Raw genomic sequence first — 57,671 nt, 5'->3', positions numbered from 1 at the left:
CACCCATATATTAAAAACAATCTATTAAGACGAGTTACTACTAATTTTTTATTGAAGAGCAAGAATAATACAGAATTAAACAAAGTACTTTCTCACTACCTATCTGTTAGTTCTAATAAAGAATCTCAAAAAGAATTAAGGAAGCTCTCAAGGGCCATCTCCAGGTTACGACCTAATAATGTAATCCCAGATCAGCCTCTTATAACATCAAAAGGTGAGACCATTAAACTTTCTTCCCTTTTCAAGAAGTCGATAACGGCTTTTTATTTCTGGTCAATGGATAGAAAAGACCATCAAATTAGAGCTCACAAAAAAGCATCATATTTAAGCACTTTATATCCCGAAATTGATTTTATTGCGATCAACACAGATGATGAGCAAACTAAAAATTGGTTAAAAACCATTAAGAGACATCACTATAACCTGAATCACGAATATGAATTTAAGTATCCCAAATGCTCTTCTGAAGAACTAGTTATTCATAATCGTAATAAAGTTATTCTTGTAAACCAAGACGGTAGGATCATTAATGCAAATACAGATCTTTTCTCTTCTGTTTTTGAAAAACAATTAATGAGATATACTAGATTAGCCAGTGTCGAAAAATAAAAAAAGCTACCCTCAATGAAGACAGTAGCTTTATTATGCTTTAAAAAATATTTATTTTAGTTTCCTTTTTTATAATCTGCAAGGAATTTTTCTAAACCAATATCAGTTAATGGATGTCTAAGCAATCCTTCTATAGAAGAAAGCGGTCCGGTCATCACATCTGCTCCTATCTTAGCACAATCAATTACATGCATTGTATGCCTTACTGAAGCTGCTAATATCTGAGTATCGAAACCATAATTATCATAGATCAACCTAATCTCTGCAATAAGATTAAGTCCATCTGTAGAAATATCATCCAATCGTCCGATGAACGGAGAAACATAAGTAGCTCCCGCTTTAGCTGCCAGTAATGCTTGGCCTGCAGAGAAAACTAAAGTACAATTCGTTTTGATACCTTTATCACTAAAGTATTTAATTGCTTTAACCCCATCTTTAATCATAGGTACTTTAACAATAATTTGATCGTGGAGTTTCGCTAACTCTTCACCTTCTTTAATGATGCCTTCATAATCTGTAGCAATAACTTCTGCACTCACATCACCGGTTACAATTTCACATATCTTTTTATAGTGATTTATAATATTTTCTTTACCCGTGATCCCCTCTTTTGCCATTAAAGATGGATTTGTAGTTACCCCATCAAGTACGCCCAGATCCTGAGCTTCTTTAATTTGATCAAGGTTTGCAGTATCAATAAAAAATTTCATGTTGTTGTGTTTAAATTTTATGTCTTTTAATCAGAGCACGAATATAAAAATAATCATCGTGGAATAATAAGATCTTTCGTTAATTGAATATAAAATTATTTCTTCAAGTAAAAGAGATTATAATTTGTAATGATTCATCAACAATTTCTCATATACCTTGCTTGGTAAAATTCGTTTTAAAACGATAGAGAATTTCTGCATAAATGCGCCTACTTTATAACGAACTTTTGGTCTTTTAGTTTTTATAATATTAAATACAACTTTTGCCATCTCCATAGGATCACTACCTGCATCAACATGATCATTCATTAGTTGTAAAGTCCTCTCATAGATTTTCTCATAAGGAGAACCATTTACTACAGGAGCATGATAGCGCCCTGCTGCAATATTGGTAGCAAAATCACCAGGAGCAACATTTGTCATTTCTATATTAAAAGCTTTCAACTCCATTCGCCATGCTTCGGTTGTGATTTCTAATGCCGCTTTAGAAGCACTATAAATCCCCCTGTACGGAAGTCCCATATAACCCGCAATAGAAGTTATATTAATAATCAAGCCCTCTCCTTGTTTTCGCATTAAAGGTAATACCGCTTTAGTAACATTTATGGGTCCAAAATAGTTGGTTGTAAAGTTTTTTACAATCTCTTCTTCGGGCACTTCTTCTATGGGTCCCATAATTCCCGCACCGGCGTTATTAATGAGCACATCTAGTCTCCCGTGTTTATCTTCAATTATTTTGATGGCAGATGAGATACTATTGGTATCAGCAACATCTAACTGAAGAAGTTCGAAAGGCTTAAAGTTTGTGAATTTTTCAGGATTACGACTAGTACCATAAACGATATAGCCCTTATCGGTTAGAAATGTACCTATAGATTTTCCTATTCCCGAGGATCCTCCTGTAATTAAAATGATTGTTGGATTTTGATCTGAACTCATATCCGCAAATATACAATTATGATTTACGAATCTGGACTAAAGAATTTAGATTTATCAGACAATATTTGAGTATATATTTCCCAAAATATAGGGCACAAAAAAAGGCAAGCTACCTACATCACACTGCTACAACCGTCTACCTTTGCTGCGTTCCCGCCCTGGAGGATTCAACAGGAGCTAGTTGTGTAGGACTTGCCGCTGCAAAGATACGATCTTTAGTAGATAAAACAATGATTTTTTAAACCCAATTAAAATAAATATCTTGCTCTAAATTAAATTATCAAAATGAAGATCTATAACTCCTTAATCATCATTATATTAGGCTTAACCCTTTTTTCCTGCGGAAGCAACCAAGAGAAGAAAAAAAAATATTTTTCTATACAAACAGAAAATAATCAAACCATATTTAAGCTCGGAGAAACATTAAAAGCTACTATAAAAAACAAACAAGATATTGTCATTGATTCTGTTACCTATATTTTAAACAACAAAACAACTTCTTCTAAAGTCGATCATAATTATGAAGAAAAAATTGATGATGAAAGACTGGGACATAACATTTTAAAAGCTCGGGTATTTTATAATGGAAATGTAGACACCATTACTAAGAAAATTACATTCTTAAACAACAAATCACCTAAGCTATATTCTTATAAAATTATTGCAGAGTTTCCTCATGATAAGCAAGCTTTTACCCAAGGATTAGAGTTCTATAAAGACACTCTATATGAAAGTACAGGAAAAAAAGGAAAATCTTCATTAAGAAAAGTAAATTACAAGACAGGAGAAGTTCTTAAAAAGACGGAAGTAGCTAAAGAATATTTTGCAGAAGGAATCACCATTTTAAATGATCAAGTTTTTCAACTCACCTGGCTTGCAAAAGAAGGATTTATCTACGACTTAGACTCTATGAAAAAAACAGGCAATTTTGCTTATAATAAAAGTAAAGAAGGCTGGGGTTTATGTAATGATGGGAAACATATTTATAAAAGTGATGGTACCGAGAAAATATGGATTCTTGATGCAAAAACACTGGCAGAAAAAGAATATATAGAGGTCACCACGAATAAAGGTGTAAAATCTAAATTTAATGAATTAGAATGGATCGATGGTAAAATCTATGCCAATACCTGGCAAAAAGACGGAATTGCTATTATCAACCCAAAAAATGGGGCTTTAGAAGCCGTTATTAACCTCTCGGGATTACGAAAAAAAGTAAGCCAGCATCAGGATTTAGATGTTCTTAATGGTATAGCGTATAAAAAGGACACAAAACAGTTGTTTGTGACTGGTAAAAACTGGGATAAACTATTTGAAATTGAAGTCATTAAGTAGGTTTGAGGTTTGAGGTTTGAGGTTTGAGGTTTGAGGTTTGAGGTTTGAGGGAATTTAAAAATATCATATGCAAACACCAACCTTAATCAATATTGCCCTTAACTTTCTACCTTTAATTATTCAATCCTCAAAAAAAATGTAAAAAAAATATCAATACAGTTCAATATACAATATCCTGTATTCATTATTCGCTATTCGTTATTCGTTATTTTGCAACACTATAATAACTACCTCGTTATTGTAATAGACGGATAATAAACCGTACCTTTGCGGCTTATTTTTATTTATATGAACAAATTTGAAGAATTAGGCCTAGGAGAAGCCATCATAAAGGCGGTGAATGACATGGGGTTTGAAACCCCGAGTGAGGTACAAGAAAAGGCCATTCCTATTTTACTTAGCAAGGATACAGATATTGTAGCTCTTGCACAAACCGGAACTGGAAAAACTGCAGCTTTTGGTTTCCCTTTAATCGAAAAAATAGATAGTAAAAGTAGAATAACCCAAGGATTAATACTCTCTCCTACTCGTGAGTTATGCCTACAAATTACCAATGAACTTAAGAACTACTCTAAATTTATCCCGGGACTTAATACGGTTGCGATTTATGGTGGAGCAAGTATAACAGAACAAGCAAAGCAGATAAAAAGAGGAGCGCAAGTTATTGTTGCCACTCCTGGTCGAATGCAAGATATGATTAATCGTAAAATGGTAGACATTACCAATATCGATTATTGTGTGCTGGATGAAGCCGATGAGATGCTTAATATGGGATTCTATGAGGATATTAATGCTATTTTATCGCATACCCCACAAGAAAAAAGTACATGGCTTTTCTCTGCAACCATGCCAAGAGAAGTCTCTGCTATTGCAAAACGTTTTATGCATGACCCGGTCGAAATTACTGTTGGTCATAAAAATACAGGATCAGAAAACGTATCTCACGAATATTATGTAGTAAATTCTAGAGATCGATATGCTGCTCTAAAACGATTGTCAGATGCTAATCCAGATATCTTTTCTGTAGTTTTTTGTCGTACTAAAAGAGATACACAAAAAGTAGCAGAAAATCTTATTGGTGACGGATACAATGCAGCAGCTTTGCATGGAGATTTAAGTCAGAACCAAAGAGATTTGGTAATGAAAAGCTTTAGAAATCGACAAATACAAATGTTAGTTGCTACCGATGTAGCAGCTCGTGGAATTGATGTAAATGACATTACGCATGTTATTAACTACCAATTACCAGATGAGATAGAAACCTATACACACCGAAGCGGAAGAACGGGACGTGCAGGAAAAAGTGGTGTTTCTATGGTAATTGTTTCTAAAAGTGAGATAAGAAAAATTAAATCTGTTGAGCGAATCATTAAGAAAAGCTTTGAGAAAAAAGAAATTCCTAGTGGTGAAGAAATCTGTCAGGTTCAATTATTTCACTTGGCAAGCGATATTGGAAAAGCAGAAATAAATCATGAAATCGATAGCTATTTACCTTCAATTAACGAAGTTTTAGAAGAATTTTCTAAAGAAGAATTGATCAAAAAATTCTTTTCGGTTGAATTTTCTCGCTTTCATAATTATTATAAAAAATCCAGAGATCTTAATGCTTCTGGTGGAGATAGAGAAGGCGGTTCTTATGATAGTAATGGTAGTACTCGCTATTTTATTAATGTAGGAGAAAAAGATGGATTTGATTGGATGACCTTAAAAGATTTCCTAAAAGAAGTCTTAGAACTAGGAAGTGATTCGCTTAGCCGCGTAGATGTTAAAGAAAGTTTTTCTTTCTTTAATACCAGTTCAGAATATCAAGAAAAAGTGCTATCTATTTTTGAAGATTTCAAAATGGATGGAAGAAAGGTTAATGTAGAAATTTCTAAAGATTCTGGTCGTAGCCGAGGAGGTCGTCGTCGTCGAGATAATGGCGGTGGTGGTTTTAAAGGAAAACGTAGAAGCGACGGATTTAAACCAAAAGGTAAAAAACGCTTTGATTCTAACGAAGATAGAGGAAAAAGAAGCGGCGGTGATAGAGGAAGAGATCGTAGAAAACGTAGTGATCGCAGATAAATCAAAGTATGATTTTAATGTACTATGATTTTTGGCGCGATTTTTATGTTATTATACTATAAACTGAACGTCATATACATTATATGAAAAGAATACTATTATACATATTATTATTTGTAGGTATAACAACTTACTCACAGGTTGATGACACTGATATTGTAAGCGGTAAAGTACTGAACGCATCTACCGATCAGAAACTCGAGAATGTACATATCGTAAATCTTAGCCAGGTGATTGGTACTATTACCGATGAAGAAGGAGATTTTTCTATTCAGGCAAAAGTAAACGATACCTTATACTTTTCATATATTGGATATAAACCTCTAAGAGTTCGAGTAACTAATGACTGGATCAAGTTTGGTGATGTTAAAATTAAAATAACCGAACTGGGTATAGCCTTAGAGGAAGTAGTCGTAGCCGATGTGCAACTCACCGGATACCTAGAAATTGATGCAAAACGAATCCCGGTGTATAATAATTACCGCTATAGTATTTCTGGATTAAACTCTGGTTATGAAGGTGGTAGCAAACAACCGGGAGCTGTGAATAAAGTACTTGGCGCTATATTTAATCCTGCAGATTTTTTATACAATACATTTAGTAAACGATCCAAAGAGTTACGTAAGCTTCGTAAGATGAAGAAGGATGATAAAATCAGAAACCTTCTTGAGACCAAATTTGATCGTGCTACTTTGATGGCTCTTCTTCAAGTAGATCGTTTAGATATTGATGAGATTCTTAGAAATTGTAATTACTCTGCCGATTTTATAAAATTTGCTAATGATCTTCAAATACTAGATGCCATTAGTGAATGTTATGAAGAGTATAAGATTTTAGATAGGAAATAATTCAGCATAAGTTTCGATGTAAATACTCTAAAATTCAAAAAACCTTCAATACGAGTTATTTGATAATGTATCTTTTCCGTTTTTAAATTGCTAATTTTACTTGAACAAATCTAAAGGAGTGGTTTTTGGAACGAAGTAAAAAAATAGTATCGAGAATTGATTTTTTGATCTAAAAATCACTGTTCTCGATACACTTATCCTAAAGTCTAAGCACTCGAACTGACGTGATTTTCTTATATCAAATTTACATTAATTTATTTCGAAGAATGAAGCGCAATTCGATTGCCCTCAGAATCAACAAAGTAGGCCATATACCCATTACTTTCAGAGATTTGTTTTTTATCAGAAACGACTTTACCTCCTGCAGCTTCTACTCTGCCTATTTCAGCAGCTACATCATCACAAGAGAAATATATTAGTACCCCATCGTTACTGGGTTTATAATGCTCTCCTGCATAAATCAAGGTGCCAGTGGCGATACCTGTTTGATTTTTATTAGGAAACCATCCCATCTGGATTTCATCCATCTTTTGTAAACTAATTTCGATATCAAAAACCTTTTCATAAAATGTTTTTGCTCTAGCCATATCTGTAACCGGAATTTCGAACCAAGTAATCATAATGTTAGGTGTTAAGTGTTAAGTGTTAAGTGTTAAGTGTTAAGTGTTAAGTGTTAAGTGTTAAGTGTTAGAAAGTTACTTATTTTCATGATATCTGGCAATAATCTGCTCATGACTTTTGATCACCTTCTTAGCCCATTCCATGCGTTTCTGTAATTTTTCCTCGTCTGATAATTGCCATACCAAATCCGTTTTCCTTAATTCTGAAGTAACATGTTGTAATATAATAGCAGCAGAAACAGAAATATTAAGGCTTTCTGTAAAGCCTACCATCGGTATATGTAACTTGCAGTCTGCAGCATCAAGAATTTCATCACTTAATCCCTGCTGTTCTCTCCCAAAGAAAAAAGCAGAAGGCTTTGTTACATCAAAATCTTGCAATACTTTAGAATCATCATGAGGAGTTGTAGCGACAATTTGATACCCTTTATTCTTTAGTTTTTTTAAACATTCGTTAGTGGTTGGATATCTATTAACATCTACCCATTTCTGGGCACCCATAGCGATTTCTCTATCGATACGTTTTATATTCACCTCTTCAATCACATGTACATTCTGAATCCCAAAAACATCACAACTTCGTATTACAGCACTGGTATTGTGCAACTGATATACATCTTCGATAGCCACAGTAAAATGATTGGTTCTTTGGCTTAACACCTTTTCATACAAACCTAACCGTCTTGGAGTGAGGAATGATTCTAAATATTCTATAAGTTTTACATCTAACATAAAAGCTAAAATATAAAAACATCTCCTATTTTTTGATATAAAAAAAGCTGCCTCAATCACAAAAGGCAGCTTAGCTTCAATCCTAATAACCAAACTAAACGATATAATAAGAATTGAACTTAATCATCATTTAGTTAGATTGACAAACACTTAAAAATTTATGATTTAATTATTCTTTCTAAAAGAAAACCCCCCGCAATTACCCCTAATAACGGGGGGTTTAAAGTAAACACATCGTCAAATGCATCTTTATAGCTGCTTATTCAAATAACAAGCAACTTATATTTTATAACTACAATCTAAATTTAAAACCCCCCGAAATTACCCCTAACAACAGGGGGTTTAAGTAAACACATCGTCAAAATGCATCGTACAACTAATTATACATAGTACAATCAGTTTATATTATTAATCCATAGCCCATTATTTTAGTTTTAGTTTCATTATGATTTCATGAGTTCCATTATTATATGTACCCACATCGGTAGTGGTATACTCGTATGCGTATCCAAAATGAAGCACACTATCTATAAAGCCAGCGGTAATAAAGAAAGTAACACTTTCATCTAATCGATAGTTTGCTCCCAGTTCGAAACGATCATTAAACACTCCCGATGCGGTGAGATCGATAGATATAGGAGATCCATTTACTGCTCTTATTAACGTAGATGGACGTAACTTAAATGTATTATCAAGCGATCTGCTAATTACAAAATCACCTCCTCCTCCTAAGAAAAAGGATACATCATCACTAGCCGATACCGGAACAACCCCTTCTCTCTCAAACCTATCATTTTTGAGTAAAGACGGAGCTGATACAGTAACATAGTATTGAGGTGCTTTCAAATAGAAACCTACCCCTATATTAGGATTAAAATTGCTTACATTTTCTGCAAATAGAGGATCATCATCAATATCTAAAGCATTAAGATCAACATTTAAAAATGTTCCTCCTGCTTTAACACCTGCATATAAATTTAAATCGTTACCTACCTGTATTTTATAAGAAAAGTCGGCATATAAATGTGTTTCTTCTAAAACAAAAACCTGATCATTAACAATGCTCAACCCTACTCCAACATTCTTACCTATGGGCGAGTTTATATTAAAATTAAGGATTTCAGGGCCATCTGGTATACCCACCCATTGACTACGAACACCAAACATAGCTTCTAGGCTTCCATTAGTACCTGCATAGGCTGGTGATATAATATTCATATTATATTTATAGAGACTAAAATGTGGATCTTGTTGAGCTGTTGCTTGTACTACAAATGATAGTGCTAGTACAAAAAATATAGTTTTTAAATTTTTCATTTGCTTATATTTTGTTGTTTTTATAGAGAGGATGACAAGATGTTCATCCTCTCGTTAATTACATATCATTTAATAGTTTATATATATCCAACCTGTAAAAGGTGCTACTTCAGTGGTTCCTGTCTCGATCACATAATAATAAGCCCCTGTGGGCAACCTATCTCTCGAACCTCCAAGGACTCGTTTTCCTGTAGAGACTCCGTTCCAGTCATTCTGATAGTTAATTGCAGAGAATACTTCAATACCCCATCGATTAAAAAGTTTAACCTCGTGGTTAGGAAAAGATTCGATCCCTCCGATTATCCAGGTATCATTAACACCATCACCATTAGGAGAGAATCCTTGATTGATTTCTAAAGATCCGAAAGTGTCACAATTCACATCACAAACACCATCACCATCGGTATCACAATTTAAATCACAATCACCATCACCATCGGTATCGCAATTGAGGTCGCAATCCCCATCGCCATCGGTATCACAATTCAGATCACAATCACCATCACCATCGGTATCACAATTCAGATCACAATCACCATCGCCATCGGTATCACAATTCACATCGCAATCACCATCACCATCGGTATCACAATTCACATCGCAATCACCATCGCCATCAGTATCACAATTCAGATCACAATCACCATCGCCATCGGTATCACAATTCACATCGCAATCCCCATCACCATCGGTATCACAATTCAGATCACAATCCCCATCACCATCGGTATCACAATTCAGATCACAATCACCATCTCCATCGGTATCACAATTGATATCACAATCGCCATCACCATCGGTATCACAATTTAGATCACAATCACCATCGCCATCGGTATCACAATTCAGATCACAATCCCCATCGCCATCGGTATCACAATTTAGATCACAATCACCATCACTATCGGTATCACAGTTTACTGTACAATTAGGATCTGTATCTAAAATGAAACTAATTGTAGCGTTATTACTTATAGCGGCTCCATTTAAAGTACCGGTAATCGTTACCGACTCCACTAATAAATTACTATAGGTAGCCGTATATGTTCCATCTCCATTATCTGTAACTCCACTTACGAGCACAGCATTTCCAGAAACATTTAATGCAACAGTCTCACCTCCAGTAGTAAGTAAATTACCGTTAGAATCAGCTAACTGCACCGTTACTGTCGATACATCTGTTCCATTTGCAGGAACAGGTCCTGTTGCTATAATTGTTGTATTCGCATTTGTTGGATCCGGAGCATCAGATGTAAATAAAACTTGTGCCGGACTTCCATTTAGAATAGCCACTTCTGCAGTAGTTCCTCCATCATTATCATCATCAATAGTTGCGGTCACATCTACGGTTTCTGCAACAGCGCTGGTAATTGTTATAGTGGCTGTACCATTTGCATCTGTAACTGCCGTTGTCGATGACAGTACGGCACTTCCTGTAACCGCAAAGGTTACATTAATTCCTGCCCCTGTAAGATCATTGCCTACAGCATCTTTTAACTGTACTGTAATGGTTTCAGTTTCTATACCATTGGCTACTGCTGCACCATCGGCAGCACTAATCATTGTACCTGTTGCGGTAACACTAATGTCATCATCATCAATAATATTTGCTGTAGAACTATTCGTAGCACTTACCGCTCCGACATTGGGTGCAGAAATGGTGGCAATCACCGTTTCTGTTACCTCAACTTCGGTATCATCGGTAACTGTTACTATAATTGTTGTTGAACTGGCTCCATCTGCAATCGAAAAAGTGGTTACATCGGTATAATCTGATCCGTTGGTCGCTGTTCCTGTTAAGGCAACTGTTCCTGTGATCGCTGCTCCAGTAGTGTTGGTAACTCCTCCATCGAGAGAAACTGTATACGAAATAGCTGCGCCACCTTCGGTGCCATCAACCGGGCTTCCGATAGAAATTGTTAAAGCTGCTGAGTCGTCATCATTGATATTCGCTGTCGCTGCAGCCGTATTGATCGTTCCTACACTTGGTGCTGAAATCGTGGCAATTACAGTTTCCGTTACTTCTACATCAGTATCATCAGTCACTGGTACAGTGATCGTTCCAGAACTGGCCCCATCGGCAATAGAGAAGGTAGTTACATTAGTATAATCCGATCCATTAGTCGCAGTTCCTGTTAAGGCAACTGTACCGGTGATGGCCGCTCCGGTTCCATTACTCAATCCTCCATCCAGAGAAACGGTATATGAAACATTGGCTCCTCCTTCGGTACCATCGACTGGTGATCCTATAGAAATGGTTAAAGCTGCTGCATCATTATCGAGAATATTGGCCGTTGCATTATCCGTGGCACTTACGGCTCCTACATTGGGTGCAGAAATCGTAGCGATCACGGTTTCGTTTACTTCTACATCACTATCATCTGTTACGGTTACGGTGATGGTTCCAGAACTTGCTCCATCGGCTATCGAGAAGGTAGTCACATTGGTGTAATCTGTACTATTGGTTGCGGTTCCTGTTAAGGTAACCGTTCCTGTAATGGCAGATCCAGTGGTATTGGTCGCTCCTCCATCCAGAGAAACCGTATACGAAACATTGGCTCCTCCTTCGGTACCATCGACTGGTGATCCTATAGAAATCGTTAAGGATGCACTATCATCATCTATAATATTGGCCGTTGCATTATCCGTGGCACTTACGGCTCCTACACTTGGTGCAGAAATCGTAGCGATCACGGTTTCGTTTACTTCTACATCGGTATCATCGGTTACTGTAACCGTAATGGTTCCAGAACTTGCTCCATCAGCTATTGAGAAGGTGGTTACATTGGTATAATCCGATCCATTGGTTGCAGTTCCTGTTAAGGCAACCGTTCCTGTGATCGCTGAACCTGTTCCATTACTCAATCCTCCATCCAGGCTTACAGTGTAACTTATATTGGATGCGCCTTCGGTACCATCTATCGGGCTACCTATAGAAATCGTTAAAGCTGCTGCATCATTATCGAGAATATTCGCTGTTGCATTATCCGTGGCACTTACCGCTCCGACATTGGGTGCGGAAATGGTGGCAATTACCGTTTCCGTTACTTCTACATCACTATCATCAGTTACTGTAACCGTAATGGTTCCAGAACTTGCTCCATCGGCTATTGAGAAGGTGGTTACATTGGTATAATCGGTACCATTGGTTGCGGTTCCTGTTAAGGTAACTGTTCCGGTAATGGCAGATCCAGTTGTATTGGTCACTCCTCCATCCAGAGACACGGTATACGAAACATTGGCTCCTCCTTCGGTACCATCGACTGGTGATCCTATAGAAATGGTTAAGGATGCACTATCATCATCTATAATATTGGCAGTGGCATTATCCGTGGCACTTACGGCTCCTACATTGGGTGCAGAAATCGTGGCAATCACTGTTTCGTTTACTTCTACATCGGTATCATCGGTTACTGTAACCGTAATAGTTCCAGAACTGGCTCCATCGGCAATCGAGAAGGTGGTTACATTGGTATAATCCAATCCATTAGTCGCGGTTCCTGTTAAGGCAACTGTTCCGGTGATCGCTGCACCTGTTTCATTGGTCACTCCGCCGTCCAGGCTTACAGTATAACTTACATTTGAGGTGCCTTCGGTACCATCAACTGGACTTCCGATAGAGATCGTAAGAGCGGCTGCATCATCATCTGTGATATTGGCTGTCGCTGAAGCCGTATTGATCGTTCCTACACTTGGTGCAGAGATCGTAGCGATCACGGTTTCGGTAACTTCTACTTCGGTATCATCTAATACGGGAATATCCACTACTACAGAACTATCACCATCTGCGATAGAGAAGGTAGTCACATTGGTATAATCTGTTCCATTGGTCGCAGTTCCTGTTAAGGCAACTGTACCTGTTATGGCAGCTCCGGTTCCATTACTCAATCCTCCATCGAGAGAAACGGTATATGAAACATTGGCACCTCCTTCGGTACCATCGACTGGTGATCCTATAGAAATGGTTAATCCTGCGGTATCATTATCGAGAATATTCGCCGTTGCATTATCTGTGGCACTTACGGCTCCGACATTGGGTGCAGAAATCGTGGCAATCACGGTTTCACTCACCTCAACAATACTATCATCGGTTACTGGTACAGTGATCGTTCCAGAACTGGCTGTATTAGCAATCGAGAAGGTGGTTACATTGATATAATCGGTACCATTGGTTGCGGTTCCTGTTAAGGTTACTGTTCCTGTAATGGCAGATCCAGTTGTATTGGTTGCTCCTCCATCCAGAGAAACGGTATACGAAACATTAGCTCCTCCTTCGGTACCATCGACTGGTGATCCTATCGAAATGGTTAAGGCCGCACCATCATCATCTATAATATTGGCAGTGGCAGCGGCTGTACCTATTGCTCCTATACTTGGTGCAGAGATAGTTGCAATTACTGTTTCGTTTACTTCTACATCGGTATCATCGGTTACTGTAACCGTGATGGTTCCAGAATTGGCTCCATCAGCTATTGAGAATGTGGTTACATTGGTATAATCGGTACCATTGGTTGCTGTTCCTGTTAAGGTTACTGTTCCGGTAATCGCTGAACCAGTTTCATTAGTAACTCCGCCATCCAGGCTTACTGTATAGGTAATATTTGAAGTACCCTCGGTACCATCTACCGGAGTACCGATTGAAATCGTCAAGGCCGCTAAATCATCATCTGTGATATTTGCTGTTGCATTATCTGTAGCACTTACGGCTCCCACATTGGGTGCAGAGATCGTAGCGATTACTGTTTCGGTAACTTCTACTTCGGTATCGTTTAATACCGGAATATCTACTACTACGGAGCTATCTCCATCTGCGATCGAGAAGGTCGTCACATTCGTATAGTCACTGCCTGCCGTAGCGGTACCTGTTAAGGCAAGCGTACCGGTAATAGTGGCTCCGGTGTTATTCGTTACACCACCATCCAAACTCACGGTAAATTGTGCATTGGTTGGCGTACCAGATTCGGCACCATCGGTGGTTTGAGCGATCGAAATCGTCAAGGCCGTTGCATCATCATCGGTAATATTGGCCGTAGCATTATCTGTAGCACTTACGGCTCCCACACTTGGTGCAGAAATCGTAGCGATTACTGTTTCGGTAACCTCTACTTCGGTATCGTTTAATACCGGGATATCTACTACTACGGAGCTATCTCCATCTGCGATTGAAAAAGTCGTTACATTGGTATAGTCACTGCCAGCGGTCGCAGTACCGGTTAAGGCAAGCGTACCAGTAATAGCAGATCCTGTATTGTTGGTGACTCCACCATCTAAGCTTACCGTAAACTGTGCATCGGTGGGTGTACCACTTTCGGCTCCATCGGTGGTTTGAGCGATCGAAATCGTCAAGGCCGTTGCATCATCATCTGTGATATTGGCCGTAGCATTATCTGTAGCACTTACCGCTCCAACACTTGGTGCAGAAATCGTAGCGATTACCGTTTCGGTAACTTCTACTTCGGTATCATCTAATACCGGGATATCTACTACTACAGAACTATCACCATCTGCGATGGAGAAGGTCGTTACATTCGTATAGTCACTACCTGCCGTAGCAGTACCTGTTAAGGTAATCGTACCGGTAATGGCAGCACCTGTATTGTTGGTTACTCCACCATCCAAACTTACCGTAAACTGGGCATTGGTGGGTGTACCACTTTCCGCTCCATCGGTGGTCTGAGCGATCGAAATCGTCAAGGCCGTTGCATCATCATCTGTAATATTGGCCGTAGCATTATCTGTAGCACTTACGGCTCCAACACTTGGTGCAGAGATCGTAGCGATTACTGTTTCGGTAACTTCTACTTCGCTATCGTCTAATACCGGGATATCTACTACTACGGAGCTATCTCCATCTGCGATAGAGAAACTCGTTACATTGGTATAGTCACTGCCTGCCGTAGCAGTACCCGTTAAGGTAATCGTACCGGTAATGGCAGCTCCTGTATTGTTGGTCACTCCACCATCCAAACTTACCGTAAACTGGGCATTGGTTGGTGTACCACTTTCTGCTCCATCGGTCGTCTGAACGATCGAGATTGTTAAGGCTGCTGCGTCATCATCTGTAATGTTTAATGTCTCTGGAGTCGTATCTGCAGTAACAGAAGTATTATTAGTTGCTGCCGTTAGTGTGGCAATCACCGTTTCAGTAACTTCTACTTCAGTATCGTTCACTACAGTTAAATCAATAGTTTCTGTAGTGGTTCCTGCGGTAATGGTAACTGTTCCTACTACTGTTGTAGCATCATCATAATCCGCTGGATCTGCTGCAGTACCTGTTAGTGCATAGCTTACATCCACATCGGTAGAAACCGCTGTACTCATAGTTAGCGTAAATACTCTACTGGCTGTGGTTTCGTCTGCATCAGTATCGGCAGCAATAGTTACTGTCGCGGTATCATCATTAGTGATCGTATATACATGGTTATCTATTAAAGCACCTCCAATTATATTTTGTACTACCAATCCAGGTTGTGGATTAGACAACGTCAAATCTATAGTTTCATCTGCCTCTACAATAGCATCACCTGTGATGGCAAAGGTAATTGCTCCGCCGCCAGAAAGTGTTAAGGATGTCCATTCTACAGGAGTCCCTGATGTATACGTTCCTGCCGGCACCGTTACTGTAATGGTTTGTGGTAAGGCTGCTGTATTCCCTCCAAAGGTATAATCTGTACCTAGTGTAGCAGCAGTTGCTCCTGCAGCAATGGTTACATCAATATCTGTATCAGCATTTAAAGTCCCGTCTATTAATAATCTTGGTAGGTTACTTACTGCAGCATTTTCATCTGCACTTGCCGTAGCTGCTTCAAACTCTATACTGGTGGCTAGTCTTGCTAGAGTAAAGAAGGTCGTTCCTGTTAAGGTCGTAGCAACGGTTCCTGTTGCAGAAAGTGGCGTTGCTGTAGTACCTGTAGTGGCACTAAAATCACCATCTACTGTTCTCGTTAATAATAACCAGGTATCATCATACCCATCAAATTGTAAGTTGATGGCTCCTACCGTTCCTGTATTGACTGCTTTCCACTCTCTGGCAGATCGCTCGTAATAGGTTGTGGTTTCTAAGTCTGTATTAACAGCATCTCCAGGAGCACCACTAGCACCATCATTACCAATCACTAAAAACTGACCATCGGTCAAGGATACGTGCGTACCATTAGCCGTTGTAAAATTAGTATCTGTAGAAAGGGTTAAAACGGCTCCTGTATTTACAGATTTTGAAATTTGTTGATCCAGTGCCTGATCTACATCATTGGCAATCCCAAAAATATCACTAATGTAGGTTGCATCGACCGGCCAAACCGTATTGCCTGCACTATCTACATAGGCAGTACCACCACTATTTAAGGTGATCCCGTATTTGATGGCTAAGTAGGATTCTATTTGTTGTTGCTGCAGCGGTGTATGAGATGCAGTACTATACGCTATAACCTCTGCCACTTCACCAAACGGTTGACCTGTGGAGCTATTACCAATGAATGTCTGTACATCACTAACCGTTGTAGCAATTGGCCCAAAGGGTACACTCTGGCTACGGTAGCTTTGCTCTGTACCTCCATTGTTATCTATCTGGATAAGTGCTATTGACCCTTCAGGGATATCTATTCCGCTATCTCTTAAGGCGCCATCCCAGGAGCCAAAGTTATCACTCCCACCTTCAATAGTGGCCATGGTATTGAATACCGGGCCTTGTACCAATGTTCGGAAGCTCCCATTAGCCCTTGGGCGCACTACACCATAAACGATAGCGTCTGTTGCTGAAAACCCGTTGGTGAGCGTTGCAACCGATGCACCGGTAAGGAATTCTACCGTTGGATTGAAGTTGACAGCATTTGTAATCGCATCTGGAACCCCATTAATTGTGACTGTGTCGTTACCCGATGCGTCTGTCCAACCCGTGACTGGACTGCTGCCGGTGACGCCATCGTTTGCCTTAAGCCAAAGGACTAAATTAGGGACTACATCACCAGGTGCAACTTGTGTAAATCCTACACTAAAAATATCACCTGTTGTAAAAGTCACTCCTGTAAATTCTACTGTCGTACCATTGATTGCACCAGAAATTCCACTGGCAGCACCGTTGATAATCAACTCATATGTACGTAGATTATTAGCATTGATATCAAAACTTAAGTTGACAGCCCCTACACTTCCCGTATTTTCTGCGCGCCATTGTCTTTCATGACGTGCTTCTAAGGTAGCAGGTACTCCTGTAGCAGTCGTAGTCGTAGTACTACCCCCATCATTACCCACTACCAAAAACTGACCATCAGTCAGCGATATGTGTGTACCATTAGCTCCTGTAAAATTGGTGTCTGTAGAAAGCGTTAGGACCGCACCTGTATTTACAGATTTTGAAATCTGCTGATCTAAGCCTTGTGCTGCATCATTGGCAATCCCAAAAATATCACTATTGTAGGTTGCATCTACTGGCCAAACGGTTGTTGTTCCATCAGATGCCAGGTAAGCAGTTGTCCCACTGTTAAGTGTGATCCCATATTTTATAGCTAGATAGGATTCTATTTGTTGGCGTTGTGTTGCATCAACAGTATTATTATAGAATATTACCTCTGCAATATCTCCATTAAAATTACCTGAACCAGTAGAGACTGTACGCCCTATTTCTGGTATTCCATCATCTAGATTGAGTAAGGTTGATGCATTTGTTGCCAGAGTTCCTCCATTTGTTCTAATCTCCCGTCCTGAAGTGTTATTATAAATCGAGCTCATCATTCCAGAAATATTATCTGGTGGTGCCGGAGTAGTTAATAGATTACTTACCCAGTTATCGACGGTATTAGTGCCCATTTGAAAACGAAGGTCACTATTATTCACCCCTAGATCACCTTGACTTAGAATAGTTCCTCCGCTAGAAGAGGACCTATTGGCAACCGCAAAGAAACTATAGGATTGATTTCCTGATCCTAAACTTGCACTTAAATCAAAAAAGGAAGTTCCATCAAAAGTGAGTGATGTATTAAAGTTTATCGTATTTACTGTTGCGTCTGGTTCTGCACCTCCAGATGCTGAGGCATTATTACTTACACCTGACTGATCATCCCAGGCTGTAACCGTAGCACCTCCAGTAACATCTACATCAGCTTTGAGCCAAAGGGCCAATCCTGGAACCACATCACCAGGAGCTATTTGTGTAAATCCTACGCTAAAAATATCACCTGTTGTAAAAGTCACTCCTGTAAATTCTACCATCGTACCATTGATTGTACCAGAAATTCCACTGGCAGCACCGTTGATAATCAACTCATATGTACGTAGATTATTAGCATTGATATCAAAACTTAAGTTTACCGCTCCTACACTTGCTGTATTAGCAGCTTTCCATTGACGTTCGTGCCTTGCATCTAAGGTTGCAGGAACTCCTGTAGCAGTCGTAGTCGTAGTACTACCTCCATCATTACCTACTACTAAAAACTGCCCATCGGTTAACGAAGTATGCGTACCATTAGCTCCTGTAAAATTAGTATCTGTAGAAAGGGTGAGTACCGCTCCTGTATTGACAGATTTTGAAATCTGTTGGTCTAAGCCTTGTGCTGCATCATTGGCAATACCAAAAATATCACTGTTGTAGGTTGCATCTACTGGCCAAACGGTTGTTGTTCCATCTGAAGCCAAATAAGCTGTATTTCCAGCATTTAATGTCATACCGTATTTGATAGCGAGATAGGATTCTATTTTTTGACGACTTGTAGCATCAAGTACACTTGCATAAACGATTTGTTCGGCTATTCTTCCATCAAAGAAAAAAGTAGTTCCACCAAAATTATCCCCACTACCTACACGATAAGGATAGAAACCATCTGTTTGTTTAATATGAGTTCCTGTACCCGTTCCTGTACCAGCCGAAGCTCCATTCACATAAATATTTTGAACCGCTCCTACTCCTCCTGTTGTCGTTAGCCCTAGTATTTCAGCAACACCTTCCATTACATTACCTGCCGATTGTATATTCCAAGTTGAACCAGCACCAGTACCCGTCCAAAACTCTCTTCCCGAACCATTATTATAAAACGTGATACCTTCGGCATCGGGGGCACCCGCTGTATTTGAAAATCTATTGGTAAAGGGAGATGTAAAACTACCACTTACATCATCGTTTATGTAAACAGTAAAACTCGTTACATCATCACTATTTAAAGCTGTATTCCCTGCAGGACCTGTAAAATTTTGATCAGTACCATTAAATGTAAATGCTGGATTGAAGTTTAATGCATCAGCAGTAAGTACTGGGTTATTTGAACCAGTTGCATCTAAACCACTACCTGATTGATCATCCCATTGTGCTGCGGTAGCACCTTCATCTGCTTTTAACCAAAGAGCTATACCAGGCACTACATCACCGGGAGCTATTTGTGTAAACCCTAAACTAAACACAGCACCGTCTATTAGTCCTACGTTTGCAAACTCTACTTTACCACCATTAATGGTTGGCGTTATACCTGTTAGCGCAATACCGTCTCTAATGAGCAGGTAATTTCTAAGCGGGGAAGCATCAATATCAAAACTAAGATTAATTACACCTGTACCACCGTTGTTCACCAGACCCGTATTTTTGACTTTCCATTGTCTTTCTAGTCTTGCCTCTAAGGCAGCAGGTACACCAACAGCTGTAGTCGCTGTGGTACTTCCGCCATCGTTAGCTATTAGTAGAAATTGTTGATCAAATAAATCAGTTCTAGATCCATCATTTGCAGTAGTGAAATCGGTACTGGTAGAAACCGTAAGCACTGCTCCATCATTTACCGATTTTGAAATTTCCTGATTTAACCCTTGTACATCATCTCGTGCAATACCAAAGATGTCATTGGTATAGGTTGGATCCACAGCCCATACTTGTGTCGTACCGTCTGATGCCAAATAATTTGTTGCTCCATTATTAAGCGTGATTCCGTATTTAATCGCGAGATAGGATTCTATTTTAGTTCGGTCTGCTGCTGTAGATTGTTCATAAACGATAATTTCCGCCATATTACCATCATAGAAAAATGTTGGGTTACCACTTAAATGACTGGCTCCTAGACGAACATTATTACCTCCAAAAACGTTTGGAAAATTAGTAAAACTTGCATCCGCAGTTCCATTAAAGTAATAATCTAAATTAGTATCTGAAGCTATGGTTGCAGACACAATTGTTGGAGTGTTTAGAGGGACACTAGCATTACTATTTCTTGGACCAGCTGGGCCATTAGCATCAAAATAGATGCTTCTAGGATTTCCTCCCTGGGTAAGAAATTGTGGTTCTGAGCTATTGTTATTTTGTGCTCCCAAAATCCCTCCAAAACCAGATGTTTTTTCATCGATGATTACTGCATATATGGTATGATCTGTTGCGCCACCAGGGCCATCAAAACCGAGATCGCTGCCGAGATTGTAATATTGTGAAGTTCCATCGAAACTAACTGCGTCGTTAAAATTTAATAGATTAGAAGACACCACCGGAGATCCAATCGGTGTTACAGATACATCATTACCCGATTGATCTGTCCAGGCTGCACCACCTGTGTTGGCTTTTAACCAAAACTTAGACCCCAAAACTGCCCCAGGAGAGACTATTCTTGTCACTAAAGTAAAAACTTCTCCATCATTAAGTGTAACATCATCAAAATTGACAGTCTTTGCTGTATTATCAAAAGAAGTTACAAATTGGCTTCTTTGTGTACCTGTATTAAAATTTCCATCTCCGTCTTCATCTATTAATAATAAAACATTAGCATCTACAACTACAGGAGCTGCATCATCTAAATCAAATTGAAAATCTATTTCTTGTGTGAAATTAGTAGATTGCACAATCCACTCACGTTCTAAACGCTCTAATACAAATCCTGCTGTTATGTCTGTTGTAGTTGTAGTATTTATACTACCCCCATCGTGTCCCCATATAAAAAATGAAAGGTCATTGGTTATCGCTCCAGGGGTGTCAATGTCACCTACTGCCCCTATAAGAACACCATCCGATTCTTGCGAACGACTTTTGCGCGTTTCTAATCCTGAAGCATCATCTCTGGCAATACCAGCACGGCCATTTGGATAGGCTGCAAAATTGAATAAATTTGCACCATTACTAGCGATGTAATCGTGATTTACATTAAAACCATATTTTAGTCCTAGGTAAGTTTCGATCCTTTCACGCTCACTTGTATTTACCGGTCGATCAAAAAACACAAACTCTGCATAGTCACCATCAAGTTGCCCCACTGTACCCATAGAATAGTTACCGTTGGCTACCAAGCCAGATGCAGGACCCGTTTGAGCTCCTCCTCCTTCTAAATATGCTGTAGAGCTCCCTCCAGTACTTACCACAGAAATTAATCTTGGGATAGTCATTTCTAAATTACTGTAAACTAACCCATTATTACCATCTGTATATACAATTCTTCCATCGGAGTCGCCTGGCCCCCCGACAGTGAACACTTCAAAACGGCTAAAAGCTATAGTTCCATCAAAATCGAATAAATCTGGGAATTGACCCGCTACATTTTGAGTATGCTTATATACTGCAAAGAAACTATGTTCAGTAAGTCCATTAAGACCTAGATTAGTTCCATCTAAGCGATTACCAAAATCAAAATCTACTGTTGGTAAAAAATTGATCTCTGAAGGGTTTAATGTAGGCCTAGAAGATACATTTGGCGGCGTAGCATTATTATTATTACCGCTTTGATCTGCCCACTGGGTAATCTCGTTACCTACAGTAGTAGTTACTCCTGCATCAGCACGTAGCCATAAAATAACATCTGTAGTACCAACTCCTCCCGGGCTTTGTGCAAAAAGTGATGTACTGCCTATCCATAGGAGCATCACGGTGGTTAGTAGTGTATATATCGTATTTCTTTTCATAATCCAATTAGTTTAGTAGTTGTATAGTAGGTGGGTTCTTGAGTTCCTGAGTATTTGACCCTTCGACAGGCTCAGGGTGACAAGTCTGAAGATTGAAGTCCTGAGTATTTGACCCTTCGACAGGCTCAGGGTGACACACTTCGACAAGGCCTGTCCTGAGTTTATCGAAGGGCTCAGGGTGACAAGTCTGAAGAGAAAACACTGACTTTACTCGTTTTGAAAACGCTTCGCTTTTGAGTATCTCTGTATTTGGTATGTGATATCGTAACTCCTTACCTATTAGCATAGGTTTTCTCTCTTTATTGTATCGTAAAACAACACATGAGAAATTTGTAAGGATAGGTGAGAAAAAACGTACAAAACACCTATAAACCAAAATATTAGCATTTAGTCGTACGTTATAATTCTTATAAATGAGAGAAGAACATTCTAAAAAAAATGTTAATAAACCATTAAAAATTTTACGGAAAACCGTAAAAAATAATTTAAAATCCCTATATTTCGAACTGAGGGATGAATGAAAATGTAATAAATACTTTCTTCTTAAGGGAGGATTTTCTTTACAATGTATATATAAAGACAGAAAAATATTTCTTTTTACAAGAGGTAAAAGTTCACACATAATGGTTAATTTATTTTAATCGTTATTCAGACCCTGCTTTTGTTGGCTCGCCAAAGTTTCACAATTGCGGGGTTATTTTTATGACCAATAGTTGTAATACCCAAACTATACGATCAAGTTATTTGTTTATTCTTGTTTCATTTTTTTTTGTTTGTTTGTTGCGTACTTAAGATACTTAGATAGTATACAAGACGACATTCTATGTATTTATATCTATAAATCGACGAATTGTGTATACTATATGATCATTATTTATTATTCTTGGTCCTACTATTGCAAAACCAAAAATCATCGCGTATAAAAAACTCAGGGTGGGGTAAGAAAATAAGCTTTTTTATACGCTAATTTAACATGGTTGTCTTTTCTACATAAAACAACATTTAAATATAGCCACAATTTGTTAAAATAGACTGACACAAAACCACATAATAAATACGGCAAAACCATACTATTGTCAATATTACATCAACCTTAAACAAATTTAACAATTTTGACAAGGCAAAAAACAACAAAACATTAAAAAACAGCACTTTATATATTTCAATTTTCTAAAAACCGGCTTTTTTGTTTAACATATGAGTAAGAATATTCCTCAAAAAAATACAAGATAATACGTTTTTAACACATAAATCATACACTTTTACCGTTTAGTAGTACATCTAAAACATCTATTCTTTTACTGGTAGTCCGTAATAAAATGTTAAAAAAGGAAGTATAAACCTAGTTATCCGATAGTTAAATACGGCTTGAGAGCTATAGCCTAAAAAATAGCTTATCTTCTTATCAATTTATACTATACTTGTGCTCAAATTTGTAATTTTTCGTCTGGATGTTATGCAAATCTTGCTCTTTATACCAGAGTCTAACCTAAAAAATCACCCTTCTTTTTGGATTTCTACCGAGTGTGGATACGGGATTTCGATACCGGCTTTATCCAGGGCCAGTTTACAATCTTCTACCGTAGCAAAGTATACATCCCAATACTCTACCGGAGTGCAATACGGTCTTACAGCGAGATCAACAGAACTTTCGCCAAGGTTCGCCACGTTTACAGATGGTTTAGGGTCTTTTAAAACTTTTTCATTGGTAGTGAGTACCTCTAGTAATACGTCTTTGGCTTTTTTTATATCTTCATCATACCCTATGCCAATAGTGATATCGACCCTCATCTTTCCTTCGGCAGTGTAATTAATAATATTACCGTTGGCTAACGCCCCATTAGGTACAATAGCAAGTTTATTTTGAGGTGTGATTAATTTGGTGGTAAAGATTTCTATTTCTTTTACTTCTCCCAATACCCCTTGTGCTTCGATAAGGTCACCAATTTTATAAGGCCTAAAGATCATAATCAAGACACCCCCTGCGAAGTTAGAAAGAGATCCTTGCAATGCCAACCCTACAGCAAGACCCGCAGCAGCAATAACCGCAGCAAAAGTGGTAACATCTACCCCCAGCCTGGAAATTACGATAATGATCAAAAATATTTTTAATGCCCAAGACACCAGGTTTAGCAAAAACTTTTGCAATGATTCGTCATACTTACTTTTAGACATCACCTTACCGGTGGTACCGATCAATTTTTTGATCAACCAGGATCCTATGATATAAATAAGGATGGCGGTAATAAGTTTTGGACCAAATTCTTTGGCTAGTTCAATACCATAATTAAACCATTCTTGCGCTTTTTCCATTTGTGTGTTTTAATTTTATTGTAGTAGCTATTGATGTCATTTCGGCGTGGGCCGGAATCTACTTTAATTTGCGTTGTATACTATGGATCCCAGCCTACGCTGGGATGACAAATTCGATAACTAAAAAACAGACTACTCAATCACGATAAACTCACTCCTACGGTTACGTTGATGTTCATCATCGGTGCATTTTACGTCATTCTCGCATTGGTTGATCAATGCAGTTTCTCCGTACCCTCTTCCGGTAACCCGAGATCTATCGATTTTACCTTTTTCAAGGATATATTTCATAGTACTTCTGGCTCTGCGCTCACTCAAGTACATATTATAATTATCTCCTGCCCTACTATCGGTATGAGACCGAACGTCTATTTTTAGATCGGGATATTGTTGTAATGTAGCAATAATTTTTTGTAATTCTACCTCGGCATCAGAACGAATATTAGATTTATCTAAATCAAAATAGATGATTTGCAATTGTAACAATTTTGCCAGATCGTCTCCTGGTTTTACTTGTTTACCATCAAGTCCTCCTTCGCCGAGTTGCAACGGAAGTTTATGCTCATATTCTAATACGTTGTTTGTAGGTAGTATCGCTTCGGTTGGGTTGTAGTTTTCTTTGGCTGCCCTTACCACATACGAATTAGCGCATTCGAGATCAAATGCATATGCTCCTGTTTGATCGGTTGTCGTACGTTGTAATTCATTATTATTTTCATCCATTAAGATTACTTCGGCGTTAGCTAATTTTTCTTTAGACGTGGCATCGGTAACAACACCGCTAACATACTGATTACATTCGGTGATCAACTCTCCGGTCTGTCTGAAACTATAGATATCATCGTTTCCTTTTCCACCTGCACGGTTACTGGCAAAATACCCTATTTTAGTACTTTCATTAAGTACAAAGGTAAAATCATCTTCAGAACTATTCACCGGTTTCCCTACGTTATACGGAATAGAAAATTCTCCGGATTCTTCGGGAACTGCCACAAATATATCCAATCCTCCTAATCCTATATGACCATCACTAGCAAAATATAGTCGTCCCGAATCACTTATATACGGAAACGTCTCCCTACCTTCGGTATTAATCTGATCGCCAAGGTTTCTGGGTTCTCCAAACGAACCATCACCATTAATATCAATTACATATAGGTCTGAAAGTCCTTTACTACCAGGCATATCACTGGCAAAATAAAGCTTGGTACCATCGGCACTAAGAGCGGGATGCGCCACAGAATATTCATCACTATTAAATGGTAACTCCTCGATGTTGGTCCATTTATAATCTTCGAGCGTAGCTCTATATAGTTTTAATAATATAGTCCCTTGTGTACTGGTCTTTAATTTTCTTTTAGTGTAATTATTTCGTGTAAAATAAACCGTTTTTCCGTCTTTACTGAACGCCGTCGAAGATTCATGAAATTTGGTGTTTATTTTTCCTTTTAGCTTTTTAGGGGTTTGAAGAATCCCATTAGCTTCAAGAATATTGGAAGCAAACAAATCAAGAAATGGCATCTCATTCCACTCATGAAGCGTTTTGCTCATACCACCGCCACCTCTTGAAGATGCAAATATCAATTCGCCCTGATGACTAAAACTAGGAGCATAATCAGAATATTTTGAGTTCACGCTTAGTTTTAATAATCTAAATTTACCCGATTGCATTTCAATAAACTTAAGATAATCACGGGTATTCATAAAAAATTCTGCCCTCTGATCATTACCCGTTAACGTATTAAATTTTTCCATCACCTTATCAGCTTCCTCATATCGTTCTGCGCTCTTCAGACTTTGAGAATACCTGAAAAAATACTCTGGATCTATTTCTTCGGCATAATTTGTTGTAAGTTTTTCGTACCAGGGCACTGCATCATTTAATTTGGCATTAAAATAATACGAATCCCCAAGTTTTTTGAATAAGTCAAGAGATTCATATCCACTCTCTGCCACCTGAAGGTATATTTTACGAGCATCTACAAAGGCGAAACGATTAAAATTTTCATCGGCTTTGGCCAGGCGCTTATCCTGAGAATACACCATACTCGATATTAGTATGCAAAAGGATAGATGTATAAGGTAGTTGTTCAAGTTCATTGTTTAGTCTTTTTATAAAACTCCGATCTACACCGGAATGATTATTTAATCGTACTCACTATTTTTTTTATGCCTCTGTTAGTTTTGGTCAAGCCTGAAATCACAACTTTTTCAGTTTTTATTACTCTGAAGCACTATTTTTTTAAAAGAAACGAGGCGTTAGCATTCTGTTATATTTTTTAAAGAGCTCGAATCGAAGCATTACCTCGTAACTACCATCATTAAACTGTGATTGGCCCAATTCTGTGGTTTCGCGATCATATGCAAATCCAATCATCATCGAATCCGATATCTGGAAACCCACCTGACCTGTTACCGCGGCACTCCATCGATAGGCAACCCCTAAAGTTAATCGCTCATATAATAAAAAATTAGCAGACAGATCAACCTGCAAAGGAGCTCCGAATACTAGTTTGCTTAACACCGCGGGTTTAAATTTCAAATTTTCATTTACATCAAACACATAGCCCGAAATGAAGTAATAATTGATTCTTTCTTCGGCCAGAAAACTAACCGCATCGCTATCACTACTTGTGGTACTCTCATCAAAGTGATCGGTTTCTAATAAATTAGGGGCACTGAGCCCAAAGTAGAACTTATTAGTATGATAATAGGCCCCTACACCCACTTGAGGACTAAATTTATTATCAATATTAGCTTCAAACAAAGCATCATTTTGATTAAATTGTGTTAGTTGTTGAAAATCGATATTCAGTAAATGCGCCCCAGCTTTGATCCCAAAACTTAGTCTTCCTTCGTCTGACGTAGGTATTGTATATGAAAAATCAATATCAAAATAGGTTTCGTCGGTAGGACCGATATCATCATTAACAACAGACAATCCCAAACCGACACGTTCGTTAGTGCCGATAGGCGTATTCAATGTTAATGTCTGGGTACGTGGAGCGCCATCTAAACCAACCCATTGGCTACGGTGCAATCCCATGATACTCATAACTCCACGACTACCGGCGTAGGCCGGATTAACGCTAATGGTATTATACATATATTGGGTATATTGAGCATCTTGCTGTGCATAATTATAATGAAACGCAAAACTCAAAAGAATTGTAACAATTATTGTATATACTTTTTTCATCCGCTCTAATTTAATATTTTTTATTTAGCCCGCCGATGATACATCGGCGGGAACTTAATTTTGATTGCTTATCTATTAATGTATAAATATCCAGCTCTATTCTTACGTTCTCCGGATTCGAGAACATATTCTAAGACATAATAATAGGTTCCTACAGGTAGTTGATCTTTTTCTTCTATCGTTGATCTTCCTGTTGAAATACCTCTAAAGAAGTTATTATCTCTACCATAACCGTTGGCTTCATAGACTTTTACACCCCATCGGTTATAAATCTCTAATCGATTCTCTAATCTTTCGATTCCGCTAATCACAAATACATCATTTACTCCATCTCCGTTAGGTGACATTCCAGAAAAGACTGTAATTCCGTCTTCACCCTCTGTAAGTACATTAGGTTCTAGATAATCGGGAATTCCATTACCATCGGTATCAAAGGCATCATCTGGGTTACCATCTCCATTAGGATCAGGATTCTCGTCTACAGTAAGGATGCCATCATTATCATCATCTACATCCTGGAAGTCATCGATACCATCTCCATCGGTATCTTGCGTAGAATAATTTACAATCCCTATATCGGTATCTCCTGTATTTTGTACGCCATCAGGTATACCATCTGTTCCTACATCACCTTCGATTGTTCCATCGGGAGAAATGGTAAGTCCCGTAAGATCCGCTCCTGATTCATATACATCCAGTACTCCGTCTCCATCGGCATCCAGATCTAATCGATCTACCACACCATCACCATCGGTATCCAGGTTTGGATCTCCATTTTGTTCTTCATCATCCAGAATACCATCATTATCATCATCTAAGTCATCGGGATCTGCTATCCCATCTCCATCACTATCAATAGCACTCACCGTTGGATCATCTGGATCACCATCGGCATCAGGATCAATATCATTAGGATTATTTGGATCATCTGAAGTTTCGGTTACTACTTCACCTCCCGCTGTAGTTCCTGTAACTTCGGCTGTATTTATAACCAGGCCTGCCAATAGATCATCTTGTGTTACCACATGTTCGGCAATTACGGTAGCCGTACCTCCTGGTGATAAACTTGCTATTGGTACTCCCGATATAATTGTTGCATTAGGATCATCAACCACAACATTGGTTAGTGTTACCGTACCGGTATTTTCGATTTCTATCGTATAGGTAATTACATCTCCTACTGCCGCAAATACTCTTGGGTTTGCCGATTTAGTAACGGCTAATCTTCCTTCGGTTACCAATCCTGTGTTGGTCTCGGTAGCATCGTCTGGATCTGGTGTTGTTGGGTCATCAGACATATCCATCACCATACTTCCATCGGGTGCATTACCCAGAACATCTGCACGGTTAATTACTATCCCTGCATCTAGATCTGCTTGTGTAATCGTATGCACCGCAGTAACCGCAACGCTATCGCCTGGTGCCAATGTTCCTATCACGGCCGGTAATATACTTCCGGCATCAGCATTTGCATCTGATACAGCAACATTAGTAAGCGTTACATTACCTGTATTAATCACCTCTAATTGATAGGTTATTGCTTCACCTACAGTATCATATGCTCCATCGGCAGGAGGGTCTGCAAACTTAGTTAAAGTAAGTTCTGGAGTTTGATCTATGGTGGTTATTGTAGCATCGTCTGGAGCTGGTGTATCCGGATCATCAGAATCATCGGTTACCGGAGTTGCATTAGGATCTTGAGCATCTACAGTAGCTGTATTTGTTACCGTACCCAAATCAAGATCAGGCTGAGTGATCGTATGAGTAGCCGTAACGATAATCATTTGACCAGGAGCTATACTCGCGATAGTTGCAGGATTTATAGTATCTGCATTTGGATCGGTAACCACTACATTGGTTAAGGTTACATTTCCATCATTAGTAACTTCAATAGTATATGTTATTACTTCTCCCACCGTGTCATACGAACCATCTGCAGGTGCATTATCAGCTTTAGTAAGACTAATTGCTGGATTTGGTGCTAAAGTAATTACAGTTGGATCATCTGGACTACCATCATTATTAGGATCAACATCGGTAACATCTACTGGATCATCAGAGAGATCTGTTACCGTTACATTGTTTGGATCTAATCCACTTACTGTTGCCTGATTAGAGAAATTCCCTGAATCAATTTCCGATTGAGTAAGCGTATGTGTCGCCGTATAGGTTGTATTATCTATAGCTCCAGCAACCAAATCAATGGTGGTAGTTGGTGTCACCGTAGCGTTTGGATCAGTAACACTGATTCCTGTTAAGTCTACATTACCTCTATTGGTTACTACAAATGTATAGTCGATATTTTCACCTACATCAGCAAAACCATTACCGTTGGTATCATCTAAAACTCCAGTTTTTGTAATATCTAATAAAGGCTGACTTAAGTCTGTGATTGTTGGATCATCGGGACTTCCGTCGTTATCTGGATCTATATCTGTGGGATCATCTGGATCATCGGAGTCATCCGTAATATCTGGTCCTCCCAGTGGGTTCGGTGCCGTAGCTACTGCTGTATTAGTGAAGCTTCCTGCAGTAATATCTGCCGGAGTGATCACATAACTCGCGGTATAAGTCGTAGCATCATTAGCACCAACAACTAAGTCGATCGTTGTGGCTGGTATCACTGTTACCAGTGCATCTGTAACACTAATACCCGTTAAATCTACATTACCGGTATTGGTCACATTAAATACATAATTGATCGTATCTCCGGCATCAATGATACCATTAGCATTCGTATCAACATACGTATCTGTTTTGGTAATATCCAGTAAGGGTTGTCTGAGATCTGTGGTCGTTACATCATCGGGACTACCATCATTATCGGGATCTACATCGGTAAGATCATCCGGATCATCAGAATCATCGGTGATCGGTGGGCCTAATGGATTTAATGGGTTTAACGCACTTACTACTGCCTGATTGCTAAACGTACCTGCTGTAACATCGGCTGCTGTGATCGTATATACTGCCGTATAGGTCGTATTATCCACGGCTCCGGCTACTAAATCAATGGTCGTCGCTGGGGTCACCGTAGCGTTTGCATCGGTCACACTGATTCCTGTAAGATCTACCGTTCCCGTATTGGTCACTACAAATGCATAGGTAATCGTATCCCCGGCATCGATAATACCGTTCCCATTCGTATCGACATAGGTGTCTTGCTTGGTAATATCCAGTAAAGGTTGTCTGAGATCCGTAACCGTTGGATCATCGGGACTACCGTCGTTATCTGGATCTATATCTGTCGGATCATCCGGATCATCGGAATCGTCCGTTACATTAGGTCCTCCTAATGGATTAACAGCATCGGCTACGGCAGTATTGCTAAACGTACCTGCCGTAATATCGGCTGGGATGATTATATAACTCGCTGTATAGGTCGCAGCATCATTAGCGCCGGCCACTAAATCTATCGTTGTGGCTGGAACAACGGTGACTAATGCATCGGTTACACTTATTCCGGTTAAATCTACATTACCCGTATTGGTCACATTAAACACATAGTTGATGGTATCTCCGGCATCGATAATACCGTTTCCATTCGTATCCACATAGGTATCTTGTTTGGTAATATCCAGTAAGGGTTGTCTGAGATCTGTGGTCGTTACATCATCGGGACTACCATCATTATCGGGATCTACATCGGTAAGATCATCCGGATCATCAGAATCGTCCGTGATCGGGGGACCTAATGGATTTAATGGGTTTAACGCACTTACTACTGCCTGATTGCTAAACGTACCTGCTGTAACATCGGCTGCCGTGATCGTATATACTGCCGTATAGGTCGTATTATCCACGGCTCCGGCTACTAAATCAATGGTCGTCGCTGGGGTCACCGTAGCGTTTGCATCGGTCACACTGATTCCTGTAAGATCTACCGTTCCCGTATTGGTCACTACAAAGGCATAGGTAATCGTATCCCCGGCATCGATGATACCGTTTCCATTAGTATCGACATAGGTATCTTGTTTGGTGATATCCAGTAAAGGTTGTCTCAGATCCGTTACCGTTGGATCATCAGGACTACCATCATTGTTGGGATCTATATCTGTGGAATTATCCGGATCATCAGAATCGTCCGTTACATTAGGTCCTCCTAATGGATTAACAGCATCGGCTACTGCCGTATTGCTAAACGTACCTGCCGTAATGTCGGCTGGAGTGATTATATAACTCGCTGTATAGGTGGTAGCATCATTGGCTCCGGCAACTAAATCAATCGTCGTTGCTGGAACCACCGTTACCAGCGCATCGGTTACACTTATTCCTGTTAAATCTACATTACCCGTATTGGTCACATCAAACACATAGTTGATGGTATCCCCGGCATCGATGATACCGTTTCCATTGGTATCGACATAGGTATCTTGTTTGGTGATATCCAGTAACGGCTGGCGTAGATCTGTGGTCGTTACATCATCAGGACTACCGTCATTATCGGGATCTACATCCGTAAGATCATCTGGATCATCAGAGTCATCGGTGATCGGTGGCCCTAATGGATCTAATGGGTTCAGGGCACTGACTAACGCCTGGTTGCTAAACGTACCTGCCGTAACATCGGCTGCTGTAATCGTATAGCTTGCCGTATAGGTCGTATTATCTATCGCTCCTGCCACTAAATCAATGGTCGTTGCTGGTGTCACGCTAACTAAAGCATCCGTTACACTGATCCCTGTAAGATCTACCGTTCCCGTATTGGTCACTACAAATGCATAGGTAATCGTATCCCCGGTATCGATAATACCGTTTCCATTCGTATCGACATAGGTATCTGTTTTGGTGATATCCAGTAAAGGTTGTCGTAGATCCGTTACCGTTGGATCATCGGGACTACCGTCGTTATCTGGATCTATATCTGTCGGATCATCCGGATCATCGGAATCATCTGTTACATTCGGGCCTCCTAATGGATTAACAGCATCGGCTACGGCAGTGTTACTAAACGTACCTGCCGTAATATCGGCTGGGGTGATTATATAACTCGCGGTATAGGTCGCAGCATCATTGGCACCGGCCACTAAGTCTATCGTTGTTGCTGGAACAACGGTGACTAGCGCATCGGTTACACTTATTCCAGTTAAATCTACATTACCCGTATTGGTCACATTAAATACATAATTGATCGTATCTCCGGCATCGATAATACCGTTTCCATTGGTATCCACATAGGTATCTTGTTTGGTAATATCCAGTAACGGCTGGCGTAGATCCGTGGTCGTTACATCATCCGGACTTCCATCATTATCGGGATCTACATCCGTAAGATCATCCGGATCATCAGAGTCATCCGTGATCGGGGGACCTAATGGATCTAATGGATTCAGGGCACTGACTAATGCCTGGTTGCTAAAGGTACCTGCTGTAACATCGGCTGCCGTAATTGTATATACTGCCGTATAGGTTGTATTATCCACGGCTCCGGCCACTAAATCAATAGTCGTTGCTGGGGTCACCGTAGCGTTTGGATCGGTCACACTGATTCCTGTTAAGTCTACCGTTCCCGTATTGGTCACTACAAATGCATAGCTAATCGTATCCCCGGCATCGATAATACCGTTTCCATTCGTATCGACATAGGTATCTGTTTTGGTAATATCCAGTAAAGGTTGTCGTAGATCCGTAACTGTTGGATCATCAGGACTACCATCATTGTTGGGATCTATATCCGTAGGATTATCAGGATCATCAGAATCATCGGTGATCGGTGGACCAGTTGGATTTAATGGATCTGCTGCGCTGGCTACTGCCGTGTTACTAAACGTACCGGCCGTAATATCAGCTGGGGTGATTATATAACTCGCTGTATAGGTCGCAGCATCATTCGCTCCGGCTACTAAGTCTATCGTTGTGGCTGGAACTACGGTGACTAGTGCATCGGTCACACTAATACCCGTTAAATCTACATTACCCGTATTGGTCACATTAAACACATAGTTGATGGTATCTCCGGCATCGATAATACCGTTTCCATTGGTATCCACATAGGTATCTTGTTTGGTAATATCGAGTAAAGGCTGGCGTAAATCCGTGGTCGTTACATCATCGGGACTACCATCATTATCGGGATCTACATCCGTTGGATCATCAGGATCATCAGAGTCATCGGTGATCGGTGGGCCTAATGGATCTAATGGATTGAGCGCACTCACTAACGCCTGATTGCTAAAGGTACCTGCCGTAACATCGGCTGCCGTAATCGTATAGGTTGCCGTATAGGTCGTATTATCCACTGCTCCTGCAATCAAATCTATCGTCGTTGCTGGGGTCACCGTAGCGTTTGGATCGGTCACACTGATTCCTGTAAGATCTACTGTTCCCGTATTGGTCACTACAAATGCATAGGTAATCGTATCCCCGGCATCGATAATACCGTTTCCATTGGTATCCACATAGGTGTCTGTTTTGGTGATATCCAGTAAAGGTTGTCTTAAATCTGTGACTGTTGGATCGTCTGGACTTCCGTCATTATCTGGATCAACATCTGTTGGATTATCAGGATCATCGGAGTTATCCGTTACATTAGGACCGCCTAATGGATTAATAGCATCGGCTACGGCAGTGTTACTAAACGTACCTGCCGTAATGTCTGCTGGGGTGATTATATAACTCGCTGTATAGGTCACAGCATCATTGGCGCCGGCCACTAAGTCGATCGTCGTCGCTGGAACAACCGTGACTAATGCATCGGTAACACTTATTCCGGTTAAATCTACATTACCCGTATTGGTCACATTAAATACATAGTTGATGGTATCCCCGGCATCGATAATACCGTTTCCATTGGTATCGACATAGGTATCTTGTTTGGTGATATCCAGTAAGGGCTGGCGTAGATCCGTGGTCGTCACATCATCCGGACTACCGTCATTATCGGGATCTACATCGGTAAGATCATCCGGATCATCAGAATCATCGGTGATCGGTGGCCCCAAAGGATCTAATGGATTTAACGCACTCACTAACGCCTGGTTACTAAACGTACCTGCTGTAACATCGGCTGCCGTAATTGTATATACTGCCGTATAAGTCGTATTATCCACGGCTCCTGCAATCAAATCTATCGTCGTGGCTGGGGTCACCGTAGCGTTTGCATCGGTAACACTGATTCCTGTAAGATCGACTGTTCCCGTATTGGTCACTACAAAGGCATAGGTAATCGTATCCCCGGCATCGATAATACCGTTTCCATTGGTATCGACATAGGTATCTTGTTTGGTAATATCCAGTAAAGGTTGTCTCAGATCCGTAACCGTTGGATCATCAGGACTACCGTCATTGTTGGGATCTATATCCGTGGGATTATCCGGATCATCGGAATCATCTGTTACATTAGGACCTCCTAATGGATTAACAGCATCGGCTACGGCAGTGTTACTAAATGTACCTGCCGTAATATCAGCTGGAGTGATTACATAACTTGCTGTATAGGTCGCATTATCATTAGCACCTGCCACTAAATCTATCGTTGTTGCTGGAACAACGGTAACTAACGCATCCGTCACACTTATTCCGGTTAAATCTACATTACCCGTATTGGTCACATCAAATACATAATTAATTGTATCCCCGGCATCAATGATACCGTTACCATTCGTATCTACATAGGTATCGATCTTAGTGATATCCAGTAAACCTTGTCTCAGGTCGGTGACTGTTGGATCATCAGGACTACCGTCATTATCCGGATCTACATCCGTGACATCATCAGGATCATCAGAGTCATCGCTTACTGGTGGTCCTAATGGATCTAATGGATTCAGGGCACTGGCCACTGCCGTATTGGAAAAGGTGCCTGCAGTAATGTCTGCAGCGGTGATTGTATAACTTGCCGTATAGGTTGCGTTATCACTCGCGCCTACTATTAAGTCAATCGTAGTGGCTGGTGTAACGGTTACCTGTGCATCCGTTACACTAATTCCTGTCAAATCAATATTACCCGTATTGGTCACTGTAAATACATAGTTAATCGTATCTCCAGCATCGATGATACCATTTCCATTCGTATCGATATAGGTATCCGTTTTAGTAATATCCAATAGCGGCTGGCTAAGATCGGTCACTGTAGCATCATCTGGACTACCGTCATTATCTGGATCTACATCGGTCGTATTATCTGGATCATCGGAATCATCGGTGATCGATGGGCCAGTTGGATTTAGTGGATCTGCTGCACTGGCTACTGCCGTATTACTAAACGTACCGGCCGTAATATCGGCTGGGGTGATTATATAACTCGCGGTATAAGTGGTAGCATCATTAGCACCGGCCACTAAATCAATGGTCGTTGCTGGAACAACCGTGACTAATGCATCGGTAACACTTATTCCGGTTAAATCTACATTACCCGTATTGGTCACATCAAACACATAGTTGATCGTATCTCCGGCATCGATAATACCGTTTCCATTGGTATCCACATAGGTATCCTGTTTGGTGATATCCAGTAACGGCTGACGTAGATCCGTGGTCGTTACATCATCAGGACTTCCGTCATTATCAGGATCGACATCCGTAAGATCATCCGGGTCATCCGAGTCATCGGTCACAGGAGGACCAGTTGGATTTAAGGGATCTGGTGCACTTACTATTGCCTGGTTACTAAAGGTATCTGCCGTTACATCGGCTGCCGTGATTACATAACTCGCTGTAAAGTTGGTATTATCGCTTGTCCCTGCAGTTAGATTTATAGTTGGAGTAACTCCCACTACTGTTGCTAAAGCATCGGTAACACTTATGCCTACTAAATCTACATTACCACGATTCGTTACAACAAACACATAGTTAATCGTATCCCCGGCATCGATAATACCGTTCCCATTCGTATCCACATACGTATCTTGTTTGGTGATATCCAGTAGAGATTGTCTTAAATCTGTGACTGTCGGATCATCAGGACTACCATCGTTATCTGGATCAACATCTGTGGGATTATCAGGATCATCGGAATCATCCGTTACATTAGCACCTCCTAATGGATTAACAGCACTGGCTAATGCCGTATTGCTAAACGTACCTGCTGCAATATCAACAGGGGTAAGCACATAACTCGCTGTATAGGTAGTAGCATCATTAGCGCCCACAACTAAATCAATGGTTGTCGCTGGAACAACAGTTACCAGTGCATCTGTCACACTAATCCCGGTTAAATCTACATTACCGGTATTGGTCACATTAAACACATAGTTGATCGTATCCCCGGCATCGATAAGTCCATTACCATTGGTATCCACATAGGTATCTTGTTTGGTAATATCAAGTAAGGGCTGTCGTAAATCTGTTATCGTTGGGTCATCTGGATTACCATCACCGTCATCATCGGTTGCATTCGCCGGGTCGTCTGGATCATCAGACAAACTTGTTACGGTATTACCATTAGGATCTATGGCCGCCACTGTAGCTGTATTGGCAAAGCCTCCTGCAATAATATCGGCTGCTACAATCGTATATGTTGCTGTAAAATTTGCAGGTGAAGCAGTAGCCGGTGGTAATACTGGTATGGCTGCGCCTGTAACGGTAACCCCTATTGCATTATCTATAATATCAACATTGGCTAATGGTGTATTTCCATTATTCACCACGACAAATATATAATCAATCCTATCTCCTACATCAATAATACCATTTGCATTGACATCGACATAAATATCCTGTTTGGTAATTTCAAGATCAATCGTAATATTTTCTCTCCAGTTTGGTTCACCTCCAACACTATCGGTATCAGGGAATGGGTTTGCTGCTGTTTGTCCTCCATTAGTAGGATCCAGATTTACATCATCTACATCAAAGGCGTCGTCAAGACCGTCACCATCTGCATCGGCATTATCCGGAACAGTATCTGCTACTCCATCATCATCGGTATCATACGCCTCAATGGTGTCACTTTCACCATCTTCATCAGAATCCTGATCAATATAATCAGCCCCATCGGCTAATCCATCGGTGTTTTCTGGTGTAATAGGGGTACCATTCAATCCACATGTTGCTATTGAACAATCGGGATCATAACTATCATCTACACCATCATTATCGGTATCATTTCCACTCGGAGCTACATATCCTGTTGTAGATTGCCCTTCTATGTTATCAACAATTCCATCATTATCGGCATCGATATCCAGGTAATTTGGTGATACATCGGTATCCGAATTTGGTATTGGCAATGGCGTTCCTGTAGTCACGGTTCCTCCTACATTATCTAAATTATCATCTAAACCATCATTATCGGCATCTATCATAGAGGTAGCATCTCCCGGAGTGGGATAGTCTACTTCACCGTCACCATCGGCATCGGTTCCTCCTGCTTCAATAATATCAACAATTCCGTCATTATCACTGTCTTTATCAAGGTGATTTGGTACTCCGTCACCATCAAAATCATAGACATCCGGGATTCCATCGGCATTCGAATCCGTATAATTAGTAGTTGAACTATCTCCGGCTCCGTCGTCTGTGGTATCTAAATAATTCAAGATACCATCACCATCCTCATCTAGGAATGGATCATTTCCTGCTAATTCCACAAGATCAGGAATACCATCATTATCATCATCCAGATCTACCGTATCCGGTGTACCATCTCCATCATAATCATCGGCATCCAGATAATCTGGTGTACCATCATTATCACTATCCTGCGCATCGTTAGTTAATGGGTCACCATCGGGATCTGGGTTTTCATCTGTTGTTAAAATCCCATCATTATCATCATCGGTATCTCTATAATCTACATCCACCAGAGGTGCTGTCGTAGCATCGCCATCGGTATCTGGTAATTCTCCTGCCGGATTTGTGGTTACCTGGTTTCCGTTTGGATCCCCATAACCAAACGTGCCATCAAAAGCATCATCTAAACCATCAAATTCTGCATCTACGCCACTAGGTACTATGTCTGGTACCCCATCAGCATCGGTATCGAAACCTTCTACAGCATCTAACACTCCATCCTGATCACTATCGGTATCTAAGTAATCCGGCACAGTATCTGCTGGACCATCTGTGTTTTCTGGTGCAATTCCTAATCCACCATAGGCCGTATCAAACCCATTGGTGTCCGAAACTCCATTAGGTGTGATATATCCAGCAGTAGATTGCGCTTCTACATTATCCGGGATTCCATCCTGATCACTATCTAAATCTACAAAATCAAAATTAGAATCCAGAAGATCGGTATTTGATGTGATATAATTTGCTGTATTACTATCTGGAGCTGTTTCGGCATCATCAAATAACCCATTGGATCCAACCGTTGCATTAGAAGCTCCATCTATAATACCATCATTATCTGCATCGGTAAGCGTAGTACCATTGATCAATCCGGCTTCTTGAACATCGGCAATACCGTCGTTATCAGAATCTAAATCTAAGTGATTCGGTACTCCATCACCATCTGCATCGGGTCCATCAGGAATTTCGAGTATTGGTGTTGTTAATTTTAATACGGCACATTCGCCCAGCTCAAAGAAGAAATTCTTATTACCGGCGGTCTGTGTTCCGAATCTAATATCTAATGTAGCGCCCGTAGTATATCCTAAATATAATATCCCTTGTGGGTCTTCAGAACCATCCACAAAATTAGCACCGTTCGAGGTAAGTCGTTCGATTCCTCCTCCTATATTAAATGTATTTACATTGGTTGGACTATTGGTTGCAAAGGCATTAGAGCTTGCTATCTCAATGATCTCATCACCGGGCCCACCATCAATATCCAAAACTATCCCTCCATATCGAGGAACAGTAAATACCGTATTAGTACCAGAGATCACAAAACTTAATTGAAACTGAATAGACTCTGTTGTACCAGCCGTAGGCAATGTATTACTTATTACCGGCTGCCAATTCGTTGGTCTTGTCGTATCATCATCCACATTGACAAGTACCGCGTTTGCGGTCTTATCATTAATAGCAAACAGAAGGTCGACTGTTACCGGGAATGTGGGAGGAAGTACATTCGTTGAACGATATATAGCTCCTATCTCTCCCGCTACCCCTGATTCTAATACCAACCCCTGTACGTTTGGTGTTAACTGGAAACAAGGTGCAGCCGGATCTATTGTTAACGCATCGGTAAGATCTGGAATACCATCATTATCATCGTCAATATCTACTGTATCAGGAATTGAATCTCCATCCGTGTCTATATCTACTAACAATCGAGCTTGTCCCGAAGTTACTTCTCCGCATAAGAAGGTACCATCGGTAACGACCACTCTATATAAATTCTCATTAAGTGTAGCAGTTACTCCTGTAATAGTTAACTGATTTGTACCTACTCCAGAATATGGAGCTGTATTGGTAAGTGCTGTCCAAGTGATCCCATCATCGGTACTCTCTTCCCATCGATAGACCTCGACCAATGGTAACGGCAGTGACAGCGTTACATCAAAAGTGGCATTACCACCCTCAATTGCTAATACATCTACAGGACTGGTTGCGATTACCGGTACGGTTCCTGCTTCTCTATAATCGGGTACTAACGAAGTATCTTCATCATTCAGAGGTATTGTATACCCATCGGTCCCCGAAGTAACTACACCATTGGCATCTACAGTTAATTGTACCTGTGGTGCGATAGGACTTGGTACTCCATCTCCCAGGAACCCATTACCATCATCGTCGGTAAATCCTGCTTCAATAACATCATTACATGTATCATTATCACTATCTAATTCGAAAGCGTCTAATGCACCATCTGTATCGGCATCGAATAGTGCAAAATTAGGCACTCCACTTTCTGCAGGATTTTCAATGGCATCAAAATATCCATTAGCACCAGAAGCCGTTGCTGAATTCTGGATTCTTCCATCGGTATCAAATGGTTGTCCGTGACCAGCTTCCGTTGTATCGTATATCCCATCATTATCTGAATCTAAGTCTAATCGATCTACAATACCATCTCCATCGGTGTCTCTATCAAAACATACTGCAAACGAATTTCCTTTAAATAATAACCAGGAATCAAAAAAGCGATCCCCATTATCAGCAATACCAATTTTAATGGTATTGTTTCCCGGATTTAAGAGTGCCGCAAATCGTAATGTGGTTGTAAATCCATCGGCTTCGATATTGACCGCATTAGGATTACTTTCATTATCGATATAAAATGCCGCTTCAGTCGCATTATTAATAGCGTCTATACTTAAGGTAGCGCCCCCAGGGGTTAAGGCAACATTATCGCCATTTACAAATACTTTGGCCGCATCATTTACCCCTTGATTTACAAAATCGTTATATTCTTCTGAAGCAAATACAAATTCTCCTGTAATTACAGTGGTCGCAGATACGCTGATCACAAATTCTAAGCTGGCCACATCATCTTCTGATATTGCGCCATCTGCAAAATCTGGATCTGTTCCTCTTCCTGCGCCCCCAGCACCATTGACCCCATCTCCTAATGCCGGACCCGCCGTAGCAAAGGGAGGCATTCCCACTTCATCTTCAAAAAATTGATTACTAAGCGTATCATCTAAATCTGTTACATTTCCTGTAGAAAATATAATACCGGTACTAAAATCAACAAAAGCACCTGTTGCTCCACCATTGTCGGTAATTTGATCTCCATCATCAAAAATCCCTATTTGCGGAACCAAGCCACTTCCTTGATTAATAACAGCTGATACCAGAGTTGCATCAGAGTTTTCTCTAAATAAGAAGTTGGCCAAGTTCGTTGCATTGGTTTCTGGGGTAATCTCGAAAATGGTATCGGCATCATCTGCTAATAATGTACCAAAACTACCACCACCAATTTCACATTCTTCGGTATCTAATAATCCATCATTATCATCATCAAGATCAAAGGTATCATTTACCATATCGCCATCGCTATCTGCATCTACTATCAGTGCAGCGCTGTTCGAAGTACGCGCCAAACAAACGTAATTTATAGTTGTGACACTTATTCTATATAAGTTAAGATTTAAAGATGGGTCTACCGGATTAATAATCAACGTTTGGGTGGTAACGCCCGAGTAAATTCCTCCATCAACCAGTGGGGTCCAGGTGGCACCACCATCGGTACTTTCTTCCCATTGCAAGGCTAAAGGTGCCGGGCCCGCTACTGTTACTGAAAAATTAGCTGCAGCTCCTGTTAAAGCACTAAAGTTGAAGGGTTGATTTAATATAAATGGTATTTCTTCCTGGAAATCTGCTGTACCATTACTATCTGCATCGGCTATGGTAATCGTATAGTCTGCACCATTATTGGTTACTACACCTGTTATAGGATCTGTAGTTACGGTACCATCGGCACCAATAACCCCTGTATCTCCTCCATCCTGAGCAGGATTAGCATAGGCTTCATTAGCATCTGTACATTGATCATTATCACTATCTAACTCTTGCGCATCCAACGTACCATCACTATCAGAATCTGCTCCTGAAACCAGTATGGTAGCGGTTAAAGAATCATCACTCTCTATCCCATTATACAATCCATTAGCACCAAAATTGGCTGGGGCACCATCGATACGCCCATCGTTATCAGCGTCTACAGCTAAAGGTGCACCACCAATACCTAACTGGCCACTTTCATCTACATCATAAACACCATCATTATCACTATCCAGATCCAGGTAATTAGGAACTGCATCCCCATCTGCGCTAAACGCCTGCGGACACGAAGGAAAATCAAGCGAAAACGTACTAAAGGATATCGTACCTGCATTTACCACAGGTGCTCTGTATACATAAATTCTGAATACTGTGGTTTCACTTTGTTCTATAAAATTATATGTAAAAGGATTAAAAAATTCCTGGGTTGTTCCTCCCGTAGTAGGTAAGGTTTGGTCTGCTAGAAATAATGTCGGGCTTGTAAACGCCAAATTATCATCTACTTCTATGGTAAGGGCATAACCTCCATTAGAGTTATCTCCAGGAGTTGTAAAACTTACAGACCTTGCCCAAAGCGCCTGATCCACATTTTTGGTATCAAATTCTAATTGAATATAATCTCCATCTGTTTTGGCTTCGCCAAAGGTATTTTGATCCACCCCATCGATACTCACATAATCTACACCGATTTGAATAGCACTTTCTGTAAGCCCTGCTCCAAGACTACTAGGTCGGGTAACCGGATCGATAAACGAATCGGGATCTATAGTAATGGTTTCTCCGGCTAATGCTCCTGCAAAATCCCAAACTGCCGCATTAGGTCTTGAGGTTTCGCAACCTTGTTCTATTAAATCTGGTAGTCCATCATTATCATCATCTATATCTGCAATATCGGGTGATCCATCACCATCGGTATCTGGTCCGACGAACAAAATCCCAAGATTAGAAATCGATGATGTACAAAGGAAAGAACTATCCCCTATCACTACTCTATAAAAATTATTATTCTGTACCAGTGTTACCGCACTAATTGTAAGATTACCCGTAGTAGTACCCGCATATTGACCACCATCGGCCAAATCGGTAAAAGTGATCCCTCCATCTGTACTTTCCTGCCACTGGAAGGAGACCAGTGCCGCAGAACCAGTCGCTATAAAATTAGCTGTACCACCAACTGCTGCAATCGCATTATTAGGTTGCGTTACAATAGAGGAGGCACCCCCAACTTGTTGATAATCATCGGTACCATTTGTATCTGCATCTGCAGGAGCTGTATATCCATCGGTACCCGAGGTCACTACTCCATTGGCATCAACAGTTAGGCCGGCACCAAAAGTACCTGTGCCTAATAACCCATTATCATCGCCATCGGTAAAGCCTGCTTCGAGTACATCGTTACACGCATCACCATCACTATCTAAGGTTAAGTAATCCAAAGAACCATCGGTTAAGGTATCTGTTGGGTTGGTACCAGCACCTGCCGAGGTAGGTATCCCCGGACCACCGGCACTACCCGTATTATCCACATTGTTATCATCATCATCTGCTCGACCTTCTTGACCGGTTGCGGTACTTGGTGTTCCTCCTGATTCTACTACATCATAAATACCATCGTTGTCGCTATCCAGGTCATAAATATTAGGTACCCCATCATTATCGTTATCACAATCTTCTTGCACCTGAATATCAAATTGAGAAGAATCAAAAGAACCTCCGGTTAGATTAATTATCTGAACAACTTGCAATGCGCCAATGGGAACATTAGATTCAAATTGAAATGTTGCAAAAGGTCCTGATGATGGATTAGTTCCAGTGATTGTTATCGTATCATCTGTAGTGAACGTAGTTGAAACAACCACATTTGCAGCTGTTACTCCAGATTGTATCCAAGAAAAACCTGCTACCGGATTGATTGCAATGAATCGCATTGATTCTGAATTCGCCATATTAGTAACTCCAGAATCTGAAGATATTCTTACTACTGAAGGACGACCCACAGTATACGTCATTGTTGATGTATCTCCGGCTTGTGGGGTATTATTCTGGATTCTAATCAATCCTGCCGTCGCGCTAATATCGGTATCTGCGGGACCGCCAGTAGTGGCAATTGCGCTTGCAGTTATTTCTAGTACGCTTTCTGTTCCTGTGCTAGCACTAAAAGTACCTCCAGTATTATTTAAGCTTGTAAAATCTACGGTTACTAAATTAGCTGGACACTCTACACTATCCAAAATCCCATCATTATCATTATCGAGATCAGTAATATCTGATACTCCGTCATTATCGGTATCGATATCCATTGTAGCCAGCGTAAACCTTGTTCCTGTTGCAAAGTCTATAGCAGCAGTGGTTTCCCAAAGGCTACCCGATGCATTGTTTAACGCAATTGGGGTTTCATCGCTTAAATCATTATTTCCGTTCGTATCATATACGATATAATAGGTGGTTCCTGTTACTAATGGCGGTACATCAAATTGGGCATCATCTACATCAAATTCTAAAGCTACTACCCCTACACCATTCGTATCTTGTACCTGCCATTCGCGACTTAATACTCTAAATAGGTTTGGTGCTCCTGTAGGCGTCCAATTTGCACCTGCTCCATTATTACCTATGGTAAAAAACTGTTTGTCTGCGCCAAAAGTTGCAGGAGTAGTTAAATCATTGTTAGCTACCGTTACAATCGCATCTGTATTAACAGATTTTGATTTAAGCTGGCTTAATGCCTGACAATCATCACGACCGATCCCAAAAATATTGTTGTTATATGCTGCATTGATCCCTGAGTCCCAAATGATATTGTTATTCCCATCGACATAATTGGTTGCTATGGTTTGATCTAAAGTAATTCCATACTTTATAGCTAAGTAAGATTCTATTTTATTTCTATCTGCAGTAACATCTGCCTCGTAGGCGATCACCTCTAGAATACGACCATCTATACGACTTTGCGTCAGTTGATCTCGTCCTCCTATGGTGGTTCTATTTCCTGTAGGTCCAAGAAGCGGGGTCGTAATATTACCACTATTGCCCGCCGTTCCATTCTGATATACTTGAACCGCAGCACCATTTTTAACAGCACCCTGTATTAATGGAATTGTCGTTGACGATCCTGCGCCATTAATTGCTGTAAACCCAGTATTATGGCTATGTACATAGGTTCCAGCAGCGTTTAATAGTGGCGTTACGGCGTCTGGTGAACTTTCTTGATTTAGCACCGTACCACTACCCAAATCTGCTATCACTACCGCAAATAAAGAATGATCTCCTGTAGCAGTAAGGTCTGTTGTATTAGGCAACACATTGGCAGCCCGCTCCATAATATCGTCTACTCCATCAAACAATATTGCCGGATTAAAATTCACCAGGTTTGCTGCATCATTCTGATAGGTAGGTTGTACGGCTCCAGCTGCGGTAACATCAAAACCATTACCAGATTGATCTACCCAAGTAGCCACTGCGGTTCCATTTGTTGTGACCCCTCCGTTATCATCTGCTTTTAACCAAAGATTAAGATTCGTATCCACACATCCCGGAGCTGGTTTTTCTCTATAATCTACTTGTACTGTACCCGGATTAAACGTATTTTGTAATCCTATGGATCCTGTATTTTGATCATCGTCTACATCATAAGGGCCATCTACCGGATCCGCAGGGCTGGCATCATATTGATCTAACAATCCGTCGAGATCGGTATCAATAGCATTTGTTGCTACTGTAAAGCCTGCTTCAACGGTATCATTGATACCATCATTGTCGGTATCGGTGTCTAAATAATCAGGCGTGCCATCACCATCAGTATCTTCGGGGGTAATTCCTGTACCAAAACCATTAGGAATCCCTTCGACTCCTACTGCCGTTTGCACACTAACACCTACCACCCCACCATTAGGTAGTTGTATATACGTTCCTCCTGCACCACCACCGGTAGCTTGTGCTTCTACCACATCTGGGATCCCATCGTTATCACTATCAATATCTTGAGAATTTGGAAAACCATCTCCGTCGGTATCGCAAGCAGAAAGGAATGTAATTTCATCTAACGTAAAATCATTACCTGCACCTGCAACGTTATTAATTAAAGAAAGGTCTGCCGTAGCACTGGTGGCTACCCAGGTAAAAGAATAGGTAGTCCAACTTGCTGCACCAGAACCTGCTGGCGTTACTCCGGCCCCTACAGATACACCATTGATAAAAGGCTCTATCTGGGCATTATTAACTGTATTTTGATTTGCCATAGCAAATTCGAAAATGTATACATCCCCTACAGTTACATTAATTGGAGTTGGTGTTCCCCATACTTCTTCTCCGCCTACATAGACTCCCGCTCCGGTATTATGCAATAAATAATTGGCTCCCGCTACTCCTGCACCATCTACTCCAAATACATTACTTTGTTGTCCATTTTGTGATACACCCGGTTGATAAATCGGTGCAGAATCATATACGAAGGGTAAGGTTTCAAAATCTTCGGTAAATAATACTGGTGAGCAACTTAATTCTACACTATCTAAAATACCATCGTTATCATCGTCAAGGTCTGCTGCATTATTAAAACCGTCATTATCTGAATCTCCTGCCACTAACAATGCCGGACCAGAAGGGTCTGTGATTTCACCATCTTGTACTGTATCATCACCTGTTAAGCCATCCACCAATACATAGGTGGTTGTTGGTACAGCAATACCTCCTACAAGTTCTGATCCTTCAACAATCGAAAGATCACGATATACATCGGTGGCACCTCCTGCGGCCAATGGGCCATATTTTCTATAAAACTCTACATCAAAGAGCCCATGCCAGTAGAACTTTACTACAGCAGATTCTCCAGGAGCACCACATTGCAAGGTAAAATCGATTAACCCTACCGGGAAATCAAAGTCATCATCTAATGTGGCCAAATCTGCTTCCAAAAATGCCTGCATATTGATAATCTGGTTACAATTCCCTGTAACTTCTAGTGTGACGTAAGCTCCACTACCCGTATCATCTGGTATGGATGCCACATTGGGTTGTGCTGAATCTAATGTACCATCATCATTAGCATCACCACCATTGGGTGCTGCATCTTCTATGGCATCAGGGACACCATCACCATCGGTAACCGTAACATCTATAGTACCTACTACCGGGCATAAATATGAAGTTCCTGTAACTGTAATTGTATACGTTCCCACGCCCGCAACCGAAGGATCAAACGTACCATTTGTTGTATCTGTAATCCCGGTTCCCGAAAAAGTTACGCCAGAAACATTAGGATCTGTAGCCGGAGGAGATATTTGTAAGTTTTGAGGAGCATCTATTACAGTAAATGTATTAGTTTGGGTAGCACTAAAACTTAATGGCCCTCCTAAGGTAGCTGTGTTGGTTCCATGATTATTGTTAGGAGTTAGGGTAATATCGGTAGCTGCTCCAGAAAAGTTGTTTATCATTAATATATAGACCTCTCCTGCCAATACGCCTGGTACGTCAATCTGCTCAGAAGGATCTACACTATAATCACAATCTATAGGCACACCTGGCGGGAAATTACCTCCAGCACAATTGGCAACTATATCAGGAGAAGCAAAAGGGCCCCATAATGCAAAATCGACATCAACCGCCGGACTTGTATCGACAAATAGGTACAAATCGCCTGACTCTACCACCTGCAGCGTATAGAATGCAGGGTTAGGTGTTGCAAATAAGGTTGGAGATACCGGAAACCCAGGAGGTGCTCCAGCCGTTCCACAAGTAGGGACAGGCCCTAAATCAGAGGCAGCGGTCTCTGCGGGAAATGCTGCATTAGGTGTGCATAGCACTTCTGCCATAACACATGTATTATTTAGTAATGCCAGCCCAGAAGGATCTACAATTTGTCCATCGGTAACTGTATCATCTCCAAACGCACCATCGGTAATATTATATGAAATCGTTGGTACATTAACTCCGTTTATGTTAGCAGTTCCAGGGATTACTGTAAAATCCTGGTATTGATTGGTAGCTCCTCCCGGAACAGTTGGGCCATATTTTCTATACACATAATCGGCGGTACTACTTAATCCGTGCCAGGTATAGGTAACCGTTGCAGAATCACCCGGGGTTACACAATTTAATGTAAAATCAAATAACCCTAAGGGATAACTATAGTCTGCATCATCAGAAACAATGCTACTTTCATCTATATTTTCTATCGTAAGAATCTGCTGGCATAAACCAGAGGTTTCTACCGTTACATAACTTCCATTCAATGACCTCAAAGTAACCACTGTTGGTTGTAAATAATCGGGGGTTCCATCATCATTAGCATCTCCGCCATTGGGTCCAGCTTGTTCTTCAAAATCAAGTACTCCATCAGTATCCGTATCCACACAGGTTCCTGGATCTGTAACTGTAATGCTTAATGCACAACTAATCGGATCATTAATATCTGCCAATGTAACTGTTACATCTCCTGCCCCTACACTCCCATTTTGCAATGTAAATGTAGTAGCAACTCCATATGTTCCTGAGGTGGGTGTGATAGTACCTGATGTGACAGAAACAGTATAGGTTGCCCCAATATTGTTTCCTCTGGGATTGAGATCAAAAGTTATAAAATCGTCTGTCGTTATTACCGTACCATTGTCATTACAGGTAAGAGCTTCAAGATCAGTATTTGCTATTGTACATGCAGATGGATCTATAGCCGTAAACGCATCAAGGTTATATGCTATAAATGGTGGATCTGCTTGATTAGGTAAAATCAAACGTAATTCTGTAGCAGTAGCCATTTGTGCCTGGGAAATACCTAAATCTGAAAGATCCACAGAAAATCCCTGAACGAATTGATTAGCTCCAACAGCACCTCCTCCAGAGCTTGCTCCAGTTTCAGTTATGAACCTATCATTTTTTACCCTGGCCACATTGGCGTGTGAGTTTTCTTGACTAGCAACTGTACCTAATAAGGTTGCCCCATTATATATTTCAAATACTATATTAGAAGCCGAAGGCGCTGCCATATTAAAGTATACCAAATCAGGTATACCATCACCTACAGTAGAAGCATCAATATTGGTTAAATTAAAGATAAAAGTACCTCCAACGTTATTGGCAAAAGTAGAAAACCCTAAGCCGTTAATTCCGTCTGTCAAATAAGCTCGTACATCTCGATTAGCACCTGTACCCGGAGTAGGATATATTTGCGCCCCAGTTGTAAAACTATTGGTTACTCCATCATCAAAATCACCTTGTCCGGCCCTTGCAGCTTCTGCAACCGAAGGAACTAGAGCCCCGTAATTACCTGCTGTAAATGTTACTGTATTTGTGGTAAGTACTGCATCATTAACTCCCGTAGAATAGGTCGTGGCTCCTACCGTAAATGCTAGTAGGTTATTGAGTCTATCCATACGTGGCGATGCATTTACAGTAGCCGTGGTAGACTCTGTAAATCCTTGAAAATCGGTAGTCACCCCAACAATAGAACTTTGAGCATTGATGTTTTGAATCATCAAAAGACTAATGATTACTATACTACTTCTAAGTGTTACCAATGAACATTTAGAGTTTTGAAGTAATTTTTGAGTAAAAACTTTCATAAGCTATTTATGATAAAATTGTTTTGTAATTCGTTTGTAGGTGATTCGAAGGAATCGTATGCCGTGGTCTAAAAAAAGTAACCTGAATTCGATGTATCCAAACTGCACCGGTTTGTTGGTTTATAGGCACTTGGGAGTGTACCCAAAACGCACCCCACCAGTGATTGGGCATAAAATTTGGATGTAAAAGGCCATTTTCCGAGTACAGGACATGCACGCCCATACCAGGATTAACGTCTTTTTCATAGTCAATTGAATTCAGGTTACGAATAGGGTTTAAAATAGGGATAAGACATACTCTACTGCCATTGTCTATGGCAATAGTGTGTATGCTTTTTTCGTTATTATATATCGTTGTTGAAACCTCTGAAGAAACATGTAAGAATAAACACGCGATCAGGAAATAACACCCTACCAAAAAAAGGGTTATTCCCCCTAATAGAAGTAGTCTATTATACTTAAATTTGTCCTCGGTGTTTTTGTATATATATTTGATACCACCATATCGAACGATATGCTTTGAAGAATTAGATTTTGGTATATCTTTTGTATTAAAAGAATATAACTTCATAATGGTTGATTTACTATTAAATTGATCGTTATTCAGATCCTCGCTCTTGCTGGCTCGCCAAAGTTTTGCAATTGCGGGGTTGTTATTTTTTATCCCTAGTATACCATTACCATTGAATGTGTTATACGCATACTAAGGTTTATATTTTTTTAAGTCATTTGTTTTATTTTAATCCAACAATTCTACTTATCGTATAGTAATATCATTAAAATATCCAGCATTCAAGATTTACCATACACTATATAGGTACGAAACACCTTGTATAGCTATACTATTAGGTTTACTAAGAGTACCGTATATTTTGGTTTTAAGAAAGATAAAAAGGTAGTCCCGTTCATAAGCGTAATTATTAATTAAGTTCAATCGAACAGTCATAATAGTATATGGAGCACATATATATTATAACACGCATTATGACGAATAATAAAGAAGAAAACACCTATGTTTAAACAAATAGGGGTAAGAAAATAAAATATTAGGTGTAATTTTTCTTATAAGCAATACTTTTTAAAACTGAATTTTACGTTTAGTTTTTTTTAACATTATAAATTTATAGATAAAACTTTGATAATCAATATTGTAAAACATCAAAATAATTATGGTTTTACCATAAAAATGTAATTAAGCAACTGATTTACAGCTAAAAAAGAGATAAAAAAAGCCTTTAAATGACTTCAAAACTCTGATGTAGATTTTTATAATGAATTTAAAGTCGTTAAAAGTATTTACAATTAACATCAAAATTATTTGATTATATTTAACCACCCCTGTAAAAAGAATACTTCGTCAATATACACTACTGCTTTAAATTTTTTTTTGATGTTGTATGAAAAGTATACTTAGCCTTCTCTTATTTTTTTGTTGCCATAATGCCCTATCACAGATTGATGCCCTTTCTTTAATGGGTCTTCCTAGTGCTCCTACGACAGATATTAATGCTATACCCATTGCTACGATACAAGAAGGTGCTTTGGTTTTTGATAGTGATGCTAAAAAGATATATCAATTTAATGGCACCGAATGGAAAGAGTTTTTACAATCTCCTTCAGTTTTTAACAAAACGGGTAATTATACTCTGGTGGCTGGTGACAATCAAAATATCCTCACCTTTAACAGTGCCACTGATGTAACCCTAACCGTACCGGCTGGTCTTACTATTGGCTTTAATGTAAGTGTGTATCAAATTGGTAATGGAAAAGTTACTATTACCGGAGCGGGTGGTGTAATGATAAAAAACAGGCTATCTCGTTTTAAAACTGCCGGGCTTGATGCTGGTGTAGGTATCGTATGTACTGCGACGAATGCGTTTCATGTTACCGGAGATCTTAAAAGAGACTAAACTCATGCAAAAAGCACTTCTCTATATATCCTTACTTCTTTCCTGTTATGGTTTCGGACAAATATCGGCTTACAACCAATTTCCGACCATGCGACCTAATCATATTCTTGACGAGAAATTAGCTAACATTAGTTTTTCGCTTTCTATGCGGGTATTAGAATCAGATTATAATGGTCCTTTGGTACGTTTGCGTAGGGCTAGTGATAATGCAGAGCTCGATTTTGGATGGGCTGATAATGATATTGTTAATGTAGCTGCCATCGATACCTGGCGTGCAGGAGCCAATGTGTTTTTGGTTACCTGGTATGATCAAAGTGGTTTGGGTAGGGATGCTGTGCAAAATACGGCTGCTTTTCAACCCCAGTTTATTACGGATCCTGCAAGACCTTATTTTGTAGGGGATGGTGCTAATGACCGTCTGGATATTAACACTAGTATACAAACGCTTACCAATGCAGGGGTTGATGGTTCTGTTCTTACTGTAGTTTTTACCACTAGTAATGATAATTTTTCTTTTGGTACCCGACAACCGGGAGCGAGTGCAAATCGTTGGTCTACACATATTAATTGGACCAACAATCTTATGTATTTCGACTCTGGGATATGCTGTGATGCCGTGCGCTCTGCAGGAAATATAAATAACCAGTGGCAGCAATTATCTTTTATTCGAGGTCCTATAGTACAAACCATACGACGTGGTGGCACTATATTACGAACTGGTAATTATACAAACGGGCGTTGTACAGCTAACAATGGTTTTGGTATTTTATATTCTAATGGCAACGCTTCTCAATTTGCCACCAATCGCTATACCGAGTTTATCATGTATAGTATGGATATTGGTACTACTACAATTACAGAAATTGAAGAAGATCAAATTGATTTTTGGGGGTTATAGCATATGTACACTTTTTTCGGTAAAAAAGATGGCGTGATACACATCGTAAAAGGGTATCTAAACAGGTACCCATTTTACACTTCTAAGCAGAAAAGGCGATTGCCAAATTCTGGATACGATTTTTACTATTGCACGACAATAAACTCACTTCTACGATTAAGCTGGTGCTCATCGTTGCTACACTTCTTATTGTTACCGCAATCATTCACTAAGTTCGTTTCACCGTAACCTCTTCCGGTTACACGCGAAGCTTTAATTCCTCCCTTCTTAACAATATACTTTATTGTGCTTTGTGCCCTGCGCTCACTTAAATACATATTATAATCATCTCCTGCTCTACTATCGGTATGAGAACGAATATCAATCTTCAATTGTGGATATTCTTGAAGTGTAACTATTATCTTTTGTAATTCAACTTCGGCATCAGAACGGATATTGGATTTGTTAAGATCAAAATAAATGGTTTGTAATGCCAACAGTTTTGCAAGATCATCTCCTTCTTTAACCTCTTTATCATCTAGCCCACCTTTGCTTATTTGTAAAGGAAGCTTATACTCGTACTCTAACACATTGTTCGTAGGTAGTAACACTTCGGTAGGTGCATACTCTGACTTGGTGGCTCTTACGATATACTTTGTTTCACATTCTAAATCAAATTTATACGCCCCTTTATCATCTGTTTTTGCTCGTTGTAATTCGTTATTATTATCATCTAGCAAAATCACTTCGGCATCTGACACTATTTCTTTAGAATTTGAATCTGTTACTACACCAGATACATATTGATTACAACTAGTGATTAATTCTCCCGTTTGTTTAAAGCTATAGATATCATCATATCCTTTGCCTCCGGTTCGATTACTGGCAAAATAGCCAATCTTAGTGTCTTCATTTAGTACAAAGGTAAAGTCATCTGTAGATCCGTTTACAGGCTTTCCTACATTATAAGGGATTGAAAGACCATCTCCCTCTGGAACCGCTACAAATACATCGAGTCCTCCTAAACCAACATGACCATCACTAGCAAAATAGAGTCTTCCAGAATCACTACTATACGGAAAGGTTTCTCTACCTTCGGTATTAATATGATCCCCCAGGTTTTTAGGCTCTCCAAAAGTTCCATCTTCATGTACATCGATCACATACAAATCTGATAACCCTTTACTACCAGGCATATCACTTGCAAAGTATAACTTTTTACCATCTGCACTTAAAGCGGGATGTGCTACAGAGTACTCATCACTATTAAATGGTAACTCTTCGATATTTTTGTATACTCCTTCATCTAATGTAGCCCTGTACACTTTTAACAGAATATTACCTTCAGTGTTTCTACCTAGTTTTCTTTTTGTATAATTATTTCGGGTAAAATATACGGTTTGCCCGTCTTTACTAAACGATGTTGAAGACTCATGAAACTTTGAGTTTATTTTTCCTTTTACTCTTTTAGGTGTTTTTAAAATCCCATTGGCTTCTATAATATCTGAAGAAAACAAATTTAGAAACGGCATTTCATTCCATTCATGTACTGTTTTGCTCATACCAGTACCTCCTCGCGAAGAGGCAAAAACTAATTGTCCCTGGTTATTAAAACTAGGCGCATAATCAGAATATTTAGAGTTTGTGGTTAATTTGAGTAATCTAAATTTGCCCGATTGCAATTCTATAAAATTAAGATAGTCTCGTGTGCTTACGAAAAATTCTGCTCGTTGATCATTAGTAGATAGCTCATTAAACTTTTCCATCATTTTGTCTGCCTCATCATATCGCTTCACATTTTTAAGGCATTGAGAGTATCTAAATATATATTCGGGATCTACTTCATTACTATATTTGGTCATTAATTTTTCGTACCAAACCACAGCTTGATCCAATTCTGCATTAAAATAATAAGAATCACCTAGTTTTTTGAACAGGTCTACCGATTCATATCCTTTTTCTGCTACTTTAAGGTATATTTCGCGAGCGTCTACAAAAGCAAAACGATTAAAGTTTTCATCTGCTTTTTCTAATCGTTTTTCATGCTGAGAAAAAATGGTACAGGAGAATAACAGACTTAAGGACAGGGGTAGAATGTAATTTTTTAAGCTCATAATTTTTTAATCTTTGTGTTGAAGCTAAAAACTGAATTTTATTTAAATTTCGATTATTTCCGAAATAACAAATTTATTAATACCTCTGGGCTTTTAACCCAAGGTGTGATTTTTAAAAGAAACGTGGTGTTAGCATTCTGTTATACTTCTTGAAAAGCTCAAAACGTAACATTACCTCATAACTACCATCATTAAATTGTGATTGACCTAACTCGGTAGTCTCTCTATCATACGCAAAACCGATCATCATCGAATCCGATACCTGGAAACCCACCTGGCCTGTCACTGCAGCACTCCATCGGTAGGCAACGCCTAAGGTTAACCGTTCATATAACAAAAAATTGGCCGATACATCAACTTGTAAAGGAGCTCCGAATACCAATTTACTTAATACAGCAGGTTTAAACTTAAGCTCTGGACTTAAATCAAATACATGACCCGCGATCAGGTAATAATTGATTCTTTCTTCTGCTAAAAAACTAACCGCATTACTATCACCACTTGTGGTACTCTCATCAAAATGATCGGTTTCTAATAAGTTAGGAGCACTTAATCCTACATAAAACTTTTCGGTATGATAGTATGCACCTATACCAACCTGCGGACTAAATTTATTATCGATATTAGCCTCGAACAAAGCATCATTTTGATTGAATTGTGTTAATTGCTGAAAATCGATATTTAATAGATGAGCCCCTCCTTTAATCCCAAAACTTAGCCTTCCTTCATCAGAAGTTGGTATTGTATACGAAAAATCCACACCGATATAGGTTTCATCGGTAGGGCCAATTTCATCATTAACAACAGACAATCCCAAACCGACGCGTTCATTAGTGCCGATAGGTGTATTCAATGTTAATGTCTGGGTACGTGGAGCTCCGTCTAAACCAACCCATTGACTACGATGCAATCCCATGATGCTCATAACTCCACGACTACCGGCGTAGGCAGGATTAACACTAATCGTATTATACATATACTGCGTATATTGAGCATCTTGCTGTGCATAATTATAATGAAACACAAAACTCAAAAGTGCTGTAGCAATTATTTGTATTTTTTTCATCCGATCTATTTTAATATTTTCATGATTAAACCCACAGACTTAATAGCACCTGTGGGTATTTAGTTTTGGTTGATTATCTGTTAATGTATAGATAGCCTGCTCTACTCTTGCGTTCTCCTGATTCGAGAACATATTCTAAAACATAGTAATACGTACCTACTGGTAATTGATCTTGTCTTTCAACAGTACTTCCTACCGTAGAGATTCCTCTAAAGAAATTATCATCTCGTCCATAGTTTCTGGATTTGTATACTTTTCCGCCCCAGCGGTTAAAGATTTCTAATGTATTTTCAAGGTTTTGAATTCCTTGAATTACAAATACATCATTCACTCCGTCTCCATTAGGCGACATTCCTGTAAATACTGTGATTCCGTCATCCCCTTCAGGAACTGTGTTATCATTAGGCTCTAAGTAATCCGGAATTCCGTTAGCATCGGTATCTAATGCATCATCTGGGTTACCATCGCCATTTTGGTCCGGATTTTCATCTTCTGTTAAGAATCCATCACCATCATCATCGGTGTCTAAATAATCCGGGATGTTATCACAATTATTATCGAGCACACAGTCGGTATCCAAGGTATCTCCTGTATTAGGATTTCCATCACCATCGGGATCTACGCCTTCATACTGCGTGTCTACTCCATCTCCATCATCATCAATATCCAAATAATCCGGGATACCATCACCATCGGTATCTTGATTTAATGGGTCATCATCTCCATCATAATCTTCATACACTGTATCCACACCATCATTATCATCATCTATATCTAAATAATCTGGAATACCATCTAAATCGGTATCTTGTGTATCTCCGGTATCCGGATTTAGATCACCATCGGGATTAGGGTTTTCATCTGCAGTAAGCACATTATCACCATCATCATCGGTATCCTGAAAATCATCAATACCATCTCCATCGGTATCTTGTACAGCATAGTTGACTACGCCACTATCAGGATCATCTTGCACAACATCAGGAATACCATCACTACCAAATGGTCCTTCTAATCGTCCGTCTCCATCCATATCTAACTGACCATGGCCAGATTCGAACACGTCATATACTCCATCGCCATCACTATCTAAATCTAAACGATCTATCACACCATCGCCATCGGTATCAAGGGCAGCATCTCCATTTTGCTCTTCTTCATCGGTAATACCATCATTATCATCATCTAAATCTGTAGAATCTGGTATTCCATCTCCATCACTATCTAAGATGATAGATAACACATTAGTTATAGCGATACATACTTCTCCATTTAAGGTAGAGGTATCTACTCTTTGGAACCAATGATCTTCAAATAATGGAGGACTATCATAGGTTGTATTGGTTTCTCCTACTATGTCGGTAAATGGACCGGCTGCTCCCGTAGTACTACTCTGCCATTGATAGGTAACCGTACCATCGGCAATCGTTGGTGTCACTTCTGTAAAAGCTACTGGGTCTTCTGCACTCACAATGATCTGATCGGCAGCTATCACTCCAGCAGTAATGTTATTAACCGTTACCGCAATTACATTGGTGGTCGCAGTACATGCTATAGTATTCAATGTAGAGGTATCTACTCTCTGGAACCAGGTATCTTGGGTTAAGGCTGGACTATCATATGTTGAAGCAATAGCAGTAGGAATATCTGTAAACGGTCCGGCTGCTCCTGCGGTACTACTCTGCCATTGGAAGGTCACTGTACCATCGGCAACCGTAGCAGTAGTTTCGGTAAAGGCGATTGGATCACTTCCTTCGCATATCGTCTCATCCGCAGCAATTACTCCGGCGGTAATATTGTTTACTGTGACTTCAATTATATTAGTGGTTGCCGTACAAGCTATGGTATTTAAAGTAGAAGTATCTACTCGCTGGAACCAGGTGTCTTGAGTTAAAACACCGCTATCAAAAGTAGCCGTTGTAGCTCCCGCGATATTGGCAAACGGTCCGGCTGCACCAGTCGTACTACTCTGCCATTGGAAAGTAATTGTACCATCAGCTATCGTAGCGGTCGTCTCAGTAAAGGCGATCGGATCACCACCTTCACAGATCGTTTGATCAGCAGCAATCACTCCGGCCATGATATTATTAACTGTGACTTCAATTACATTGGTCTCTACACTACAACTCTGTCCATTGACAACACCGGTATCTATACGTTTGAACCAGGTATCTGCCGTAAGTACTCCCGGATCATAGGTCACTCCCGTGCCTACACCGGCTACATTAACAAAGTCGGTTGCCGTGGCACTGGTCGTACTAAACTGCCACTGGTAG

At 39.9% G+C, this 57,671-nt stretch carries 20 protein-coding genes and 1 other RNA gene (1 of these 21 only partly in view); 6 read left to right on the top strand and 15 right to left on the bottom strand.

Features of this window, described 5'->3' with window-relative positions:
* Positions 1-609, top strand: the 3' portion of a protein-coding gene (locus tag ABW637_RS09390) for a peroxiredoxin family protein (protein ID WP_367584403.1). It extends 837 nt beyond the left edge of the window; the window shows 609 of its 1,446 coding nt (coding positions 838-1,446); its start codon lies off the left edge, out of view; its stop codon occupies positions 607-609.
* A 56-nt stretch (positions 610-665) separates the two neighbouring features.
* On the opposite strand, the gene fsa is transcribed toward ABW637_RS09390, so the two are convergent.
* The 3 genes from fsa to ffs form a co-directional block, all read right to left on the bottom strand.
* The gene (gene fsa, locus ABW637_RS09385) at positions 666-1,319 is read right to left on the bottom strand and encodes a fructose-6-phosphate aldolase (protein ID WP_367584402.1); all 654 of its coding nucleotides are present in this window, start codon (positions 1,317-1,319) and stop codon (positions 666-668) included.
* A gap of 117 nt (positions 1,320-1,436) precedes the next feature.
* Positions 1,437-2,258: an SDR family oxidoreductase gene (locus ABW637_RS09380; RefSeq protein WP_367584401.1), complete on the bottom strand. Its 822-nt coding sequence runs from the start codon at positions 2,256-2,258 to the stop codon at positions 1,437-1,439.
* Between the two features lie 99 nt (positions 2,259-2,357).
* Positions 2,358-2,456: signal recognition particle sRNA small type (ffs, locus tag ABW637_RS09375), an RNA gene on the bottom strand.
* 87 nt (positions 2,457-2,543) lie between these two features.
* On the opposite strand from ffs, the gene ABW637_RS09370 reads away from it, so the two are divergent.
* The 3 genes from ABW637_RS09370 (at position 2,544) to ABW637_RS09360 (ending at position 6,505) form a co-directional block, all read left to right on the top strand.
* Entirely contained in the window at positions 2,544-3,593 is a 1,050-nt protein-coding gene (locus ABW637_RS09370; RefSeq protein ID WP_367584400.1) for a glutaminyl-peptide cyclotransferase, read from the top strand.
* Between the two features lie 288 nt (positions 3,594-3,881).
* Positions 3,882-5,657, top strand: coding sequence for a DEAD/DEAH box helicase (locus ABW637_RS09365; protein WP_367584399.1), 1,776 nt, complete (start codon positions 3,882-3,884; stop codon positions 5,655-5,657).
* Between the two features lie 83 nt (positions 5,658-5,740).
* Positions 5,741-6,505 (top strand): carboxypeptidase-like regulatory domain-containing protein, encoded by a 765-nt coding sequence (locus ABW637_RS09360; RefSeq protein WP_367584398.1) that lies wholly within the window; start codon positions 5,741-5,743, stop codon positions 6,503-6,505.
* Positions 6,506-6,759: 254 nt separating this feature from the next.
* Here ABW637_RS09360 and ABW637_RS09355 read toward each other — a convergent pair whose 3' ends face one another.
* From ABW637_RS09355 to ABW637_RS09315, 9 genes are all read right to left on the bottom strand, one after another.
* The gene (locus tag ABW637_RS09355; RefSeq protein ID WP_367584397.1) at positions 6,760-7,125 is read right to left on the bottom strand and encodes a VOC family protein; all 366 of its coding nucleotides are present in this window, start codon (positions 7,123-7,125) and stop codon (positions 6,760-6,762) included.
* A gap of 75 nt (positions 7,126-7,200) precedes the next feature.
* On the bottom strand, positions 7,201-7,857 hold the full coding sequence (locus tag ABW637_RS09350) for a TrmH family RNA methyltransferase (protein WP_367584396.1): 657 nt from the start codon (positions 7,855-7,857) through the stop codon (positions 7,201-7,203).
* Positions 7,858-8,280: 423 nt separating this feature from the next.
* Positions 8,281-9,174, bottom strand: coding sequence for a PorP/SprF family type IX secretion system membrane protein (locus ABW637_RS09345; RefSeq protein ID WP_367584395.1), 894 nt, complete (start codon positions 9,172-9,174; stop codon positions 8,281-8,283).
* A 69-nt stretch (positions 9,175-9,243) separates the two neighbouring features.
* The gene (locus ABW637_RS09340) at positions 9,244-22,026 is read right to left on the bottom strand and encodes a DUF8202 domain-containing protein (protein WP_367584394.1); all 12,783 of its coding nucleotides are present in this window, start codon (positions 22,024-22,026) and stop codon (positions 9,244-9,246) included.
* A 1,497-nt stretch (positions 22,027-23,523) separates the two neighbouring features.
* Positions 23,524-24,339, bottom strand: a complete 816-nt coding sequence (locus ABW637_RS09335; RefSeq protein ID WP_367584393.1) for a mechanosensitive ion channel family protein — start codon at positions 24,337-24,339, stop codon at positions 23,524-23,526.
* 132 nt (positions 24,340-24,471) lie between these two features.
* Positions 24,472-26,439, bottom strand: a complete 1,968-nt coding sequence (locus ABW637_RS09330) for an OmpA family protein (protein ID WP_367584392.1) — start codon at positions 26,437-26,439, stop codon at positions 24,472-24,474.
* 142 nt (positions 26,440-26,581) lie between these two features.
* Entirely contained in the window at positions 26,582-27,538 is a 957-nt protein-coding gene (locus ABW637_RS09325) for a PorP/SprF family type IX secretion system membrane protein (RefSeq protein ID WP_367584391.1), read from the bottom strand.
* Positions 27,539-27,606: 68 nt separating this feature from the next.
* Positions 27,607-49,428 (bottom strand): CLIPPER-2 domain-containing protein, encoded by a 21,822-nt coding sequence (locus ABW637_RS09320; protein WP_367584390.1) that lies wholly within the window; start codon positions 49,426-49,428, stop codon positions 27,607-27,609.
* A 7-nt stretch (positions 49,429-49,435) separates the two neighbouring features.
* Positions 49,436-49,999, bottom strand: a complete 564-nt coding sequence (locus ABW637_RS09315) for a hypothetical protein (protein WP_367584389.1) — start codon at positions 49,997-49,999, stop codon at positions 49,436-49,438.
* An 826-nt stretch (positions 50,000-50,825) separates the two neighbouring features.
* Between ABW637_RS09315 and ABW637_RS09310 the strand changes: the two genes are divergently transcribed.
* Complete coding sequence (locus tag ABW637_RS09310; RefSeq protein ID WP_367584388.1) at positions 50,826-51,338, top strand: hypothetical protein; 513 nt, start codon at positions 50,826-50,828, stop codon at positions 51,336-51,338.
* Positions 51,339-51,342: 4 nt separating this feature from the next.
* Complete coding sequence (locus tag ABW637_RS09305) at positions 51,343-52,236, top strand: arabinofuranosidase catalytic domain-containing protein (protein ID WP_367584387.1); 894 nt, start codon at positions 51,343-51,345, stop codon at positions 52,234-52,236.
* Between the two features lie 125 nt (positions 52,237-52,361).
* On the opposite strand, the gene ABW637_RS09300 is transcribed toward ABW637_RS09305, so the two are convergent.
* From ABW637_RS09300 to ABW637_RS09290, 3 genes are all read right to left on the bottom strand, one after another.
* Positions 52,362-54,329, bottom strand: coding sequence for an OmpA family protein (locus tag ABW637_RS09300; RefSeq protein ID WP_367584386.1), 1,968 nt, complete (start codon positions 54,327-54,329; stop codon positions 52,362-52,364).
* Between the two features lie 112 nt (positions 54,330-54,441).
* Positions 54,442-55,395 (bottom strand): PorP/SprF family type IX secretion system membrane protein, encoded by a 954-nt coding sequence (locus tag ABW637_RS09295; protein ID WP_367584385.1) that lies wholly within the window; start codon positions 55,393-55,395, stop codon positions 54,442-54,444.
* Between the two features lie 73 nt (positions 55,396-55,468).
* The coding region (locus ABW637_RS09290) for a DUF8696 domain-containing protein (protein ID WP_367584384.1) at positions 55,469-57,671 on the bottom strand (2,203 nt) is incomplete at its 5' end.

Origin of the sequence: Aquimarina penaris (assembly GCF_040786285.1) — a bacterium.
GTDB lineage: Bacteria > Bacteroidota > Bacteroidia > Flavobacteriales > Flavobacteriaceae > Aquimarina.
This window is presented reverse-complemented; position numbering and strand designations above follow the sequence as displayed.

Coding starts and splice junctions, on each gene's coding strand:
- fsa (WP_367584402.1), bottom strand. CDS start 1,319: ATGAAATTTTTTATTGATACTGCAAACCTTGATCAAATTAAAGAAGCT.
- ABW637_RS09380 (WP_367584401.1), bottom strand. CDS start 2,258: ATGAGTTCAGATCAAAATCCAACAATCATTTTAATTACAGGAGGATCC.
- ABW637_RS09370 (WP_367584400.1), top strand. CDS start 2,544: ATGAAGATCTATAACTCCTTAATCATCATTATATTAGGCTTAACCCTT.
- ABW637_RS09365 (WP_367584399.1), top strand. CDS start 3,882: ATGAACAAATTTGAAGAATTAGGCCTAGGAGAAGCCATCATAAAGGCG.
- ABW637_RS09360 (WP_367584398.1), top strand. CDS start 5,741: ATGAAAAGAATACTATTATACATATTATTATTTGTAGGTATAACAACT.
- ABW637_RS09355 (WP_367584397.1), bottom strand. CDS start 7,125: ATGATTACTTGGTTCGAAATTCCGGTTACAGATATGGCTAGAGCAAAA.
- ABW637_RS09350 (WP_367584396.1), bottom strand. CDS start 7,857: ATGTTAGATGTAAAACTTATAGAATATTTAGAATCATTCCTCACTCCA.
- ABW637_RS09345 (WP_367584395.1), bottom strand. CDS start 9,174: ATGAAAAATTTAAAAACTATATTTTTTGTACTAGCACTATCATTTGTA.
- ABW637_RS09340 (WP_367584394.1), bottom strand. CDS start 22,026: ATGAAAAGAAATACGATATATACACTACTAACCACCGTGATGCTCCTA.
- ABW637_RS09335 (WP_367584393.1), bottom strand. CDS start 24,339: ATGGAAAAAGCGCAAGAATGGTTTAATTATGGTATTGAACTAGCCAAA.
- ABW637_RS09330 (WP_367584392.1), bottom strand. CDS start 26,439: ATGAACTTGAACAACTACCTTATACATCTATCCTTTTGCATACTAATA.
- ABW637_RS09325 (WP_367584391.1), bottom strand. CDS start 27,538: ATGAAAAAAGTATATACAATAATTGTTACAATTCTTTTGAGTTTTGCG.
- ABW637_RS09320 (WP_367584390.1), bottom strand. CDS start 49,428: ATGAAAGTTTTTACTCAAAAATTACTTCAAAACTCTAAATGTTCATTG.
- ABW637_RS09315 (WP_367584389.1), bottom strand. CDS start 49,999: ATGAAGTTATATTCTTTTAATACAAAAGATATACCAAAATCTAATTCT.
- ABW637_RS09310 (WP_367584388.1), top strand. CDS start 50,826: ATGAAAAGTATACTTAGCCTTCTCTTATTTTTTTGTTGCCATAATGCC.
- ABW637_RS09305 (WP_367584387.1), top strand. CDS start 51,343: ATGCAAAAAGCACTTCTCTATATATCCTTACTTCTTTCCTGTTATGGT.
- ABW637_RS09300 (WP_367584386.1), bottom strand. CDS start 54,329: ATGAGCTTAAAAAATTACATTCTACCCCTGTCCTTAAGTCTGTTATTC.
- ABW637_RS09295 (WP_367584385.1), bottom strand. CDS start 55,395: ATGAAAAAAATACAAATAATTGCTACAGCACTTTTGAGTTTTGTGTTT.